The organism is Ochrobactrum sp. MYb379, from assembly GCF_037479515.1.
Taxonomy (GTDB): Bacteria; Pseudomonadota; Alphaproteobacteria; order Rhizobiales; family Rhizobiaceae; genus Brucella.
Map to the genome: position 1 here is coordinate 57,672 of NZ_JBBGYW010000014.1, position 43,556 is coordinate 101,227.

Sequence of the window (43,556 nt, forward strand, 5' to 3'; positions counted from 1 at the left end):
GAGCGATGCCGAAGATGATTCTCGATTTGCCGCAATGATGGCGAGCCTTATTCCCAACTCGCATTATTTGGATGAAACCCGGGCCTGGTATCGCAAGCAGTGGGATGGTCTTGATGTTTCGACGCCTGAAGGCAGGCGCGCGCGACTGGCGTTTATTGCAAACGAAGGTGCTTTTTTGCTCAGAAGCTTTAATTTCTTTGAGCTGACGCCGGAAGAGTGGCAGTCGATCTTCAATGATATTCAAGGACTCTTGCCTGAAAAAGATTGACTCCTCTGTCATCTGACAGGCATTCGAAATGCCTGAACAGAGGAAGAAAACGTGACAGTTCATTTCATTGGCGCTGGTCCGGGTGCGGCCGATCTTATCACTGTGCGCGGTCTGCGACTGATTGAGAGCTGCCTGGTCTGCATTTATGCGGGATCACTGGTACCGAAAGAAGTTGTCGCGTCCGCGCCCAAAGATGCGCTGCTGATTGATAGTTCCTCGCTTACTCTTGATGAAATTATTGCGGCGATTGAAGCAGCCCATGCCAAAGGGCATGATGTTGCTCGTGTCCATTCAGGCGATCCGTCGATTTATGGCGCGATGGCTGAACAGATGCGCAGGCTCGATGCGCTCGGCATCCCTTATGATGTGACACCGGGCGTTCCGGCTTTTGTGGCGGCTGCGGCTGCGATGAAGCAGGAACTGACAATTCCGGAAGTTAATCAGAGCATTATTCTCACACGCACTTCGGTCAAATCTTCTGCCATGCCGGAAGGCGAAGAGCTTTCCACCTTTGCGAAGTCGGGTGCGACGCTGGTTATCCATCTTTCCATTCGCAATCTTGCGAAGATCGAGGCAGAGCTTACGCCATTCTATGGTGCGGATTGTCCGGTGGTTGTTGCCTATCGCATTGCCTGGCCAGATGAGCAGATTTTGCGCGGAACATTGTCTGATATTGCGGAGAAAATCGAGCTTTCAGGCGTCAAGCGAACCGCAATGATCTTTGTAGGGCGTGGCCTTGATCCGAAGAATTTTCGGGATTCAGCGCTTTATCATGAGGCGCATAGCCATGTTGCACGCTCAAAATCTTAAAACTGTGCGCGCAAAATCGAGTGCTTCGTCCACTGTCGCGACAGAGGTTTTGGCTGCAACGGGCGGACGACTAATCATCAAGACCGGAATAGTGAGATTACGCGCTGCTTTGATCTTGGCGTAGGATATGCTGCCGCCGGAATTGCGGCTGACGATGAGGCTGATCTTTCGTTCGTTCAAGAATTGCAACTCAGCTTCATAATTACATGGCTTTGCCAGAACGATCTCGCAATCGTGCGGGAGGCTTACTTCTGGCGGGTCGATCATTCGCGTGATGAAGTGCACATCGTTGCGTTCTGCAAAGGGCGCAATGTGCTGTCGTCCTAATGCGAGCAAAACGCGCTCATCTGCGGGAATAAGGCTCGCGGCTTGCGCTTCACTCGCGACATCAATCCAGTTGTCGCCGCTTTCCCTTTCCCATGCTGGGCGTTCAAGCCTCAGCAGAGGGATAGTGGTGATCTCAGATGCTTGCACAGCATTTTGTGAAATGCGCGTTGCATAGGGATGTGTTGCGTCAATCAGGAGGTCGATCTTTTCATTCGCCAGATACGCCGCAAGACCTTCTGCGCCGCCAAAGCCACCTGTTCGGATTTTACCGCTGATTGCCGTCGGGTTTGCCGTCCGGCCTGCAAGTGAGGTGATAGATTCAACGGGCAGGGGCGCGAATGCAGAAGCAAGTTTTGCTGCTTCTGCCGTGCCGCCAAGAATGAGTATTTTAGAGGCGGGCAAGGATATTGCCTTTGCGATCCGTCACGATAATTTCGACGTCAACGGGCGCGCCGCGCAAGGTTGCAAGTGCAGTTTCTTTTGCTTTTTGCGCAATTGGCGTAGCCATGTCGAGGCCAAGGCTCTGAGTCAATTCAAGCACTTCGAGCGCAGTGTTCGCAAAAAGAATCCGATCCTTCATGTCAGCTGGCGCGCCAGCTTTTTCAGCAATCGCCCAGAGGAAGCTTTTGTCCACCTGTGACCGCGCTGAGTGGAGGTCTAACTCCCCCTGTGCAAGTTTCGTCAATTTAGCAAAGCCACCGGCAATGGTCAGTTTTTCAATCGGATGCTCGCGAAGATATTTAAGGACACCGCCTGCAAAATCGCCCATGTCGAGAACCGCGAATTCCGGCAAATCATAGATTGCCTGAGCTGCATCTTCGGACGTAGAGCCTGTAGGGGCCAGAACATGTTTTTGGCCTTCTGCGCGGGCCACATCGATGCCGCGATGGATCGAATGAATCCATGCTGAGCACGAGAAAGGATGCACAACACCTGTCGTGCCTAAGATGGAAATGCCGCCGACGATGCCAAGGCGCGGGTTCCATGTTTTCTGTGCGATTTCTTCGCCACCCGGAACCGAAATCGTAATCACCAGATCCGCAGGCAGGCCATATTCGGCACAAATCTGCTCGCAGATTTCTGTCATCATACGGCGAGGCGTTGGATTGATTGCCGCTTCACCCGGAGGAATTTGCAGGCCGGGCCGCGTGACAGTGCCCACACCTTCGCCAGCCTGAAACACAATGCCTGTGCCGGGAGGAGCGGGGAAGACTGTTGAGATGATTGTCGCGCCGTGGGTCACGTCCGGGTCATCGCCTGCATCTTTGACGATTCCTGCCATGGCATAGCCTTCGCCGAGGCCTTCATATTCAAGCTGGAAATAAGGGACTTCGCCTTTAGGCAGAATGATGCCGACCGGATCAGGGAACTCGCCGGTAATCAGCGCGGTGAGTGCAGCCTTGGTTGCTGCTGTGGCGCAGGCGCCCGTCGTCCAGCCACGACGCAACGGTTCTTGCCCGCCAATTTGCGTTTTTTCCTTGCGGGGCGTGGTTTCGTCGTTCATGGATGCCTGCGGATTTATCTGGTGACACATTGTAAAATGACTGAAAATATTCAACCGAACATTACCTCATCTGGCGCTGACAGGATAGCTTTGCCTGCGATAGAGCCGGGGCATGTCTGGTTGGTGGGCGCTGGTCCCGGCGATCCGGGGTTGCTGACGCTTCATGCGGCCAATGCCTTAGGTCAAGCCGATGTGATTGTCTATGATGCTCTGGTTGATGAATCCTGCCTTTCTCTGAGAAATGCCACAGCGGTTTTGGAATATGCCGGTAAGCGGGGTGGCAAGCCGTCGCCAAAACAGCGCGATATTTCGTTGCGTCTGGTGGAACTTGCAAAGCAGGGCAAAAAGGTTCTGCGCCTTAAAGGCGGCGATCCGTTTGTCTTTGGGCGCGGAGCTGAGGAAGCGCTGACGTTGGTTGAACATGGCGTGCCGTTTCGCATCGTGCCAGGGATTACAGCAGGTATTGGTGGCCTTGCTTATGCTGGAATTGCAGCCACGCATCGCGATATCAACCAATCAGTCACGTTCCTCACAGGTCATGATGCAAAGGGGCTGATGCCGGACCGTATTAATTGGGAAGGCATTGCGCAGGTCTCTCCGGTTATAGTGATGTATATGGCGATGAAGCATATTGATCTCATCACAGAGCGCCTGATGGCGGCAGGACGCTCACCGGATGAGCCGGTCGCATTTGTCTGTAATGCCAGCTTGCCTGAACAGGTGGTTCTGGAGACCTCGCTGTCACGCGCGGTTGCCGATGTCGAAGCATCGGGCCTCAAGCCACCGGCAATAGTGGTTGTAGGCGAGGTCGTGAAGCTGCGCTCCGGGCTTGATTGGCTTGGTGCGTCTCAGGGACGTAAGCTGACAAGTGATCCGCTTCATCTCAACAAGGACAAGAGCGCATGAATGGTTTCATGATTGCCGCACCTGCTTCCGGTTCGGGAAAGACGACTTTGACGCTTGGGCTGCTGCGCGCTCTAAAACGGCGTGGCGAGGCACTTGCACCGGCAAAAGCTGGTCCTGATTATATCGATCCTGCCTATCATAAGGCTGCGAGCGGTGCAGATTGCTTCAATCTTGATCCATGGGGCATGCGGCCAGAGCTTATCAGTGCCATTTCTTCCCGTATGACTGAAGGCAACAAGCTGCTGGTTGTCGAAGGCATGATGGGGCTTTTTGACGGGGCGCTCGATGGAAAGGGTTCGTCGGCAGACTTGGCTAGAATGCTTGATCTGCCACTGGTGCTGGTGGTCGATTGCGCGCGCCAATCGCATTCTATTGCGGCACTCATTTCAGGTTTCAGCCAGTTTCGCAAAGATGTGCTGATTGCTGGTGTTATTCTCAATCGGGTTGGTAGCGGCAGACATGAAGCCATGCTGCGCGAAGCGATCAAGCCGCTTGGCATGACAGTGTTGGGCGCAATTCCGCGCGATGAAGCGCTGGTTCTACCCTCCAGGCATCTTGGGCTTGTTCAAGCAGCGGAACATGCCGATCTGGAGCGTTTCCTTGAACACGCTGCAGATGTGGTCGATGCGCATATTGATTTACGCGCATTAGAGCATATCTGGTCGCGGCCAAAGCATCATGAGGCGATGGCGAATGTTCCTCGCCTTACGCCGCCTGGAAGCTGCATTGCAGTAGCGCGAGACGATGCCTTCGCCTTTGCATATGCGCATCTGCTTGCAGGCTGGCGCAGGCGTGGTGCCGAGATTTCATTCTTTTCACCGCTTGCTGATGCAGCGCCCGATGAAAGCGCTGACGCCATTTATCTGCCGGGTGGCTATCCCGAACTTTATGCCGGAAAACTGAGCCAAGCGAAGCATTTCCAGCAGGGCATGAGGCGCGCTGCGGATCGTGGTGCGCGCATTTACGGCGAGTGTGGCGGCTATATGGTGCTGGGTGAGACGCTGGAAGATTCGTCTTGCGTGAAGCATCCTATGCTTGGGCTGCTTCCGCTTGAAACAAGCTTTGCCAAACGCAAAATGCACCTTGGCTATCGCAAACTGGAACCTTTGTCGGGTTCACCATGGCCTTTGTCGCTTTCTGCGCATGAGTTTCATTATGCGAGCATTGTGCGTGAAGGGGATGCCGAACGGCTTTTCCGTGTTCGCGATGCGTTGGGCGAGGAACTGGGAGAGGCGGGTCTGCGCGTTGGTTCAGTTGCCGGTTCCTTCATGCACGTAATTGATTTTTCCGGAGAGAGTGCCTGAACATGACTATTGAGCATGGCGGAGCGCTGGATAAGGCCATTGCCCGTTTTGGCGGCAAGGCTGAAGACTGGCTTGATCTTTCAACGGGTATCAATCCCGAACATTTTCCACTGCCCGAATTGCCTGCGCCCCTGTGGAACCGTCTGCCGGATGAGGGGCTGTTGCAGCAGGTATTGACTGCCGCACGTTCCTATTACGAAGCGGGTCAGAATGCGCCAATCGTTGCCAGCCCGGGAACGCAGGCACTCATTCAACTTATACCAACATTGCTTGGGCCTGCGACGGTCGCCATTTTGGGCCCGACCTATCAGGAACATGCGGCAGCTTTTGAAGCAGCGAACTGGAATGTGATCGAATGTGCGACGCTCGACGACATCCCAGAGGATGCGCTGGTGGTTACAATCGTCAACCCGAATAACCCGGATGGCCGGATTGTTGCGCGACCTGATTTGCTGGGGCTTGCACGAAAGTTGGGCGAACGTGGTGGTTTTCTGGTTGTGGATGAGGCATTTGCCGATCCGCATCCAGAGGTGAGCATTGCAAGGCATGCTGCGAATGCGCCGCTGATCGTGCTGAAATCCTTTGGCAAGTTCTTTGGCCTTGCAGGTGTTCGGCTTGGGTTTCTGCTTGCAAATGATGCGCTTGTGAATCGCGTTGCAGACAGACTCGGTCCATGGGCGGTGGCGGGGCCAACGCTTGCCATTGCGCTTCATGCTTTCAAAAGTGGCGTTGAGCTTGAGGCATTTCATAGTCGTATCGATACAAGACGGGCAGAACTTACCGCGACGCTTGCAAAGTGTCAGCTCACTGAAATCGGCGGCACGGCTCTGTTTTCGCTGGTTGAACACGAAAATGCTCATGCAATTTACGATGCGCTTTGTGAACGGCATATTCTTGTCCGAAAGTTTGCCTATGCACCAAGCTGGCTGCGCATCGGACTGGCGCCTGATCAAGCGAGCCTTATGCGATTGGAACAGGCATTGCGGGATATTCTCCGCTTAAAAAAGTGATTCAGGAAAGCGCATCAAGTCCATGGAAATAAAGCTGATTATTCTTGCTTTAGCGCTTGTTCTGGATCGTGTGGTAGGTGACCCGCCGCAGCTTTGGCAGAAAATTCCGCATCCGGTGGTTCTGTTTGGCAAGGCAATCAGCTGGGGTGAAAAGCGTCTCAATGATCATAGCCTTTCCGTCAATGCACTGCGCAGCAATGGTATGTGGCTGATCATCGGACTGGTGATTTCCTGTGTTGTGGTAGGGTTGGCGCTAGACTATTTGCTGCCTTATCTTGGTACGGCGGGTGCGCTGGTCGAGATTGTCATCGTTGCGGTGTTTCTCGCGCAGAAAAGTCTAGCCGATCATGTGCGGGCGGTGGCCACTGGATTGCGTGAAGACGGCATTGAAGGCGGACGCAAAGCGGTTTCGATGATCGTCGGGCGTAATCCTGAACAATTGGATGAAGGTGGGGTTAGCCGTGCGGCGATTGAAAGCCTTTCCGAGAATGCTTCGGATGGCATCATAGCGCCCGCTTTTTGGTTTTTGGTAGGCGGATTGCCGGGGCTTTTTGCCTATAAGCTCATCAACACTGCCGACTCAATGATCGGTCATCTCAATGATCGCTATCGTCATTTTGGACGCTTCGCAGCTCGTCTTGATGATGTCGCAAACTATATCCCGGCTCGATTGACCGGATTACTCACAGCAATTGCTGCTGCATTCACGGTCGACAAAAAAGCCGGGAAAAGAACACTTAAGGTGATGTGGCGCGATGCGCCGCTGCATCGTTCGCCAAATGCTGGTTGGCCGGAAGCAGCCTTTGCAGGCGCGCTCAAATTAGCACTTGCTGGGCCGCGTCAGTATGGGGCTGAGAAAGTCGAAGCGCCGATGTTTTATGGTGAAGGCAAGCGCGAGGCTGATGCAACTGATATCGACGCTGCACTTTCGCTGTTCTGGTCAATGATGAGCGTGATGACAGGGCTGGTTATTGCGGCGAGTCTGATTGGTCTTATTAGTCGGCTGGTGTGAAACTCTTGCCATCATAGCGTTGCAGACGGTTCGGGTTGTCGGTCCGGTTGCCATTACCGTCAAATTTCAGTGTGCCGATCGCCGTTTCAAAGGAATTGCTTCGCACGATATCGATGACTGACTGCTGCTGTTCCTGCGCTTGTTTGATTGCCTTAGCTGCGAGTTCAACTGTAGCAAAGCCCATGACCGCATAGGCTTCCGGTAAGATGCCCGCCTTGCTGATCGCGTCTGTTGCAGGTTTGGCCGTTGAAACATCCTGTGCCTTTAGTGGAGCAACCATGAGTGTTCCATCGCTTAGCTTTTGTGGGCCGGGAGCCGCGTTCAGAACGCTGCCGCCCGCGATAGTCAGCGGATATTTAAGTGCCTGAGCACTCGCACCAATGGCGGCAATATCATCACGTTCGCCGCCGACATAAACATGGGTTGCACCGGCGCGGCGCAAACGAGAAACAAGCGCATTCTGGTTTTCTAGCCCGGGCCGGTAGGTATCGGTGAAAACTGGCTGCAATTGCTGGTCTCTGAGACTGTTCAACACATGCGCCGCACGCTCGCGACCTTCAATGGTGCCGTCATCGATAATAGCAAAGGGCTGTGCTCGCCACAGACTGCCGAGGAAACTACCTGTCGCCCGCGTTTCCTTGTCGAGCGACGTTGTCAGACGAAAAACAGCCATTGTTGGTGATGCGCGTTTTTCGGTCAGTGTGGGTTCGCTCACGCCAGAGGTGATGATAGGAATATTGTTTTGGGCGAGCAGAGGAAGTGCTGCTTCAAGCGCTTCGGAGCACAAAAAACCGGCAGCAATCTGCACTTTTTCCTGAACAAAACTTTCGGCAGCCTGCTTGCCACCTTCTGCATCACAGCGATCATCTGCGATGATAAGCCGTGCATTTACCGCTGTAGCAGCCACATTCGCGCCATCCCGAAGCTGACTGCCTAGTGCTGCGAAGTTTCCGCTTAAGGGGGCAGCAAAGCCGATACGTATATCGGTTGGATTGTCCTGTGCTTTGGCGCTTGCGCCAAGTGTTGTGAAAGCCGAAAGCGCGATCAGCAGCAGCTTTAGATGCTTGCGCCCATACAGTCCGTTGCGGAAAACCGCTGTATATTTTTCAGGAAGCTGCTTTGGCGTGATCACAGAGGCGGTCTTCTTCAAACATTTCATGACAAATTCAACGAAAAGTGGGTAGCGGTTTCCTCGCCTTTGTGCAATGCCCATAAGCAGATACAGGTAAACGGAGAGACATCTGCGTGAACCTGACAGTCAATACGGATAGTTGCTCACGTGCAAATGCAAAATAATGCTTCCCCCGATGCTGTTTCTGTTGAGCCAAAGACTTATCGTGATGCGATGAGTCATTATGCAGGCGCAGTTCAGCTTGTCACGACTGCTGGTTCAGCTGGCCGTCGTGGTCTTACACTGACCGCATCTTGTTCGGTCTCGGATAATCCGCCGACTGTGCTGGTCTGCTTGCAGAAATCGCATCCGGAAAATCATCTTTTCATTGAAAATGGTGTTTTCGCAGTCAATACGCTCGCAGGCACCCACGAGCAGCTGGCGGATGCGTTTTCCGGTCGGCTGGGGATGACGCAAGAAGAGCGTTTTGAGCTCGCAGAGTGGGATGTGCTTGCAACGGGCGCTCCGACATTAAAAAACGCACTTGCGGTTTTTGACTGCCGGGTAACCAGTGTCCAGGAACATTCAACCCATCATGTGCTGTTCGGCGAAGTGGTCGGGTTGCTTTCAAATGCTGATGAAGAAGCGCTGATTTATCTCAATCGTCGCTATCATAAGCTGGAACTCTGAACGTGTTTGGAGGAGGGAAAATGATCCGACGCGGTGGATTAATTGCAAGCTTGTTGCTGTTAACGGCTACATCCGCTTTCGCTCAAGGGCCGCTTCCTCCTTTCAAAGATGATTATTTTGCCTATCCAGGCTTGCTTAGCAGCGCCGATAATGGCGATTACAAAGTCATTGATTACAATGAAATGCGCGACATTAATGGCCGTGATGCCGTACCTGAGAAGCGCGCCAAGGATGCGTATGTTTCGCTAAAAGCGCGTGCTTATCAGAAAGATGTGGTCTTTCAGACAGCGTCAGGCCCTGTTAAGGCTATAGCTGTGGGCAAGCAGAAAGATGCTTCTTTCATCGTTATTTATCTGCACGGACGCGGTGGCAATCGTTTGCAGGGCGTGAATGATTTTACCTTCGGCGGTAACTTTAACCGCGTCAAAAATCTGGCTGCACTGAATGGCGGGCTTTATCTGACGCCGGATTTCAAAGATTTTGCTGCAACGGGCGAAGAGCAGATTGCCGGGCTCATAGAGGCTGCAAAGGCAACGTCGCCATCCGCACCGCTTGTCCTTGCTTGCGGGTCGCAGGGTGGGGCACTTTGCTGGCGCATCGCTTCCAATGAAAAAGCTGGCAATCAGCTTGCGGGTTTGATCCTGATGGGGTCATTGTGGGATGAAGGTTTCTTCAAATCTCCGGCTTTTCAGAAGCGCGTGCCTGTGTTCTTTGGCCACGGCAGTCGCGATCCAGTTTTCGCAATCGATAAGCAAGAAGGCTTTTATCGGGAAATCCGCAAGCGTTCGGCTGGCTACCCTGTTCAGTTTCGTCGCTTTGAAAGCGGCAACCATGGAACGCCCATCAGAATGAGCGACTGGCGTGAGATGTTGAACTGGATATTCACGAAACAATGATGACATCGTTGGGGATGCTCAACGAAAAACCGGCATTGTGGCCTTCCTGCCACTCGACAATCCGCCAAAAGCGAATAGTTATCTCAGTTAAAATTTTACCTAATCAGCAGATCGTAAGAGGTTGATCATGTCCGGACGCACCCGCAACGGAGCCCGTTTGTTTGTTATTGCTATGCTGGCTCCATTGGCTGCCGCTTGTACGACAACCACGCAAAATGCGACGGTTCCCGGCAAGTCGGAAGCGCCTGTTGCAGCTTCCAGCGTTTCATTTCCTCGCTTTGTTCCGACCTATTCGGTCGATTCATCGCTTGCTCAGCCTTGCATCACGGCTGCTGCCAACAAGTATTTTTTGCCAGAGCGTGCAATTACGGCGGTTAATTCGCGTCCGGGTGCTGGTGGCGGAACCGATGTTGATCTGAAGGTTGATCTGCGCACCGCTGTTTGCCAGCTTTCTGCAGGTGGTTCGGTTCGTTCAGTTATCGATACATCGCCTAAGAGCGCAGATCAGGTTGCTGCCGAAGCCGCGGCGGCTCAAACCGCTTCGGCAGCTCCAGCACCGAAAAAGTCCAAGAAGAAGTGATTCAATAACACTTCGTAACATACGAAAAAGGCAGGGATTTCCCTGCCTTTTTGTTTTTTATTTACTGGGCTTTTCGCCATACCAGCGCGGCGTATAAACCCACTCCCCGCCTTCTGCTCGCGGAAAACGCGTAGTGTGCGATGAGCCGACAATCACCACAGTGCGCATGTCTACATCATCAGGTGTAAGTTGTCCGAGCGAAACAACGCGAGTTGTTTCGGCAGGCCTGCCAATATCGCGACCAAGCACGACGGGCGTTTCAGCATCACGATACTGCCGGAGGATTTCTAAAGCTCGACTAAGTTGATGCGGACGTGCTTTGGAGATTGGATTGTAGAATGCCATGGCAAGATCGGCTTGCGCTGCCAGTGCCAGACGCTTCTCGATTACATCCCATGGCTTCAGATTGTCTGATAGCGAGATGATGCAGAAATCGTGCCCAAGCGGTGCGCCGATGCGCGACGCCGCTGCCATCGCCGCCGAAATGCCGGGCTGGATAACGAGTTCAACGCCGTGCCACGACGTATCAGATGATTCATGCAGAGCTTCGACCACGGCTGCTGCCATGGCAAAGACGCCCGGATCACCGGATGACACCATCACGACGTCACGGCCTGAAGCAGCAAGTTCAAATGCATGGCGTGCGCGCTGCATTTCTTCGCGATTGTCGGTCATGTGAATGATCTGATCGTCGCGGAAGGGGCCTGCCATGCGGACATAGGTTTCATAGCCGAGTATGTCTTCGGCCTGTTCCAGATCACGCTGCACGGCTGGCGTCATCAGATCACGGGAACCCGGGCCAAGCCCAATAACCGTGAGCTTGCCGCGCTTGCGACCGATAAAAAGAACATCGGCAGGTGCTGCTGCAACAGCCAGCGTCAGGTTTTCAGTCGCCACGTGTTGAACAGGGTTTTCGACCGAGGCGGCTGCAAGATCGGCATCGCCTGCAACAAAACGCAAGGGCGCTTTCAGTGCTTTTGCAGCCTCATGGATATGCGGTGAAGCGCAATGTGTCTCGCGAGCCAGAAGCAAAGCAAGCGAGTCTATCGATAGGCCTGTATCGTCAAAGGCTTGTCCGATCAGACCTGCAAGGTCTTCGGTTGGCTTTTCGATAGCGATGGCAATTGTTCGCGGATGATAGATCAGCTCATTTGGTTTTGCTGCGCGGTTTTCGGGCGTGATGCTGATTGTGAGTTGCCCATCGTCGGAAAGCGGTAGCTTTGATGCCGAGAGCCAGCGAGAATTGCCTCTAATTTGTAGTGTTTGACCTGCAAGAAGGTTGGACATGAAGGTCTTGGCGTTGTCCGGATTGGCGAGTGTCAGTTCCGCCGGAGGATGAAGCAGGTTAATGCCAAAGCGCAACTCGCCAGTCGTGGTGATCGCGGGCGCTACTTCCAATGCATGAGCGATTGTTCGCGCCATGTCATTGACACCCGACAGACCGCCAAGCAATGGCACAACCGCGCTGCCATCATCTGCAACGGCCAGAACGGGCGGTTCGATGCGCTTGTTTTGCAGAAGGGGTGCAAGGGCGCGGATGATGATGCCTGAAGCGCACAAGGCGATCACAGGTCGGCCCTCTTCATAAAGTGCGCGGATTATATTGCCAAAATGAGCAAAGCTTTTGTCGGCGCTGTGAACTCGGTTTTCCAGTCCGAGTACTTCCGCATTTCCAAGTGCTGATTGCACTTTCCGCGCCGTGGAAATTGCAGCTTCGCTCAAGATCAGAATTGCAGGCTTCATGCGCCATTCCATTTGCTGCCTGGAACTAGAATGATCGAGAAATATGGACAATCGCTACCACTGACCTCGGCCAATGGGGCAATACGCTGGTTCTGCATGGTCGCACGCTCGATATAGAGGGCACGATCCATCAGCCCTAACTCGTTCAGCACATCACGCACCTTGTCGAGATTTTTGCCGAGTTTCATGATGGCTGCGGCCTCAGTACCTGCTAGGCGTGTTTTGAGTTCTCCCGCACTCATGACGCCTGAAAGGATCGACAGGGTCTGGTTGCGGTAGACCAAGGGCGCGCCGAGCACGGCAGCGGCGCCCAGAACAGAGCAAACGCCAGGCACGACTTCCGTTTCATATTTTTCGGCCAGTCGGTCATGGATATACATGAACGAACCATAGAAGAACGGATCACCTTCCGCGATCACGGCCACGTCGCGGCCTGCATCAAGATGACTTGCAATCGTCGCGGTGATCTCGGCATAGAAATCGCTGACGATCTGCTCATAATCCATGTGATCGGGCAGTTTTTCCGTTGTTACCGGATAGATAAGCGGAACCAAAGTCTGTTCTGAAGACAGATAGGTTTCGACGATTGTCAGTGCGTTGCCCTTTTTGCCCTTGGCTGCGTGATAAGCGACCACAGGAGCGGATTTGAGCAGTCGAAGCGCTTTAAGTGTGATGAGTTCGGGATCGCCGGGGCCGACACCCAGACCATAAAGCTTGCCTTTGAGGGCCATTATTCGCGCTCCGAAGCAAGTGCATTGACAGCAGCTGCGGTCATAGCGCTGCCACCACGACGTCCGCGCACGATCACAAAAGGTACACCACGACTGTTTTCGGCCAGCTCGTCCTTGGATTCGGCAGCACCGACAAAACCGACCGGCATACCGATGATAAGCGCAGGTTTGGGCGCACCATTGTCCAACATTTCAAACAGGCGGAAGAGAGCGGTTGGCGCGTTGCCGATAGCAACGACGCTGCCTTCGAGGTTGGGAAGCCAGAGGTCAAGCGCTGCGGCAGAGCGTGTGTTGCCGATCTTTTTCGCCAACTCCGGAACCGATGGATCGTTCAGTGTGCAGATAACATCATTATTGGCTGGCAGTCGCAAACGGGTGATGCCTTCTGCAACCATGCGTGCATCGCAGAGGATTGGTGCACCTTTGAGCAAAGCATCACGTCCGGCCTGTCCTGCGCCTTCTGAGAAGACGATGTCTTCAACGATATCGACCATGCCAGATGCGTGAGCCACGCGCACCGCGAGCTTTTCGAGATCCGCAGGTATGCGGCTCAGATCGGCCTCAGCGCGGATGATGGCGAAGGAGCGGTCATAAATGGCCTGCCCATCGCGGATGTAATCTGTCATGGCGTCCGCTTTTGCTATTTGTTGAGCAGCTTTGCTGCCTCATCAATGGTGATGTTTGACGCCAATAGCCGCCCGAAGCGTGCTGGTCCAGCTTTGTCTTGCAAAAACAGGTCGTAATGCATTGGTGAGCGGGCCAGAAGCGTGTGTGGCAAGGGAGAAAGTGCAGCGCAGGATTTCGCGCAGCCGGTGATGTGAATCTGCTTGGTGTCGCTTTGTAGCTTACGGGCAAGCTTTTCACTGTCTGTCTGTGTGTCTGCAAGCGCTGATGCGCAGCCTTTGGAACCTGAACAGGCACGAAGGCGAGCGGCAGGTGAGGCGGGCTCGGTGGAGAGGCTCAAGGCATGAAGCGCGTTGATGGTGCTCTTGCTTTCTGTTTCCGCAACATGCGGGATCAGAATGCCCTGCCATGGGGTGAGGCGCAGTTCGCTTTGTGCAAGTCCAGCAAGTTCACGCATTTGCTGCGGTGTCAGGCGACCAAGTAACGGCATGGCACCGACATAAAAGTTGCCGTCAAGCTGGCTGTGTAAGCCAAGATGCGTATGAGCGATGGGTGCTTTGCGCTGCCAACTTGCTGCTGCATCAAATGTGAATGGAAGTGTTTGGAGAAACTCTGCGACCGGCATCACCTCGAAGAGGTGCTTCATGCGCGCAATGCCTTTTTGGCTTGACCCAAGGAAATGTTGTAGCAGAGCTTCGATAAAAGGCAGGGCGTTTTTGTTTGAAACTGTACCAAGCGCCTGTCTGTCAGGCGAGGAAGCCAATCCAAACGCATAGGCCTTGCCACCTTCAATTGCTGAGAGCCAGATATCGCCGGGATGTGAAACCATAGCGCAATCTTCGCCACCATCAATCTGGAGTGAGAATTTGGGCGACAGTGCGTGATAAGTTTCGTCGTCATGCAAAACGGAAAGCATCTTAGTGGCGAGGCCAGTCACATCTGTGACTTGTCCATTATCGATACCAGCTGTTGGGCTAACCATGACATTGCGAACATCATCAGCCGCCGCATTTTGCGCGACAAGCCCTGACTCATGAAGGGCATCGATAACATCCGGCCAGACGTCGGGATGAATGCCGCGAAGCTGAATATTGGAGCGAATCGACAATTCAATTGCGCCGATTTCAAATCGTTCGGCGATATCTGCGATGGCCTGAGCCTGTGCCACGCTGAGCCTTCCGAGCCGGAGCTTGATGCGGGCGATTGCGCCATCCTTGCTCATCACCATGCGCGAAAGCCCCGGACAGGCATTACGCCGGTCGGGTCTGATAGCAATGGTCTGGCTATTTTGCTGGCTCAACATATTGGCCTTATACGCCTTCGCGCTTGCACTTGCTACTGCACCGCCATACGAACGAAGAAAAGGAGCAATGCTTATGAGCTGCTGGCTGACGGTTATCGGTATTGGTGAGGATGGGCTAGCGGGTCTTGGAAAGATCGCCCGCGACGCGCTTGACCGTGCTGATGTGATTTTCGGCGGCAAGCGGCATCTGGCCTTTCTTGATCATTGCATCAAAGCTGAGCAGATTTCGTGGCCGTCACCGTTCGATAATGCATTTCCAATGATTGAAGCCCACCGCGGTAGGAATGTTGTGGTGCTGGCAAGCGGCGATCCGATGTTCTTTGGTATGGGCGCATCGCTGAGCCGCCATTTCTCGACACAGGATATGCAGATCATCCCGTTTCCATCGTCATTGTCGCTGGCCGCAAGCCGTATGGCGTGGCCTCTGCAAGAAGTACGCGCGGTCAGCGTGCATGGTCGTCCGTTTGAATTGTTGGCACCGCGTATCCTGCCGGGCGAGAAAATCCTCGTATTGAGCAATGATGGCACGACGCCTGCGAAAGCTGCAGCCTTACTCAGGGCCAAAGGCTTTGGTGAAAGCCGCCTGACGGTGCTTGAACACCTCGGGGGACCAAAGGAAAAGATTATCAGCGCTACTGCGCGGGATTGGTCACATGAAAACTGTGCCGATCTCAATGTTTTGGCAATTGAATGCATCGCGGCGCCAGATGCGGTTGTTTTTTCGCCTGTCAGCGGATTGCCGGATCATGCTTTTGAGAATGACGGGCAGCTGACAAAACGCGATATACGCGCAGTGACACTGTCGCGTTTGCAGCCTTTGCCAAATGAGCTTTTATGGGATGTGGGTGCAGGTTGCGGTTCAATTGGCATCGAATGGATGCGAGTTCATGCATCCTGCCGGACTATCGCTATTGAGGCTGATGAAACACGGCAAGCTATCATTGAGCGTAACGCGCGAACGCTGGGCGTGCCGGGCTTGCGGCTTGTGAAAGGCGAAGCGCCTGAAGCGTTGAGTGGCCTTGAAGCACCGGATGCAATTTTCATTGGTGGTGGTGTTACGGATGCCGGCGTGATCGACGCTTGCTGGAAAGCGCTAAAGCCCGGGGGGCGTCTCGTTGCAAATGCCGTCACATTGCAAAGCGAAATGCAGCTGTTTAACTGGCAACAGCAATATGGCGGTGAGTTGACACGCTTGCAGGTAGCTCAGGCGGGCACACTTGGTTCATTCGATGCATGGCGTCAGGCACTGCCCGTCACAATTTATTGCGGCGCCAAAACAAAATGATGACTTGAATAGTCATATTATGTTCGGTTAAGGCTTGATCGTTATTTCTGATGAGGAGACAGGCATGTCCGAATTGAGCCTGAACGCTAACGCCCGTATTGCACTCGACCACCCTGATCGTATCGTTAATCAGCTGCTGGATCATTTTGATGAGCATGGTGATGTGGAGCGGAACGAAGGTAGTGCAAAGCTGGTGCTCAGCTTCGGTCAGGCAGATGTGCGCTGGAATGACGAAGCGGTCGATGTTGATGTCCGTAGCGACGACGACACCGGCCTTGCCTATATGAAGCTGTCAATTGCTTCGCACATATTAGAGTTTTTGGACAAAGACGAAACGGCACCGAAAATACGCTGGATTGGTGATGGTGCAGCTGGAGAATTGCTGCCTTACTTCCGCGAGATGAAGGTTTTATCTGTTTCTGATGTCACGCCCCATATGCGCCGCGTGCGTTTGCAGGGCAACGATCTCAAACGTTTTTCGCAACATGGTCTGCACATCCGTCTGCTTTTCCCTCAGAAAGCCTTGGCTCAGCCGCAATGGCCGGTCATGGGCGAAGATGGTCGTCCTGTCTGGCCTGAAGGCGAAGCGCAGATTGTTGCGCGCGTTTACACTATTCGCCAATTGGATGCAGATGCCGGTTGGGTGGACATCGATATGGTTGTCCATGGCGATGATTGCGATGCGCCGGGTTCTGGCTGGGCTATGAGCGTGAAACCCGGCGATATTGTCGGAATGACCGGTCCCGGCGGCGGCGATGCGGCGCAAGATGCAAAGTGGTATTTGCTGGCTGGTGACGAAACGGCATTGCCAGCGATCGGTCGTATTTTGGAGCGTCTTCCTGAGGGAGCGAAAGCTGTTGTTCGTGTAGAGATCGACAGTGCTGCAGAAGAGCAACTTATTCAGTCCAAAGCCGATGTTGATCTGCAATGGCTACATCGTAATGGCGAAGAAGCCGGTACGACCACGCTTTTGCAGGATGCTGTTCAGGCAGTCGAGTTGCCTGAAAACGAAGAGAGCATCTATGTCTGGGCTGGATGTGAGTTCAATGCGTTCCGCGCCATCCGCAGCTATATGCGCAAAGAGCGCAATGTGCCTAAAGACAAGCAACTGATTGTTGCCTATTGGCGACGTGGTAAGGACGGGGATAATGCCCGTCGTGGATCGGATGATTAACCAGATAAGGGCCTTATGGCCCTTATTTTTTGCACTATTTTGAATTTACTCTTTAGATAAAAAACAAAGGGCCGCATATGATGCGGCCCTTTATGAGGAGTTTATTGGCAGATTTTAGAAGCGATAGTTCACGCCTGCCTTAATAGAATGGTTCTTGAGGTTGTTGGTCTGGCTAACGCCGTTCACCTTGGATTTTACGTCACCGAAGCGTTGGAAGTCATATTCTGCCTTCACGGAAATTGGGCCAGAAATTGCCTGTTCAACGCCAGCGCCGATCAGTGCGCCACCTTCCCAGCCTGGGCCGGATGTGGTTGCATCCTTGGCCTTAAACTTGGTTACGCCGTAACCGGCCGTGCCGTAAACGAGGGTCTTGTCGAAAGCATAGCCCACTTTACCCTTGGCATTTGCATTCCACGATTGCTGGAGGCTGCCGCCGCGGCCAATGCGATGTTCGGCTTCGGCAAAATTACCTTCCAGCTCACCACCGAAAACGATATTGCCGCTCTGCATGTTCTTGCCTACGACCGCGCCGCCAAGAAAGCCAGTACGGTTGGTGAACGGGCCGGGAACTTTCGACGAAGAAGCACCAATCTGTGCACCAACATAGTTGCCTGACCAGTCGTGTGGACCGGCTGCAACAGGTTCGTTATAGGTGTAATCGTTGTTGTCCATCATATCAGCGGCGATGGATGGGCCAGCAAAGGCAACGAGTGCGGCACCGAACGCCGCGGCGATGTAGGAACGCTTCAACATTTTTTACTCCAGTTTTCCCACCTAAAACGCTGGCGGAAAATATGCGTGATCTATTCTGAAGGGCCGATTCCGGTTGTCTTCAATCTGATTATGTCCTCGCTCGTGATTGTGTCTAAATTTAAGAAAATTCGAGCTAAATCGAGGGGAAAGCCCTTTGTTTCGGATGGTATGCTTAATGAAGGATGAATGCGCTACTCACGCGTTTCAGATGAGTTTCAGGCCGCGCATACTGGCATGTCCATGCTTTCCCACGATGATATGGTCGTGAACGGATATGCTCAAAGCCTTGGCAGCATCGATCAGCACTTTAGTCATTTCAATATCTGCGCGAGACGGTGCTGGATCACCGGATGGATGATTGTGGACAAGAATAATTGCTGTCGCTGAAAGCTCCAAAGCACGCCGCATAACCTCTCGAGGATACACCGGCGTGTGGTCGACTGTTCCTTGTTGCTGCACCTCGTCTGCGATGAGGCGATTTTTTTTATCAAGGAAAAGTATGCGGAATTGTTCTCGCGTCTCATAGGCCATTGCTGTGGTGCAATATTGGATAACTTGGCTCCATGAGCCCAGCACTTCGCGCTCCATCACTGTGCTGCGTGCGGAGCGCTTGGAGATTGCTTCGACGATTTTTAGTTCAAGCGCTATGGAGGGACCAATGCCGGGCGTTTCCGCTAAAAGTTTTTCAGGCGCGCCCAACACTTCCGCAACGGTCCCAAAGCGGCTTAACAGTGACTTAGCAAGGGGCTTTGTATCCGCTCGCTGAACCACTCTGAACAACAGAAGCTCAAGCAATTCGTAATCGGCGAGTGCATCCGGTGCTGTCTTAAAGCGCAGTCGTAACCGATCTCGGTGACCCAGATGATGCGGCTTTTCGAGGGAAGCCTGAACTCTTATGCCCTCGTTGAAGCCGGGAAAGTCGAAACCTCCCGGACTTTTGTCTTTTGGTGCCATTCTGTTTAAACCCCCGCAGAAACAGTCGACAATTTTTAAGCTAGTCTACCGCATGGATGGCGGACCGAAAACGTTTTTCGGCGAAAGCGTGAAGATTTCGCAGCCGTCTTTGGTAACGCCAACGGTATGCTCATATTGCGCAGTCAGTGAACGGTCGCGCGTAACGGCAGTCCAGCCATCCGAAAGAACCTTAACGCCGGGCTTGCCGAGATTAATCATCGGCTCAATCGTGAAGATCATACCTTCTTTAATCTCAACACCTTCGTTGACTGTACCGTAATGAAGAATATTTGGTGCATCATGGAAAAGTTGACCAACACCGTGACCGCAGAAATCGCGTACCACTGAGCAGCGTTCGCCTTCTGCATAGGTTTGAATTGCAGCACCAATAGCGCCGGTTTTCACACCCGGCTTTACAACTTCAATGCCACGCAGCAAGCTTTCATAGGTCACTTCAAGCAGGCGCTCGGCTGCGCGCTTGATTTCACCAACCGCATACATGCGGCTTGAATCGCCATGCCAGCCATCAAGCAAATAGGTCACGTCGATATTGACGATATCACCATCTCGCAGAGGCTTGTCGTCTGGGATGCCGTGGCAAACAACATGGTTGATCGATGTGCAAGTGGACTTGGTGTAACCGCGATAGTTGAGCGTCGCCGGGAATGCGCCATTATCCATGCCGAATTCAAACACGAAACGATCGATTTCATTGGTGGTAACGCCGGGCTTTACAATGTCATTCAACGCATCAAGGCAACGAGCGGTAAGATTGCAGACTTTGCGCATGCCCTCAAAGGCGTCTGAGCCGTAAAGCCTGATCTGCCCCGTATATTTCATTGGTGCGCTTGTTGCTTCGATATAAGTCACCATCTCGGTCCGTCTTTCTAATATTCTATAGGCACGACTGTTTCAGCACTGATGCCGTTTTCTGTTATGTGGCATCGAATGGCCCAAGCCTCAACCCCGGCTGCGCGTGCGCGATCAAATGCGCGCGCATAAGTCGGATCAAGATCGCCTGAGATGCTGAATCTGTCGCAATCGTTTCGCTGGATAATAAACACCATCACGCCCCGATAGCCAGCAGATACGACATCTACGAGTTCATCAAGGTGTTTCGCGCCACGTGCCGTCACTGTGTCGGGGAATTCGGCAAGGAAAGGGGTGCGGATGAAGTGAACGTTTTTCACTTCCACATAGGCGCGTGGTTGCTCGCCTTCATCAAGCAATATGTCGATGCGTGAGTTTTTGCCGTATTTTTGTTCGCGCTTAAGGACGGCGTAATTCTTCAAGTCTGGAATCATGCCTGCAAGAATGGCTTCTTCGGCGATTTTATTCGGTAGCCCCGTATTCACCCCGACAAGTGTGTTGTCTGCTGCAACAATTTGCAGAGTGTGCCGATATTTCCGGTGAGGGGCATCTGAAACGCTCAACCAAACGCGAGAGCCGGGCGTTGTAAGACCGAGCATTGATCCCGTGTTGGGAACGGAAGCCGTAATGAACTGCCCATCGTCGAGCGTAACATCGGCCAAAAAGCGCTTATAGCGTCGCTCAAGGCGACCTGTCACAAGAGGAGGGTTGAAAAGCATGCTCCGATTTAGGCGGATGTATGCATGGATGCAAGCGTCTGCGAATCTAGAAGAGCACCGTGAAGACATCTGCCCAACGCATATCTGCGCTGAGCACGAGCATGGCTGCGATAAGGCCAGCGCCAAGTAAGGTGAGTGTTGTTTTTGTTTCGCTGGTAATCACGGTCGCCACCAAATTGCTTTTGAACTGGTGGAAACTTCACGCTTAATTTAGCCCGCAATATGATGTGAAAATGTTTATTCGCGGCATTTTGCGGGCAAATTATGAGAGCCAATAAAGGGCTATTCTTTTACCCAGTTAAAAGCCAATTCTTCACGGAATGCGAAGCGTATGATATGACTTGCTACGACGTCTTCCATCTGTGAAAGGGCTTCTTGTGGAGCCTCAACGGTTGCGATGAGCTTTTCCGAATCTGCATCAAGAGTAACGATGCGATTCTCATCGAAGTCGATCTGTCCATGTTCTGGTGTGAATTCGATGGAGAATTTATGCGCCCAATGTTTGCAGAGCTGCTGCAAATAGCGGCTGGCGTGGGCTGTTGGTACAATAGCGGTGGTTTTAGCCATAATCTTGCTGTCCAATCTCAAGTTTTACGGACAGTGCCTAGCATTGCTATCTGAGATATGTCACTCAGCAAGATATCAATTTTTCGGGAGAATAAAAAAACCACCAAGTGGTACGCCCAAGGGGAATCGAACCCCTGTCTGCGCCGTGAAAGGGCGCTGTCCTAACCGCTAGACGATGGGCGCCTGTTGCTGGTGTGAGTGGGCTTATATGCAGGAAATATCCGACGCGCAAGTCCTTTTTAGAAAAAATCCAAGAAAAATTTACTTGATGATTTTTACGAACGTCGCTTGTGAAAACAATGAGATAGAGCGCCAAGCTGAAGTCATGCTTCGGCTACACGGGGCGCCTAAAACAAGCTGCCTTGTGTGTATCGATTGTATGTCTGGAAAAAGAAAAACCAGCAAGTGGTACGCCCAAGGGGAATCGAACCCCTGTCTGCGCCGTGAAAGGGCGCTGTCCTAACCGCTAGACGATGGGCGCCTGTTGCTGGTGTGAGTGGGCTTATATGCAGGAAGGTTCTGACTCGCAAGCCCTTAATTCGACTTTTTCATAAAAATATCATGCGAGGCTAATTTTCAGAGTGGATGCGCTGTGGATAAATTAGCTATCTGACTGAAATGCAATAAAAAAGCCGGGTGATGCGACCCGGCTTTTGTTCTTTTATCGTTTGCAACTCCAGTTCCAGTCGCGCTCTGGTCCGATGTCCACATGCACAGAAGTTGTATGGCAATAAGTGCCGACACCGCCGCGCGTGGACATATTGCGGGCGTAGCGGGCAAGTTCGTGCTTTGATACGCCGTCGATCTGAATGTCAGCCGCAGCGCAAATCATATGCAGGGATTTGCGGGCGCCATTTACTTTGCGATTGTAAGACGGGCTACGGTAGCCTGATGTTACCATGACTGGCTTGCGGAAGTGACGTTCCATAGTCTTCAGCATGGAAACAAGTTGAGGCTTCAGGCAGGCGACATCGACAGTTTCGCGCTGAACCTTCAGGCCATTGGGTGCGAGACGTGCAAGGCCGGGCGCCGATGCAAGCTGTACGGACGCGTAATCGTCATATTCGTTCGCATCAATGTCGCTGTCATCATAGATGCTTTTGCGATGCTTGATCTCAAAGCCGCCATTCGCGCGCACACCGGGAAGGGCATAATTATATTCGTGCGTTGATTTAGTTGTGGGCCGCACAACAGCAAGTTTCTTATTGACCGACTTAGTGTCGCCGTTCGCGCCATCTTCGTTGAAGAGGCGTGCAATACTTCCCTGTCCAGCTGTTGCCGGGCGCTGAGGAGCGACATAGGCATTTGCATTTTTAGCTGATCCGAAAAGCGATGTAACCTGTGTTGGTTTTTCCGGCTCGACAGGCTTAGCAACTTCTGCCGCTGGAGCCGTTTCAGGTTCAGTCTTTGCAGGTTCGGGCTTAGATTGAGGTGCTGCTGTCGTAGCCTGTTCTTCGGGCTTCTGAGTTTCTGCTGCTTGTTCTGGTGCTTCAGGAGCGGATTCGACGGGTTTTTTGCCAAACATCCCAAATAAAGAGCCGGATTTTTTCTCTGGTGTGAGGGCTGCAACCTGAACAGGGGTTTCCTGTTTTGGTGCGCCTTCTACTGATGCCGTGGCGGTGGGATTTGTTTGTGTGTTTTCAGTGGGCGCGGCTTTTTCAGCAAGCGCTGGCTTTGTTGATTCTTTAGCTGCTTCAGCGGCTACCGTTTGATCGGCTGCGCTTTGAAGAGTTTCAGCAATGACGGAACCATCTGCGTCGTTCGTCATTTGTAATGGTGACGTGCCATTGCCGGTCGATGTGCACGATGTAAGAACGAGCGCGAGCAAGGCTACGCTACCAGAAAGTAGTCTTCTTGTTGTCGTGTGCGTTGCTACTGCGAATTTCAATATCTGCTCCAGCTCGATGTCCCATACAGATGGGCTTGACCATTTTAACGAGCCGGAAAAATCCTGATCCCGTTTTGGTTTGGGGAGATCGGCTTCCCCGTGTGAGTCGCGCTCAAGCATTTTTAAGCAGCTTTACTCACAAAAACCGGCAATGAAGGCCAGCTTAGATAGTCCAAGATTTTCAGTGCTTTATTAAGAATGCATCATGTGTGCAGTCGTCCTAAAGCATGAGTAGACAATTTATCGAATGATAAGTTGTAACCAATTTTTAGGGTTTTTAACTGCCAAACGCAACTATTGAAAGCGATCAGTGCTTGAATAAATTGCATTTCAATTTTGTTTTACGTAATAATAACGCAATGTTACTAATTGTAACTTTTGGTTATACTTGCTTTTGATGGCGTCTTTGAAAGGGCAGGATTGCACCTGATCGCAACTCACTTGTTGACATGACGTAGCGAGTTGGTGCTATCCACTTTCCGATATATTATCTGCGTCGGGCGAGTTATAGATTTCGCACGAGCAGATATCAGGGCAGAACATCAGGATTGGAACCCGACATATGACCAAGAGCACGCGGACGTTTGCCAATATCATGCTGGCAGCAACAGCCGTGGCGCTTCTCGCGGGTTGTGCTGGCGGTCCGGAATTTCAGGGTACACCGCAGGCGGGTGCCAAGCGCAGCGATACCTATCCAACCTTTGGACGTATGCCGAAAGCTGCCACGGTGCAAATTACGCCGGAAGAAAAGGCGCAGATGATGTCTGGTCTTGATTCTGATCGTACGCGATTGGCGGCCACGCGCTCGTCAGCAAGCACGCTCACTCCTGCTCAGGCCGCTGCATTGCGCAAGCAAGCGCAGGACGAAGCCGCCGCTACACTTAAGCAGATCGAAGCCGGGGAATAAGACGCTTTTAGTCAATAAAAGCTTTGTCGCAGAACTGTAACAAGTCTCGACCCGATTCGATAACGAGTGTATATCTCCAAACGCGACGCATAAGCGTCATTTCATTTAACTCCATTCTGGAACAGGATCATGTCGGAAGAATTTCATAAAGTCCGTCGTTTGCCACCTTATGTCTTTGAACAGGTTAATCGCCTGAAGGCAGCGGCGCGAGCGGGCGGAGCCGACATCATTGATCTTGGAATGGGCAATCCAGATCTGCCGACGCCGAAGAACATCGTCGATAAGCTTTGCGAAGCTGTTCAGGATCCCCGCGCTCATCGTTATTCGTCGTCAAAGGGTATTCCCGGTCTTCGTCGTGCACAGGCACAATATTATGCACGTCGTTTCGGTGTGAAGCTTAACCCGGACACTCAGGTTGTAGCGACCTTGGGTTCAAAGGAAGGTTTCGCCAACATGGCGCAGGCCATCACTGCTCCGGGCGATGTCGTGCTTTGTCCCGATCCGACCTATCCGATCCACACATTTGGCTTTATCATGTCGGGCGGCGTTATCCGTTCGATCCCTGCAAAGCCGGATGAAGACTTCATTCGTGCGCTCGATCGTGCAGTAAAGCACTCGATTCCAAAGCCGCTCGCGCTGATTCTGAACTTCCCGTCGAACCCGACTGCCTATGTCGCGACCCTTGATTTCTACAAGGATGTGGTCGATTTCGCGCGCAAGAATGATCTGATCATTTTGTCCGATCTTGCCTATTCGGAAATTTACTTCGACGATAACAACCCACCGCCATCGGTTCTTGAAGTGCCGGGTGCTATGGATGTTGCTGTCGAGTTCACCTCAATGTCGAAGACATTCTCGATGCCGGGTTGGCGCATGGGCTTTGCGGTCGGCAATGAACGTCTCATTGCAGCATTGACCCGTGTAAAATCCTATCTGGATTATGGTGCGTTCACGCCAATTCAGGTTGCAGCAACCGCAGCGCTGAATGGTGACGGCACGGACATAAGCTATGTTCGCAATGTCTATAAACAGCGCCGCGATGTGCTGGTCGACAGCTTTGGCCGTGCAGGCTGGGATGTTCCACCACCAGCTGCAACCATGTTCGCATGGGTTCCGATTCCAGAGCGTTTCCGCGCGTTGGGTTCGCTGGAGTTCTCCAAGCTGCTGGTTGAAATGGCCGATGTGGCTGTTGCTCCGGGTGTAGGCTTTGGCGAGCATGGCGATGAATATGTTCGTATCGCATTGGTCGAAAACGAGCATCGCATTCGTCAGGCCGCACGCAACATCAAGCGTTTCCTGTCTGCAAAAGATGAAAATGTGCAGAACATTATTCCGCTTGAAGGTCGCCGCTAACAGCTTTTAAGATAAGACAAGGGCTGGCTTCTGGTCGGCCCTTGTTTCCCACCACATACAAACTCAACAATTCAGAAAGACAGAACAATGAGTGATGCATTGCGGATCGGCGTTGCCGGACTGGGCACCGTTGGTGCTTCGGTGTTGCGTATTCTACGTGACAAGGCCGAAATGCTCACTCGTCAGTGCGGCAAGCAGGTTGTTGTCACGGCGGTAAGCGCTCGTGACCGCTCGCGCGATCGCGGTGTCGATCTTTCTGGCATTGAATGGTTCGACGATTCTGTCGAACTCGCGAAAAGTGCCAATATCGATGTTTTTGTTGAGCTGATCGGTGGCGATGAAGGCCCAGCCAAACTGGCTGTAGAAGCAGCATTGCGGGCAAGTCATCATGTCGTGACGGCCAACAAGGCGCTTCTTGCAAAGCATGGTGTAGCTCTCGCCAAGATTGCCGAAGAAAAAGGCGTGCTTCTTAACTTTGAAGCTGCTGTTGCAGGCGGTATCCCGGTTATCAAAGCGATGCGTGAATCGCTGACTGGCAATACGGTTTCGCGCGTTTACGGCATTATGAACGGCACCTGTAACTACATCCTGACCCGGATGTGGGAAGAGGGCATTTCGTTTGAGGATTGCCTCGCGGATGCGCAGCGCCTTGGATATGCCGAAGCTGATCCAACTTTCGATATTGAAGGCAATGACACGGCGCACAAACTTGCGTTGCTGACGAGCCTAGCATTCGGCACGCAGATTGCTGCCGATGATATTTACCTTGAAGGCATTAGTAATATTTCTCTGGCCGATATCCGTGCTGCTGATGAGCTTGGTTATCGTATCAAGTTGCTGGGCGTTGCACAAAAGACTGATACCGGCATTGAACAGCGCGTGCATCCAACCATGGTGCCGACATCATCGGTTATCGCGCAGGTGCATGGCGTGACCAACGCGGTTGCGATTGAAACCGATCTTCTGGGTGAATTGCTGCTTTCTGGCCCTGGTGCTGGCGGTAATGCTACTGCTTCGGCGGTGATTGGCGATATTGCGGATATTGCGAAGAGCCGTCCCGGCTTCCAGCATGGCCCGGTTTTCGGCACACCTGCGAAAGCCTTGCAGCCATATAAGCGCGCCAAAATGCGCAAGCATGCTGGCGGCTACTTCATTCGATTGACGGTTTATGACCGCATCGGTGCTTTTGCAGCTATCGCTAAGCGCATGGCCGAAAATGATATTTCACTTGAGTCGATTGTTCAGCGTCCGCTGATGGATAGTGATGTAAGCGATGGTATTAAGACGGTTATTCTTGTCACGCATGAAACGACTGAATCTGCGGTGAAGAAGTCTCTTGAAGCCATTCTCAAGGACGATCATCTGGTCAGTAAACCGCAGATGATCCGCATTGAGCGCGCTGGCTAATTGCCGGTTTAAGTTGCCGCTCTTGAAGGGCGGCAACGTTTTTGCTAAGAAATAGCTATCGGAATAATCCGACTAAGAGACAAATATGGAAAAGGAGGGCTGTAATATGGATGTGACGCGTCACGACCGCCATCGTCAGTACGGCCCTGATTTTGCCCTGCAACAGTAATTTGTGCAGGGCCGATTAAGACTTACAGAACAGTCTTTCTCTGCCTTTTCTGAAGGCGCAGCTTGAATAGCTGTAGCCGAAAATTTGCAAGCATTTTGATTGAAGCTGTTTGAGAACTGCTCGTCAGTGCTTGGCCAAATTGGGCCTATCGCCATGTCTCTTATATCTATTCAGAATCTTTCGCTTACCCTTCATCAGACCTTGTTCGCTAACCTCGATTTTGTTGTGGGCGAGGGAGAGCGTTTGGGTATTGTCGCCGCTAATGGTCGTGGAAAGACCAGCCTTTTGCGCCTTATTGTTGGGGAGGGTGAGCCGACCAGCGGTGTCATTACCCGCTCACGAGGGCTGAAAATTGGTTACGTCAGCCAATATGTTTCCGCTGATCTGATGGACCTCTCTTTTTACGATCTGGTCCTCAGCGGACTGGATGAAGATGCGCGCGACTATGAAAGCTGGCGCGTAGACATAGTGCTTGATGATCTGAATGTTCCCGCAGAACAGCGCGGTCTTGCTGTTCGACAACTGAGCGGCGGCTGGCAACGGCTTGCGCTACTGGCGCGCACATGGGTTTCTGAACCTGATGTGCTTTTGCTCGACGAGCCGACCAATCACCTTGATCTTGAAAAGGTGCATTTGCTGGAAAACTGGCTAGATGCGCTCCCGCGTTCAGTAGCCGTCATTGTTTGCAGTCATGATCGCGCCTTTCTTGACGTGGTGACGAAACGCACGCTTTTCCTGCGTGCAGAAAACTCGTTCGTCTTTGCGTTGCCTTATAGCCAAGCGCGTGTGGCGCTTGACGAGATTGACGCGGCTGACGCTCGCCAGTTTGAAAAGGACATGAAAACTGTCCAACAATTGCGCAGACAGGCTGCGAAGCTCAACAATATCGGCATCAATTCGGGCAGTGATTTGCTGGTCGTGAAAACCAAGCAATTGCGTGCGAGAGCCGAAAAAATTGAGGAAAGCGCCAAAGCGGCGCATGTCGAACGCTCTGCTGGCAAGATTAAACTCAATGGGCGAGGCAGCCATGCCAAAGCGCTGATTGTGATTGATAAGGCCGAGATTGCGACGCCTGACGGTCGGGCTCTCTACAAAACCGGTCAGTTGTGGATCAATCCCGGTGATCGAATCGTACTGCTTGGCGCGAACGGAACCGGCAAGACACGAGTTCTGACACTGGTTCGCGAGGCAATCCTAAAGCCGGAACAATCACTCGCTGGCATAAAAGCGACGCCGTCGCTTGTGTTGGGCTATAGCGATCAGGCTTTGTCTGAGCTGAATGGTGACTGGACGCCGTTTGAAACGATTATGAAGCGTTTCGATGTGGGCGACCAGCGCGCACGGTCGTTGCTGGCTGGCGCAGGCATGACGCTGGATATGCAGACGAAATCTTTGTCGCGGCTTTCGGGCGGGCAGAAGGCACGCCTTGCCATGCTGGTTTTGCGACTGACCAAGCCAAACTTCTACATTCTCGATGAACCGACCAATCACCTTGATATTGATGGGCAAGAAGCGCTCGAAGCCGAACTGCTAAGCGATGAAACCGCGAGCCTGATTGTTTCGCATGATCGCAGTTTTGTGCGCAACATTGGCAATCGGTTCTGGGTGATAGATCGAAAAAGGCTGATCGAAGTGGAAAGCCCTGAGGTTTTCTTTGACTATGCTAAAGGCTGAAATATTGGGCCTTTTACGCTAAATCGATTAAGAGTTAGAGCGGAAAATGTTTTTACCGCTCTTTCCCTTGCAGGTCGGCGGGGACTTTGACAAAACATTTGCACAATGTCGCTATAGATGGCGAAACACACATTTCATATGAATTCAGGACTTTGTTCACATGGCCAAGACTTCAGAACAGCAACCGCAACGACCAGCGCAGGGACTTGACCGTATTCTGACGCTTGAGCTGGTTCGCGTTGCCGAGCGCGCGGCAGTTGCGGCGGCGCGTCTGCGTGGACGTGGCGATGAAATGGCTGCCGATCAGGCAGCCGTTGATGCCATGCGCCAGGAACTCAATCGTCTGCCGATTGCCGGAACAGTCGTGATTGGTGAAGGTGAGCGCGATGAAGCGCCGATGCTTTATATCGGCGAAGAAGTCGGCACCAAGCAGGGTCCTGATGTTGATATCGCGCTTGATCCGCTGGAAGGCACCACGATTTGCGCCAAGAACCTGCCAAACTCGTTGGCGGTGATCGCCATTGCCGAGAAGGGCAATCTGCTCTACGCGCCTGACGTTTACATGGAAAAGATTGCGGTCGGACCGGGTTATCCGAAAGGCGTTGTCGATCTTGACGCGACAGCCACTGATAATATTCACGCGATTGCTAAGGCAAAAGGAGTGCAGCCGCACGAAATTACGGCCTGCATCATGGATCGTCCACGTCATGCGCGCCTGATCGAAGAAGTGCGCGCAACTGGAGCGTCCATTCGGCTGATCGGTGATGGTGATGTTGCCGGTGTGATGCACACGACGAACCCGGATGAAACCGGTATCGATATTTATATCGGTATTGGTGGTGCGCCGGAAGGTGTACTTGCCGCTGCTGCACTGCGCTGCATTGGTGGTCAGATGCAGGGACGCTTGCAGCTCAACTCTGATGAAAAGATCGCACGCGCCGCCAAGATGGGTATTTCTGATCCCAAAAAGATTTACACGATGGAAGAAATGGCCAAAGGCGACGTGCTGTTCGCTGCAACTGGCGTGACCGATGGCAACATGCTTTCAGGCGTTAAGTTTGCCCGCGATTATATCCAGACCCATACAATCGTCATGCGCTCAAGCTCGCAAACGGTTCGCGAAATTAAGGCGAGACACCAAGATCTGTCTAAATTCTAACAGAACCATCGATATTTAGGCTCTGGCTGCCTGCAAATGGCGTTGTTCTACGCTTCCGGTGCTCATGTACCCATAAGTACATTCCGCTCCGGTTCTCGAACTCCACCATTTTCGGTACGCCATAACCGAAATCTCTTCTGGTTCCCGGCTTATGATCGAACGGCGGCATTGCAAAAATGCCGCCTTTTGTGTCTTTAAGACCTCATGACAACAGAACGCTATTTTCTCGGTATCCGCAAATCTGTCACTGGCCAGAAATGGATGGACCGGCTCGGACCGCGTGAAGCCAATACGGCGCTTGCGATCGCGCAGCATCACGGCATTTCTGATCTTGTTTCGCGCGTGCTGGCAGGGCGTGGCGTGAGCGTTGAAGGCGCGCCGGAGTTTATTGATCCTAGTCTTCGCAATCTTATGCCCGATCCGGCGATGCTGACCGATATGGATAAGGCTGCAAACCGCATCGCGGACGCTATTATGCGTCGCGAAACGGTTGCGATTTTCGGCGACTATGATGTGGATGGCGCATGTTCATCTGCATTGATGGCGCGATTTTTGAAACACTATGGCATTACCCATTCGATTTATATTCCAGATCGTATTTTCGAAGGTTACGGCCCGAACCCTGATGCCATGCGTGAGCTGGTGGCAAAGGGCGCATCGCTTATCGTGACGGTGGATTGCGGCACCAACAGCGCCCCATCAATCACCGCTGCAAAAGAAGCGGGTGCTGATGTTGTCGTGCTTGATCACCATCAGGTAGGCGGCGATCTGCCAGACGATGCGGTGGCAATCGTCAATCCGAATCGTGAAGATGATATCTCACAGCAAGAGCATCTTTGTGCGGCGGGCGTTGTTTTTCTGACGCTTGTTCAGGTGACGAAAGTTCTGCGTGAGCGGGGCAAAGGGGCAGGGCCTGACCTGCTTTCGCTGCTCGATCTGGTCGCACTTGCAACTGTTTGCGACGTGGTGCCGCTGAAAGGTGTGAACCGCGCATTTGTGGTCAAGGGGCTGCTGGTTGCGCGTAGTCAGAGCAATGCCGGACTTGCAGCACTGGGTCGTGTTTCGCGGATTGGCGAACCGCTTAATGTTTTCCACCTCGGTTATCTGATTGGTCCGCGCATCAATGCCGGTGGGCGTATTGGTGATGCGGGCTTAGGTGCTCGCTTGCTGACACTGGATGATTCCACTGCTGCTGATCCGATTGCCGTTGAGCTTGATCGACTCAATCAGGAACGGCAGGCGATGGAAGCCGAGATGCTGATTGAAGCAGAAGCAGAAGCCTCGCTAGAGCTTTCAGGTGGTGCCGGCGCATCTGTGATTGTGACGGCAAGTGACCGATGGCATCCGGGTATCGTCGGACTGCTTGCTTCGCGGCTCAAAGAAAAGGCACGTCGCCCAGCTTTTGCTATTTCATTTAATGTGAATGGCGTTGGCTCCGGCTCGGGACGTTCGATTACGGGACTTGATCTTGGCAAGCTGGTGCGCGGAGCTGTAGAAAAAGGCTTGCTCGTTAAGGGCGGTGGCCACGCCATGGCGGCTGGCATCACCATTGAGCGAGCCAAACTCGGAGCGCTTCGGGCCTTTCTTGAGGAGGAGTCTGCCGATACTGTCGCAAGACTTCGCGAAAACCAGAGCCTTTCGATTGATGGTGCGGTGGCTGCATCGGGTGCCACCGTTTCGCTTTACGAATCTTTGCAGAAGGCAGGGCCTTTCGGTTCCGCGCACCCGCAGCCGGTGCTGGCACTTCCGCATCACGTTTTGGCCGATGTACGCACTGTCGGGCGTGACCATGTCCGCGTTGTGCTGCGTGGAGCCGATGGAAAGCGTGTGAATGCGATTGCGTTTCGCGTCGCTGAAGGCGATCTGGGGCGGTTTTTGTTCAATAATATCGGCCAGAGCGTACACATCGTTGGCAATCTGTCGCTCAATCACTGGAATGGCTCTGTCACACCTCAGATACAGATTCTGGATGCGGCTGTGCCTGTTTGAATTTTCTGAACTTTTTTGTCTTCACGCTCTTGTGAAAATGGGGGGTGAATTCCCATATGATCACAGAATAAAATAATCTGTGATTACTCTATATGGGAGATACTTATGCCGGGTTCCGGAAACCGCCTGACCAAACTGACCGCTGCAATGGTCCTTGGGCTTATCGCCTCTTTTGCCGCTGTCGATTTCGCCGAGGCTCGCCGTGCAGGCGGGGGCGGTTTTGGTAGCCGTGGTGCGCGTACTTATCAGGCGCCTGCACCAACAAGGACTGCACCAAACAATGCTGCGCCTGTTGAGCGTTCAATGACGCCGAATACAGGTGCAACACAGACTAACCGTCCGGGTGCTGCTGCTGGCACGCAAAGCGCTGCAGCCGCACGTTCGGGCGGAATGTTCGGCAATTTTGGTCGTTCGATGCTTGGTGGCCTTCTTGTTGGTGGTCTGATTGGCATGCTGCTGGGTAACGGCCTTGGCGGTATGGCTGGCATGTTGGGCCTTCTTTTGCAGGTTGCGGTCATCGCTCTGATTGCAATGTTCGTTATGCGCATGATTGCAAATCGTCGTCAGACGGCAGCAGCGGGTGCAGGAAATGCTGGTGCTCAGCCTTTTAATGCTGCACAGGTCTTTGGTTCTGCAAAGACTGCTGCTCCGCAGGCAAATACTGCAAGCCGCACGCCTTCCGTTAATCCATTTGCCAACAAGCAGGCAGAAGCTCCGGCTGCGCCCGTTGTTGAAGACGAGCCGATGGATGTGGGTCAGGAAGAGCTTGATCGTTTTGAGCAGATGCTTGCAGAAATCCAGACCGCTTACGGTCGTGAGGATTATGCAGCGCTGCGCAAGCTCGCAACACCGGAAGCCATGTCGTATCTCGCAGAAGAACTTGGCGAAATCGCCTCAAGCGGTATGCGTAATGAAGTGAAGGACGTGAAGCTCCTCCAAGGTGACGTTTCCGAAGCATGGCGCGAAGGCAATGTCGATTATGCAACGGTTGCTATCCGCTACTCGGCAATCGACGTTATGCTTGATCGCAATACGGGTGTAGTTGTTGAAGGCAACCCAGATGAGCCAGTTGAAAGCGTTGAAGTCTGGACGTTTACCCGCGTTGACGGCGGTGACTGGTTGCTTGCAGCCATTCAGGGCACTGAATAAATAAAAAAGCCCGGTCTCGCGACCGGGCTTTATTTTTACCAGCTGCCGATGTTTTCAGCCGACGCCCAAGGCTCTTGCGGAGCCAGACGTTCACCCTTCTGGATCAGTTCAATCGAAATGCCATCTGGCGATTTGATAAATGCCATGTGACCATCGCGCGGTGGACGGTTGATGGTAACGCCTGCATCTTTCAGCTTCTGGCAGGTTTCGTAGATATTATCGACCGCATAGGCGAGATGACCGAAATTGCGTCCACCAGTATAGGTTTCCGGATCCCAGTTATAGGTTAGTTCCAGCTCTGGAGCGCGTTCTGCCTTGGCTTTATCCTTGTCCGCTGGGGCGGCAAGGAAAATCAGTGTGAAGCGGCCTTTTTCATTTTCAGTGCGGCGAATTTCTTCAAGACCGAACTTGTTCACATAAAAATCCAGCGATTCATCAATATCGCGAACTCGAACCATGGTGTGCAGATAGCGCATCTTCTTCTCCTGTTTTGCAGATATGCGGGTCACAAACTCAACGCTTTCCCGAAAGAATGGTTCAGTGCGTTTCGCGTGACCGCTTGAAAGAGCTGTTAACGTGGATAAGTGGCCCGCATAAAAACGCAAGTAACAAGTTGTCGAACGCCGACGCTGCCTTATGTTTTCGGCAGATCGTTTTTGATTGAGAAATTTAGGAATTAACGATGAGCGCATAAAGCCTGTGGTCATCTTCAATTGAACAAAAGATAGGGCTTGCCGCCTACGGTTAAGGAAGTGTTATTCTTTGGGCAAGAATCACGTCAGAATCGCAACGGAACAAAAGAGGAGGGACGAGCGCATGGCAGACAAATCTGTGTCAAATGACCAGTTTCGCAGTCAGGCCTCCTCAGAAGAGATTGGCGAACTCGTTGAACTCTCGGGCCATATCAAATGGTTCGACGTTGCAAAAGGCTATGGCTTCATCGTTCCTGATCAGCCGGGCTTTACTGATATTCTCCTTCACGTGACAACATTGCGCCGCGACGGCTTCCAGACAGCGCTTGAAGGCGCCCGGATCGTGTGTGAAGTGCGCAATGGTGATCGTGGTATGCAATGCTTCCGCGTTCTTTCGATGGATACATCAACGGCTGTGCATCCTGCACAGATGCCGCCACAGCGCACGCATGTGACTGTGACGCCATCAAGTGGTCTGGAACGCGTGATCGTTAAGTGGTTCAACCGCACCAAAGGCTTTGGCTTCTTAACGCGCGGCGAGGGGACCGAAGATATTTTTATCCATATGGAAACGCTGCGTCGTTTCGGAATGATGGAACTGCGTCCCGGTCAGGTTGTCCTGATCCGTTTTGGCGACGGCGACAAGGGCCTGATGGCTGCTGAAATCCATCCAGATATTGGAACGGCGATTCCTTTCTCGCACTGATTTTACAGCATCTCTTGATGTAACAAGGCTGTGAGTGGCTCTTGTGATGCCACCACCTCATTGATATTGTCCCGAGCTCAATTCCATCATTGTTCATTTCCTGACATTCGGGGATGGGCATCCAAGATGCAGGGCAAGAGCACTTCATGGGCCGCATTCTTTTCGCATTCGTTTTTCTGTTTTTTGCGGTTTCTGCGCAGGCGCAGGAAACCAAGCCCATGCTGCTGCCTTTAGATAAAGAGCCACTGACTTTCGTCACCTCAGGCGGTAAAGCCTCTTTTGCATTGGAAATTGCTGACACTGATGAAGCGCGTATGCGTGGATTGATGTGGCGCACTGATTTCCCAAAAGATCGGGCAATGCTTTTTGTTTTTGGCCAGATGCGCGATGTGATGATGTGGATGCAGAACACGCCATCACCCTTGGATATGGTATTTCTTGACGCTACTGGTCATGTGTCTGCGATCCACGAAAACGCAGTTCCTTTTTCGGAAGATATTATTTCTTCTCAGGGGCCGGCGGCCTATGTGGTTGAACTTCTGGCGGGGACTGTTAAACGGACCGGTATCAAGCGTGGTGACAAGGCTATTCACAAAGCAATCTGCGGCGAATGCCGCAGCTAAATCTGGCAAAAGTCCCACCGTCTAAAATTCAAAAGGAATGCAAAATTGAGCGCGCTCGACATCGAATATTTCGAACATGATGGTCTGCGTCTTGCGTATCGTCAGGACGGAGAGGGCGATCCGATTCTGCTCATTCACGGTTTTGCATCATCAAGCCTCGTTAACTGGGTGTCGCCCGGCTGGTTTCGCACGTTGACCGAGGCTGGTTATCGCGTGATAGCCATTGATGATCGTGGTCATGGATTTTCTTCAAAAAGCCATGACGCGGCTGATTATACGCCTAGCGCCATGGCTGGTGATGCTGCCGCTCTGCTTGATCATCTTGGCATCGAGAAAGCGCATATCATGGGCTATTCGATGGGTGCGCGTATCACCGCGTTTTTAGCCGTTGAACATCCTGAGCGCGTGCATAGTGCTATTTTTGGCGGTCTTGGCATCGGCATGGTTACAGGCGCGGGCGATTGGGAGCCGATTGGTGAAGCGCTTCTTGCGGAAGATCCATCGACCATTACGCATCCGCGTGGATTGATGTTCCGCAAATTTGCCGATCAGACTAAGAGTGATCGAATTGCGCTTGCAGCCTGTGTGATTACGTCCAAAGAACTGGTTTCGCCCGAGGCAATTGCGCGCATCATGCAGCCTGTTCTTGTCGCCGTTGGTACGACTGACGATATAGCGGGCAGTGCACAGGAACTTGCCGATATGCTGCCAAATGGACAGGCGCTTGACATACCTGACCGTGATCACATGTTGGCGGTGGGCGATAAGGTCTATAAGAAAGGCGTTCTGGCGTTTCTCGAAGAGAACCCTCTATAAGTTTCGACCAAAGCATCAACGAGATTTACGCAGTGTCAACGCGCAGCATTTTGAGATATGTTATCGGCTGAACGCGCATTGCGGTGCAGGCATAGAGCAACGGGAGTGCTCATTGCCTGCGATAAGCAAAATTGGAGTATGCATAATGTCCGTTCGTTCGAACGCAAAATTGTCCCCGTCGCTGGGACAGGTAGATCCGATCTGGCATTCCATCCGCGCCGAAGCGGAGGACGCTGCCAAGAACGATCCCGTGCTTGGAACGTTTCTTTACGCGACGATACTCAACCAGACGACGTTGGAAGATGCGGTTATGCATCGCATCGCGGAACGTCTTGGACATGCTGATTTAAGCGCTGATATTTTGCGTCAGACATTTGATGCGATGTTCGAGGCCAATCCCGAGTGGTCTCATATCGTGCGCGTCGATATTCAGGCCTTTTATGATCGCGATCCGGCGTATAGCCGTTTCATGGATTCTATTCTTTATTTGAAGGGATTCCACGCCATCCAGACGCATCGTTTGGCGCATTGGCTTTATAAGGAAGGCCGAAAAGACTTCGCTTATTATCTGCAAAGCCGCTCATCATCGATCTTCCAGACCGATATTCATCCTGCCGCCCAATTTGGTAGTGGTCTTTTTCTTGATCATGCGACCGGGCTTGTGGTTGGCGAAACAGCTGTCATCGAAGACAATGTGTCGATTCTACACGGAGTAACACTCGGCGGTACAGGTAAGGCCAGTGGAGATCGCCATCCAAAGATCCGCCATGGCGTGCTGATTGGTGCTGGCGCGAAGATTCTCGGCAATATCGAAGTTGGTCATTGCTCTAAGATCGCCGCCGGTTCTGTAGTACTTAAGCCAGTGCCGAACAATGCGACGGTCGCTGGTGTTCCTGCAAAGGTTGTCGGCGAGAGTGGGTGTTCTGAGCCATCTCGCGTTATGGACCAGATGCTCGGTGAGGCTGCGTTTGGCGAACATATGTATGGCGAAGGCATATAGCTCTATTCGTTCAGCAAAACCATAAAACTGACTGCTGCTGGCTTTTTAACCAGAGCGGACTATATGTCTGAAAAGCTATTCCAACTAACGGTGCATGTGTTCATTCGCGCGTGCGTTAGTGCTTTACATCAAACAATGCCGGGTGCATTACACCGGCCTTAATTCAATATCAGGAGAAGCCGGTTGAAACCCGAAGAACTCAAGAAACTCGACGCATATTTCAAGCGGACTTTTAACAATCCTGGCCTTCAGATTAAGGCGCGTCCACGCAAGGACGATTCCGCTGAAGTCTATCTGGATGATGAGTTCCTGGGGCTTGTCTATAAGGATGAAGACGAAGGCGAACTCTCCTATAATTTCTCGATGGCTATTCTCGACGTCGATCTCTGAGATTTTTTGCAGTTAAATAAGACGCCCTTTCTGCCTTGCAGAGGGGGCGTTTTTTATTGAGTTGATGCTTCCGCGTGAGCGCCTTAAAAAGTATTCTTAATCAACGTGCGTGCTGGGAGAAGCTATGAGGCCGTTAATTTTGAGTGCTGTAGCGTGTGGTGCAGCAATATTTTTGAGTTTTGCTGTTTCTCCATCGGTTGCTCAAGCCATTGATGATGATGGTACATGTCCTGAACTGGCTCAGAAAATGAGTCAGATTTATTTTGGGTTTCCCGAAATTGTTGATGGATCTATTGAGCGTTTTGCGAGCTGGAAGGCATCTTGTGCGGCGAAGGCGCCTGCCGGTCTGGGCAATATTGTTGCTTTATGCCAAGGAAAACTTCAGGGAGATGGAAACGTTTTTTTCTGGATTAAGGCAGCTGTTGAAGCTGAGAGCAGTGGCTATGAAATCTGTGATGACTAATCATGGAAAAGAACGATGATGATAAGCAGCTTCCGCCATGGCTAGACATTCGTAAGCGGAAGACGCGCGAAATCAAGCCCTGTCTTGCCAATCAGACGAAATCGGAAATGTCGAAGTTTTCGACTGGGTCACTTTGGGCGAGTACGGTTTTGGGTGGGTGCGTGTCATTCTTCTCGTTTCGCAGCGCCTACGAAAATGTAACCGCTGGCAAAATGGTGATTTCTTCCCAGATGGGAAGGCTGCGCAGCATCTTTCGCTGGCCGGATGATTGGGGGATTTTTTCCACTATCGTTGGACTAAAATTGTCGGCTGGCATCATCTTTCTGATTGCAACGCTTTATTGTCTGCAAGCCGCATTTCGCTCCCATGATAAATAACGCATCATGTTTCGAGATTCTTTGATGGAGGAAAGCCGATGCCAATCTACGTCTATAACGGACATAAGCCGGAGTTTGCTGACCGTGCGAGTAATTGGATTGCGCCGGACGCGACGCTGATTGGTAAAGTTCTCGTTGGCGAGAATGCTGGCTTCTGGTTCGGTTCCGTTCTGCGCGGCGACAATGAACCGATTACGGTGGGCGCGAATACCAATGTGCAGGAACACACCATCATGCACACCGATATTGGATTTCCTCTGAGCATTGGCGAGGGCTGCACAATTGGCCACCGTGCGATTCTGCACGGCTGTACGATTGGCAATAATACGCTGATTGGTATGGGGGCGATTATTCTGAACGGTGCGAAGATCGGTAATAATTGCCTTATCGGTGCGGGTGCGCTTGTGACTGAAGGCAAAGAATTTCCAGATAACTCGCTGATTGTTGGCTCGCCAGCGCGCGTTATCCGGGAACTTGATTTTGCCGCGGCTGAAAAACTGAAGCTGTCAGCAAAGCATTATGTTGAAAAAGGCCAGTCTTTTATGCGCGGTCTGGAACCAGCATAAAAAAAGGAAGGGGAATGACGCCCTTCCATTTTTAACAGGGGTATTTCAGCAGGATCAGTTGCGAATGCTGCTGACGAAAGTGTCGCGACCATCTTTAATGGAAACCCATACGCCGGTGTTCGTTGTGGACTGGCGTTTGAGGTAGGTGTAGTCGGTGTCATTCCAGAGCCGCACGCGCTGATCCATATTGTCGAGAATGAAATCGCCGCGGTCTGTGCGCACGGTCAGAACTGCGTGACCCTCACCATTCGGTTGGCGCACGACAGTCATGAGCAGTGTGTTGGCTGGAATGCCGAGCGCAATCAGTTCGCGGCGCTTGAGCAGCATATAGTCATCGCAATCACCGGCAGTCGTTGGGTATTCCCAATATTCTTCGTGGCCCCAGACTTCCATGTCAGTGCGCGGAGCGATTCGTTCGTTGATGCTGGCGTTGATCGTGACGATTTCCTGCCAGACTTTCTGGTTGAGCGTCAGCGGCGCGCTATTCTTATTCAATATGCTGCATTCAGCAGGATGACGCTCACAAAATTCATAGTGACCAATCGGCTGCGACGTGCGTTCGCCAGTCGGCATCCAATGCGATTTTGAAGCAGGGCTTGCGGCTTGCGCAAAGGCGGTTCCCAGCATCAGCATCAGGACTGCGATGATTGTCTGCTTTGTCATTCTTTTGTCTCCCTGTTGGAAACAAGAATGCGTGCAAGACTTTGAGAGTGGGGAAATTCAGACGCGAAAATGCTAATCTAATTTGAATAAAACTGAACTGAATGCTGCAAGGTTTTGTTCAGAAATAGCGTATTTCAGCTAATATTAGCGTCATTTATGGCCTTTTGATGCCCAATAGAGCCCGAAGTGCAATTTGCAAATCCGTAACCTTAGTGCGCGTTTACCTTTTGGTTTGCACTGGTTCAGGCTTTGCCGCCAGTGATCACGCGTAGTTGCGGAATATCACGGCTGGGCACAGGCGCTGCCCAGCGTTGCCGTCCGCTGGTTGCATTCATTGTAATGGCAGAAGACTTGCGCTCTTCTTGTGCAACAATCAGATCAGGCGCTAGCGGTTCGATTCGGTTGAGATTGCCCAGTACGATTGGATCCGCACCGGCCCATGCAATGTCATCAAGTACGGAAATGCTACCGAGCAAGTTCAATCTGCCATCATCGCTGATTGAAAGCGGTGCGAGCAGCATTTCAAATGAGAGACTACGCCCCGAAAGACTAATGCCGTCATTGTGGCTCAAGGCTGGAACCAGAAATTCATTGATGCTTCGCGTCAGCTCATGAAGGGCAGGGCGATTACGCTCCGGCCAGAGAGCCAAAAAACGGGTCGTTTTAAGTTCACGCCCGAACAGGGTGCAGATTCGGGTTCCGGCGAGACGAAAGATCATCTGTCCTGAATTATCTTCTTCCAGAAAGAACAGATCCGACAAATGCCGTCCAAGTTTGCGTGGCTGAATAGATTCGCGCGAAGGCGCATAAAGGCTACCGCTCTGGCTCAGTGCCAGTCGCTGCCATTCGCTGAAAATTGCGATCGTGCTGCGGTTTTTCATCTTGCGCTGCTTATTGCTCGTCTGTGTTTGCGGGCTTTGCCCATCGCTCAGCGCATTAAAATAGTATTAACGGCGGGGACGCCAGCTTAACCCTTTGTTCATCCACGGAGGATGTCTGTTAAGGTTAACAGGAAGTAATAGTTGCAAAAAATCTATTATAGCGCTTTGATGGCTTATCAGAAGAAGTCATTGTCTTGGTTGACTTTTTTCTGATCTCCAGATTCCGTCTCGCAATGTTCAGATATTTGCGACAAGGCCGTACGGTACAATCCGGCGGCCTTTATTTTTAACGAATTGTCACTTATCTAGAATCATTATTTTGAAGACAGTTAGCTGGAAAGCGGCGGTTCATGAGCATTCCTCAGCCTGATATGCGCGAAAACACGAACTCCTCTCGTGGAGGAGAGCCGATATTCAATATACCGGGTGTTGTGCTGGCATTGATGGCCATTTGCGCCGGCGTTTATATTTATCAGAACTACATTATCAGCGAGCAGCAGAACTATGCCTTCATGCTGAATTTCGCGCTGATTCCGGCGCGGTTCTCATTGGCGGGTGGTTTCACTGATCCGGCAGCCCTGTTCACGCTCATCAGTTACTCGTTTATGCATGGCGGTTTGGCGCATATCGCGGTCAATATGATCTGGTTTGCGGCTTTCGGTTCTCCGCTTGCGGGTCGTATTGGCACCGGACGAATGATTATCTTCTGGGTTCTCACATCGGTCGTTGCCGGACTGACACATTACGCGATCTATCCTGAGAGCGTGACGCCACTTGTCGGGGCTTCGGGTGCTATTTCGGGCATGATGGGTGCTGCTGCGCGTTATGGCTTTCGCCGAGTAGGGCATGGACGCAAATCTGAATTTGCAGGGCCCGTTTTGCCGATTGGTCTTACATTGACGTTGAAGCCTGTGCTGACATTCGTTGGCGTTTGGTTCTTAATCAATATTGTGACGGGCCTTTATTCGACGGGCGGCGCGGACCTCTCGGGAATCGCATGGGAAGCGCATATTGGTGGATTTGTTGCGGGCTTTTTCGGTATTGCCTTGCTGGATAAGCCACGCAATTACGATGCCGTGATCCGGCGCAGAGGTTAACTCTCCCTATTTCGCACGCTTGCAAAGCGGCGCATCAAAGCGCACCATTATAGGAACACAGCTGGAGGAGCTGCGTTAGAATCATGGGACATGTTCCCTTGATAGATTGCTGAACCTTGGGAGGGACTTTGGCATGACTGTTAGATCGATTCTTGAAACCAAGGGCAGGGAAGTCGTTATCATCAAGCCGGATGATACGCTTGCACACGCCATTGCCATTCTTGCCCAATATAAAATCGGCGCAATTGTTGCCTGCGACGCCGAAGGCCATATCAAAGGCATTCTTTCTGAGCGTGACGTTGTTCGTGCAATGGCGACGATGGATGTGGAAATATGGAAGCGGCCGGTTTCGGACTTCATGACGGCACAAGTGCAGGTATGCCGCGAGCATCACACCATCAATCAGGTGATGGAAATTATGACGCATAACCGTTTCCGCCATATGCCGGTTGAAGAAAACGGCAAGCTTGCGGGAATCATTTCAATCGGTGACGTCGTGAAGCGGCGCATTGAGGATGTCGAGCAAGAAGCGGAAGATATTCGTAGCTATATTGCAACCGCGTAAATCTTTATCTGGAGCGTGAAAAACGCTCCAGATATTAAATTAAGCCGATTCGTCAGGCTGAGCGACGGGCGCGCAAATAGCGCTCGGCGGCATAGAGCGAAATTGCAGCGGCGTTGGAGACGTTCAGCGATTTGATTTCACCGGGCATGTCGAGACGTGCCAGTGCGGTGACTGTTTCGCGGGTCTTTTGGCGAAGGCCTTTGCCTTCTGCGCCGAGGACGAGCGCAACGCGATCACTGTTGAGCGTCGTTTCCATTTCATTTGCTCCTTCAGAATCAAGACCAATGGTCATGAAGCCAAGGGAATGAAGCTCTTCGATTGCATCTGCGAGATTACGCACTTCGATATGCGGGATAATTTCCAGTGCACCGGAGGCCGCTTTCGCCAAAACACCGCTTTCTTGCGGGCTGTGTCGGCTTGTCGTGATGATCGCGCCTGCGCCAAATGCCACAGCAGAACGAATGATCGCGCCAACATTGTGCGGATCAGTGACCTGATCAAGCACCAGAAGCAGTGGGCTGTCTTTCAGTTCCGAGAGCTTTTTATGACGAAGCGGTTCCGCTTCGATCATAACGCCCTGATGCACGGCATCAGAACCTGTTTCCTTGTCGATTTCTTTTGGTTCGACGATTTCAACAGGGAAGGGCAGGTTTTCAGCTTCGCCAATTTCGAGGCGAGCGAAGCCATTGCGTGTGGCGCGCATACGCAAAATCTTACGCGCGGGATTCTCTACTGCTGCACGTACGGTATGCAGGCCGTAAAGACGGACTGTACCATCGCTCACGCGACCAGCAGGGATTGGTGCGCGTTGCGGTCTGTGCGGCGCTTTGCCTTCAGACGATGCTTTCTGGTCGCGATGTTCGCGACGCAGGCGTGCATAGTGAGAATCTTTTGGGGTGTGGGAAGAGTTTTTATCGTTCATGAGGCGCTTATATCCTGTCCACAACAGGGAAGATAGCATGTGCGATTTTATTTAAGACAAGAAATAACTGGCCGCTATAGCCGTCAAATCCCGGTTTCACGCGGTTCTGGGGCGTCTCGCATCTGTTGATATGTGCAAGCTGTGGAAAGTTCTGCATTCTTTTCACTTTTACCCTGTTGACAGGAGCGACGCATATCGGCATAAGCCCCCTCGCAGAACGACGGTACGGCCCAAACGGGCAGCCAGACATTCTGCACAAAATGCCTAGTTACTCGACTCTGCTGATAGTGATATTAGGAGGAATGCCCGAGCGGTTAAAGGGGACGGACTGTAAATCCGTTGGCTAAGCCTACGTTGGTTCAAATCCAACTTCCTCCACCACTGTCGGATTAGAGTTTAGAGTATGCGGGTATAGCTCAATGGTAGAGCAGCAGCCTTCCAAGCTGAATACACGGGTTCGATTCCCGTTACCCGCTCCAGTTTTTGTGAGCGGATAGGCGTAAGGTATCATCGACGGGCGGTTCGCCGTTCCGTTTTGGCATAAATGTCGGCGCGAATGTCTTTCAGGCTTTTGTGCGGGCGCTCGAGCGGTTCTAGAACAAAGAGAACAACGGCGATGGCAAAAAGCAAGTTTGAACGTAATAAACCACACGTAAACATCGGCACCATTGGTCACGTCGACCATGGCAAGACCTCGCTGACCGCAGCGATCACCAAGTTCTTTGGTGAATTCAAGGCATACGACCAGATCGATGCTGCGCCAGAAGAACGCGCTCGTGGTATCACCATTTCGACGGCACACGTTGAATATGAAACCCCTGCACGTCACTACGCACACGTCGACTGCCCAGGCCACGCTGACTATGTTAAGAACATGATCACCGGTGCTGCTCAGATGGACGGCGCGATCCTCGTTGTTTCGGCAGCTGACGGCCCAATGCCACAGACCCGTGAGCACA

The 43,556-nt window shown here is 52.3% G+C and carries 46 protein-coding genes and 4 tRNA genes (1 of these 50 only partly in view); 31 read left to right on the plus strand and 19 right to left on the minus strand.

Translation table 11 applies throughout. From position 1 onward, the window contains the following. Window positions 1-268: the 3' portion of a TetR/AcrR family transcriptional regulator gene (locus WH356_RS19420; RefSeq protein ID WP_339513753.1), read on the plus strand. The gene continues 287 nt to the left of window position 1, outside the view; only the last 268 of its 555 coding nucleotides appear in the window; its start codon lies off the left edge, out of view; the stop codon is at window positions 266-268. A 51-nt stretch (window positions 269-319) separates the two neighbouring features. Then, entirely contained in the window at window positions 320-1,078 is a 759-nt protein-coding gene (cobM, locus tag WH356_RS19425; RefSeq protein ID WP_339513755.1) for a precorrin-4 C(11)-methyltransferase, read from the plus strand. Here the strand turns inward: cobM and WH356_RS19430 are convergent. Both WH356_RS19430 and WH356_RS19435 read right to left on the minus strand, forming a co-directional pair. Then, window positions 1,067-1,807: a cobalt-precorrin-6A reductase gene (locus WH356_RS19430; protein WP_339513757.1), complete on the minus strand. Its 741-nt coding sequence runs from the start codon at window positions 1,805-1,807 to the stop codon at window positions 1,067-1,069. The two genes, cobM and WH356_RS19430, sit on opposite strands and share 12 nt — an antisense overlap. Then, a complete protein-coding gene (locus WH356_RS19435; protein WP_339513759.1) occupies window positions 1,794-2,909 on the minus strand; it encodes a cobalt-precorrin-5B (C(1))-methyltransferase in 1,116 nt (371 codons plus the stop codon). The genes WH356_RS19430 and WH356_RS19435 overlap by 14 nt, the downstream gene beginning before the upstream one ends. A 36-nt stretch (window positions 2,910-2,945) precedes the next feature. Here WH356_RS19435 and cobA point away from each other — a divergent pair, with 36 nt between their 5' ends. From cobA to cbiB, 4 genes are read left to right on the plus strand one after another with little or no spacing between them, the layout of a single operon-like run. Beyond that, the gene (gene cobA, locus WH356_RS19440) at window positions 2,946-3,815 is read left to right on the plus strand and encodes a uroporphyrinogen-III C-methyltransferase (protein WP_339513761.1); all 870 of its coding nucleotides are present in this window, start codon (window positions 2,946-2,948) and stop codon (window positions 3,813-3,815) included. Continuing rightward, window positions 3,812-5,119: a cobyrinate a,c-diamide synthase gene (locus WH356_RS19445; RefSeq protein WP_339513763.1), complete on the plus strand. Its 1,308-nt coding sequence runs from the start codon at window positions 3,812-3,814 to the stop codon at window positions 5,117-5,119. Before cobA ends, WH356_RS19445 begins: the two co-directional genes overlap by 4 nt. Then, complete coding sequence (gene cobD / locus WH356_RS19450; RefSeq protein ID WP_339513840.1) at window positions 5,116-6,129, plus strand: threonine-phosphate decarboxylase CobD; 1,014 nt, start codon at window positions 5,116-5,118, stop codon at window positions 6,127-6,129. The genes WH356_RS19445 and cobD overlap by 4 nt, the downstream gene beginning before the upstream one ends. A gap of 22 nt (window positions 6,130-6,151) precedes the next feature. After that, entirely contained in the window at window positions 6,152-7,141 is a 990-nt protein-coding gene (cbiB, locus tag WH356_RS19455; protein WP_339513765.1) for an adenosylcobinamide-phosphate synthase CbiB, read from the plus strand. On the opposite strand, the gene WH356_RS19460 is transcribed toward cbiB, so the two are convergent. After that, window positions 7,125-8,192, minus strand: a complete 1,068-nt coding sequence (locus WH356_RS19460) for a branched-chain amino acid ABC transporter substrate-binding protein (RefSeq protein ID WP_421565865.1) — start codon at window positions 8,190-8,192, stop codon at window positions 7,125-7,127. The two genes, cbiB and WH356_RS19460, sit on opposite strands and share 17 nt — an antisense overlap. A 234-nt stretch (window positions 8,193-8,426) precedes the next feature. On the opposite strand from WH356_RS19460, the gene WH356_RS19465 reads away from it, so the two are divergent. From WH356_RS19465 to WH356_RS19475, 3 genes are all read left to right on the plus strand, one after another. Then, window positions 8,427-8,942, plus strand: coding sequence for a flavin reductase (locus WH356_RS19465; RefSeq protein WP_339513842.1), 516 nt, complete (start codon window positions 8,427-8,429; stop codon window positions 8,940-8,942). Window positions 8,943-8,962: 20 nt separating this feature from the next. Then, window positions 8,963-9,838 (plus strand): alpha/beta hydrolase, encoded by an 876-nt coding sequence (locus WH356_RS19470; protein ID WP_339513769.1) that lies wholly within the window; start codon window positions 8,963-8,965, stop codon window positions 9,836-9,838. A 127-nt stretch (window positions 9,839-9,965) separates the two neighbouring features. Next, entirely contained in the window at window positions 9,966-10,418 is a 453-nt protein-coding gene (locus WH356_RS19475; protein ID WP_339513771.1) for a hypothetical protein, read from the plus strand. A 57-nt stretch (window positions 10,419-10,475) separates the two neighbouring features. Here the strand turns inward: WH356_RS19475 and cobJ are convergent, their stop codons facing one another. Genes cobJ through cobG form a run of 4 tightly spaced genes read right to left on the minus strand, consistent with a single transcriptional unit; the run spans window position 10,476 to window position 14,819 of the window. Continuing rightward, window positions 10,476-12,161 carry a precorrin-3B C(17)-methyltransferase gene (gene cobJ, locus WH356_RS19480; RefSeq protein ID WP_339513773.1) on the minus strand — a complete coding sequence of 562 codons (1,686 nt, stop codon included), beginning with the start codon at window positions 12,159-12,161 and terminating at the stop codon, window positions 10,476-10,478. Continuing rightward, entirely contained in the window at window positions 12,158-12,892 is a 735-nt protein-coding gene (locus WH356_RS19485) for a precorrin-2 C(20)-methyltransferase (protein WP_339513775.1), read from the minus strand. Before WH356_RS19485 ends, cobJ begins: the two co-directional genes overlap by 4 nt. Then, entirely contained in the window at window positions 12,892-13,518 is a 627-nt protein-coding gene (locus WH356_RS19490) for a precorrin-8X methylmutase (RefSeq protein WP_339513777.1), read from the minus strand. The genes WH356_RS19485 and WH356_RS19490 overlap by 1 nt, the downstream gene beginning before the upstream one ends. A 14-nt stretch (window positions 13,519-13,532) precedes the next feature. Continuing rightward, the gene (cobG, locus tag WH356_RS19495) at window positions 13,533-14,819 is read right to left on the minus strand and encodes a precorrin-3B synthase (RefSeq protein ID WP_339513779.1); all 1,287 of its coding nucleotides are present in this window, start codon (window positions 14,817-14,819) and stop codon (window positions 13,533-13,535) included. Between the two features lie 73 nt (window positions 14,820-14,892). Between cobG and cbiE the strand changes: the two genes are divergently transcribed. Both cbiE and WH356_RS19505 read left to right on the plus strand, forming a co-directional pair. Continuing rightward, on the plus strand, window positions 14,893-16,104 hold the full coding sequence (cbiE, locus tag WH356_RS19500; protein WP_339513781.1) for a precorrin-6y C5,15-methyltransferase (decarboxylating) subunit CbiE: 1,212 nt from the start codon (window positions 14,893-14,895) through the stop codon (window positions 16,102-16,104). Window positions 16,105-16,168: 64 nt separating this feature from the next. After that, complete coding sequence (locus WH356_RS19505; protein ID WP_339513783.1) at window positions 16,169-17,278, plus strand: siderophore-interacting protein; 1,110 nt, start codon at window positions 16,169-16,171, stop codon at window positions 17,276-17,278. A gap of 114 nt (window positions 17,279-17,392) precedes the next feature. On the opposite strand, the gene WH356_RS19510 is transcribed toward WH356_RS19505, so the two are convergent. From WH356_RS19510 to WH356_RS19545, 8 genes are all read right to left on the minus strand, one after another. Next, entirely contained in the window at window positions 17,393-18,031 is a 639-nt protein-coding gene (locus tag WH356_RS19510) for an outer membrane protein (protein WP_339513785.1), read from the minus strand. A 204-nt stretch (window positions 18,032-18,235) separates the two neighbouring features. Then, window positions 18,236-18,985 (minus strand): RadC family protein, encoded by a 750-nt coding sequence (gene radC, locus WH356_RS19515; RefSeq protein ID WP_339513787.1) that lies wholly within the window; start codon window positions 18,983-18,985, stop codon window positions 18,236-18,238. Between the two features lie 45 nt (window positions 18,986-19,030). Continuing rightward, window positions 19,031-19,858 (minus strand): type I methionyl aminopeptidase, encoded by an 828-nt coding sequence (gene map / locus WH356_RS19520; protein ID WP_339513789.1) that lies wholly within the window; start codon window positions 19,856-19,858, stop codon window positions 19,031-19,033. Between the two features lie 14 nt (window positions 19,859-19,872). Then, window positions 19,873-20,574 (minus strand): DNA/RNA nuclease SfsA, encoded by a 702-nt coding sequence (sfsA, locus tag WH356_RS19525; protein WP_339513791.1) that lies wholly within the window; start codon window positions 20,572-20,574, stop codon window positions 19,873-19,875. A gap of 282 nt (window positions 20,575-20,856) precedes the next feature. After that, complete coding sequence (locus tag WH356_RS19530) at window positions 20,857-21,141, minus strand: DUF2218 domain-containing protein (protein ID WP_339513793.1); 285 nt, start codon at window positions 21,139-21,141, stop codon at window positions 20,857-20,859. Window positions 21,142-21,249: 108 nt separating this feature from the next. Then, window positions 21,250-21,324: transfer RNA gene (locus tag WH356_RS19535), tRNA-Glu, on the minus strand. A 223-nt stretch (window positions 21,325-21,547) separates the two neighbouring features. Further along, a tRNA-Glu gene (locus WH356_RS19540) sits at window positions 21,548-21,622 on the minus strand. Window positions 21,623-21,802: 180 nt separating this feature from the next. Beyond that, on the minus strand, window positions 21,803-23,029 hold the full coding sequence (locus WH356_RS19545; RefSeq protein WP_339513795.1) for a YcbK family protein: 1,227 nt from the start codon (window positions 23,027-23,029) through the stop codon (window positions 21,803-21,805). A gap of 562 nt (window positions 23,030-23,591) precedes the next feature. Here WH356_RS19545 and WH356_RS19550 point away from each other — a divergent pair. The 7 genes from WH356_RS19550 (at window position 23,592) to WH356_RS19580 (ending at window position 32,836) form a co-directional block, all read left to right on the plus strand. After that, the gene (locus WH356_RS19550) at window positions 23,592-23,936 is read left to right on the plus strand and encodes a hypothetical protein (RefSeq protein ID WP_339513797.1); all 345 of its coding nucleotides are present in this window, start codon (window positions 23,592-23,594) and stop codon (window positions 23,934-23,936) included. 129 nt (window positions 23,937-24,065) lie between these two features. Then, complete coding sequence (locus tag WH356_RS19555; protein ID WP_339513799.1) at window positions 24,066-25,289, plus strand: LL-diaminopimelate aminotransferase; 1,224 nt, start codon at window positions 24,066-24,068, stop codon at window positions 25,287-25,289. An 87-nt stretch (window positions 25,290-25,376) separates the two neighbouring features. Then, window positions 25,377-26,696: a homoserine dehydrogenase gene (locus tag WH356_RS19560; protein WP_339513801.1), complete on the plus strand. Its 1,320-nt coding sequence runs from the start codon at window positions 25,377-25,379 to the stop codon at window positions 26,694-26,696. A 322-nt stretch (window positions 26,697-27,018) separates the two neighbouring features. Continuing rightward, window positions 27,019-28,539: an ABC-F family ATP-binding cassette domain-containing protein gene (locus WH356_RS19565; protein WP_339513803.1), complete on the plus strand. Its 1,521-nt coding sequence runs from the start codon at window positions 27,019-27,021 to the stop codon at window positions 28,537-28,539. A gap of 160 nt (window positions 28,540-28,699) precedes the next feature. Further along, window positions 28,700-29,698: a class II fructose-bisphosphatase gene (gene glpX, locus WH356_RS19570; protein WP_339513805.1), complete on the plus strand. Its 999-nt coding sequence runs from the start codon at window positions 28,700-28,702 to the stop codon at window positions 29,696-29,698. Between the two features lie 204 nt (window positions 29,699-29,902). Then, a complete protein-coding gene (recJ, locus tag WH356_RS19575) occupies window positions 29,903-31,687 on the plus strand; it encodes a single-stranded-DNA-specific exonuclease RecJ (protein ID WP_339513807.1) in 1,785 nt (594 codons plus the stop codon). Between the two features lie 105 nt (window positions 31,688-31,792). After that, window positions 31,793-32,836, plus strand: coding sequence for a Tim44 domain-containing protein (locus WH356_RS19580; RefSeq protein ID WP_339513809.1), 1,044 nt, complete (start codon window positions 31,793-31,795; stop codon window positions 32,834-32,836). Between the two features lie 35 nt (window positions 32,837-32,871). Here the strand turns inward: WH356_RS19580 and gloA are convergent, their stop codons facing one another. Next, window positions 32,872-33,312: a lactoylglutathione lyase gene (gene gloA, locus WH356_RS19585; RefSeq protein ID WP_339513811.1), complete on the minus strand. Its 441-nt coding sequence runs from the start codon at window positions 33,310-33,312 to the stop codon at window positions 32,872-32,874. A 340-nt stretch (window positions 33,313-33,652) separates the two neighbouring features. On the opposite strand from gloA, the gene WH356_RS19590 reads away from it, so the two are divergent. The 8 genes from WH356_RS19590 to WH356_RS19625 all read left to right on the plus strand — a co-directional run bounded on the left by WH356_RS19590 (window position 33,653) and on the right by WH356_RS19625 (window position 38,469). Beyond that, a complete protein-coding gene (locus WH356_RS19590) occupies window positions 33,653-34,234 on the plus strand; it encodes a cold-shock protein (RefSeq protein ID WP_250044582.1) in 582 nt (193 codons plus the stop codon). A 146-nt stretch (window positions 34,235-34,380) separates the two neighbouring features. Then, entirely contained in the window at window positions 34,381-34,857 is a 477-nt protein-coding gene (locus WH356_RS19595; protein WP_339513815.1) for a DUF192 domain-containing protein, read from the plus strand. A 45-nt stretch (window positions 34,858-34,902) separates the two neighbouring features. Beyond that, window positions 34,903-35,673, plus strand: a complete 771-nt coding sequence (locus WH356_RS19600) for an alpha/beta fold hydrolase (protein WP_339513817.1) — start codon at window positions 34,903-34,905, stop codon at window positions 35,671-35,673. A 145-nt stretch (window positions 35,674-35,818) separates the two neighbouring features. After that, window positions 35,819-36,673, plus strand: coding sequence for a serine O-acetyltransferase (gene cysE / locus WH356_RS19605; protein WP_339513819.1), 855 nt, complete (start codon window positions 35,819-35,821; stop codon window positions 36,671-36,673). Between the two features lie 183 nt (window positions 36,674-36,856). After that, a complete protein-coding gene (locus WH356_RS19610) occupies window positions 36,857-37,063 on the plus strand; it encodes a DUF3126 family protein (protein WP_095446832.1) in 207 nt (68 codons plus the stop codon). 124 nt (window positions 37,064-37,187) lie between these two features. Then, on the plus strand, window positions 37,188-37,526 hold the full coding sequence (locus WH356_RS19615; protein WP_339513822.1) for a hypothetical protein: 339 nt from the start codon (window positions 37,188-37,190) through the stop codon (window positions 37,524-37,526). 2 nt (window positions 37,527-37,528) lie between these two features. Then, the gene (locus WH356_RS19620; protein WP_339513824.1) at window positions 37,529-37,903 is read left to right on the plus strand and encodes a hypothetical protein; all 375 of its coding nucleotides are present in this window, start codon (window positions 37,529-37,531) and stop codon (window positions 37,901-37,903) included. 38 nt (window positions 37,904-37,941) lie between these two features. Next, window positions 37,942-38,469, plus strand: a complete 528-nt coding sequence (locus tag WH356_RS19625; RefSeq protein WP_339513826.1) for a gamma carbonic anhydrase family protein — start codon at window positions 37,942-37,944, stop codon at window positions 38,467-38,469. Window positions 38,470-38,523: 54 nt separating this feature from the next. Here WH356_RS19625 and WH356_RS19630 read toward each other — a convergent pair whose 3' ends face one another. Together WH356_RS19630 and WH356_RS19635 are read right to left on the minus strand one after the other, a co-directional pair. After that, entirely contained in the window at window positions 38,524-39,132 is a 609-nt protein-coding gene (locus WH356_RS19630; protein WP_339513828.1) for a transglutaminase-like cysteine peptidase, read from the minus strand. Window positions 39,133-39,374: 242 nt separating this feature from the next. Continuing rightward, window positions 39,375-40,013, minus strand: coding sequence for a PAS domain-containing protein (locus WH356_RS19635; protein ID WP_339513829.1), 639 nt, complete (start codon window positions 40,011-40,013; stop codon window positions 39,375-39,377). Between the two features lie 350 nt (window positions 40,014-40,363). Here WH356_RS19635 and WH356_RS19640 point away from each other — a divergent pair, with 350 nt between their 5' ends. Further along, on the plus strand, window positions 40,364-41,110 hold the full coding sequence (locus WH356_RS19640; protein WP_339513831.1) for a rhomboid family intramembrane serine protease: 747 nt from the start codon (window positions 40,364-40,366) through the stop codon (window positions 41,108-41,110). Window positions 41,111-41,243: 133 nt separating this feature from the next. Further along, on the plus strand, window positions 41,244-41,675 hold the full coding sequence (locus tag WH356_RS19645) for a CBS domain-containing protein (RefSeq protein ID WP_339513833.1): 432 nt from the start codon (window positions 41,244-41,246) through the stop codon (window positions 41,673-41,675). Window positions 41,676-41,727: 52 nt separating this feature from the next. Here the strand turns inward: WH356_RS19645 and rlmB are convergent, their stop codons facing one another. After that, on the minus strand, window positions 41,728-42,597 hold the full coding sequence (gene rlmB / locus WH356_RS19650; RefSeq protein ID WP_339513834.1) for a 23S rRNA (guanosine(2251)-2'-O)-methyltransferase RlmB: 870 nt from the start codon (window positions 42,595-42,597) through the stop codon (window positions 41,728-41,730). A 296-nt stretch (window positions 42,598-42,893) separates the two neighbouring features. On the opposite strand from rlmB, the gene WH356_RS19655 reads away from it, so the two are divergent. The 3 genes from WH356_RS19655 to WH356_RS19665 form a co-directional block, all read left to right on the plus strand. Further along, window positions 42,894-42,978, plus strand: a tRNA-Tyr gene (locus tag WH356_RS19655). A 24-nt stretch (window positions 42,979-43,002) separates the two neighbouring features. Continuing rightward, window positions 43,003-43,076: transfer RNA gene (locus WH356_RS19660), tRNA-Gly, on the plus strand. 137 nt (window positions 43,077-43,213) lie between these two features. Beyond that, on the plus strand, window positions 43,214-43,556 hold a 343-nt coding region (locus WH356_RS19665), incomplete at its 3' end, for a GTP-binding protein (protein ID WP_339513836.1).

Excerpts from the sequence above, each read along its gene's own strand:
- WH356_RS19550 (WP_339513797.1), top strand. The coding sequence starts at position 23,592 with ATGACCAAGAGCACGCGGACGTTTGCCAATATCATGCTGGCAGCAACA.
- glpX (WP_339513805.1), top strand. The coding sequence starts at position 28,700 with ATGGCCAAGACTTCAGAACAGCAACCGCAACGACCAGCGCAGGGACTT.
- sfsA (WP_339513791.1), bottom strand. The coding sequence starts at position 20,574 with ATGCTTTTCAACCCTCCTCTTGTGACAGGTCGCCTTGAGCGACGCTAT.
- WH356_RS19530 (WP_339513793.1), bottom strand. The coding sequence starts at position 21,141 with ATGGCTAAAACCACCGCTATTGTACCAACAGCCCACGCCAGCCGCTAT.
- WH356_RS19435 (WP_339513759.1), bottom strand. The coding sequence starts at position 2,909 with ATGAACGACGAAACCACGCCCCGCAAGGAAAAAACGCAAATTGGCGGG.
- recJ (WP_339513807.1), top strand. The coding sequence starts at position 29,903 with ATGACAACAGAACGCTATTTTCTCGGTATCCGCAAATCTGTCACTGGC.
- WH356_RS19620 (WP_339513824.1), top strand. The coding sequence starts at position 37,529 with ATGGAAAAGAACGATGATGATAAGCAGCTTCCGCCATGGCTAGACATT.
- WH356_RS19560 (WP_339513801.1), top strand. The coding sequence starts at position 25,377 with ATGAGTGATGCATTGCGGATCGGCGTTGCCGGACTGGGCACCGTTGGT.
- rlmB (WP_339513834.1), bottom strand. The coding sequence starts at position 42,597 with ATGAACGATAAAAACTCTTCCCACACCCCAAAAGATTCTCACTATGCA.
- WH356_RS19635 (WP_339513829.1), bottom strand. The coding sequence starts at position 40,013 with ATGAAAAACCGCAGCACGATCGCAATTTTCAGCGAATGGCAGCGACTG.
- WH356_RS19445 (WP_339513763.1), top strand. The coding sequence starts at position 3,812 with ATGAATGGTTTCATGATTGCCGCACCTGCTTCCGGTTCGGGAAAGACG.
- radC (WP_339513787.1), bottom strand. The coding sequence starts at position 18,985 with ATGGCACCAAAAGACAAAAGTCCGGGAGGTTTCGACTTTCCCGGCTTC.
- WH356_RS19595 (WP_339513815.1), top strand. The coding sequence starts at position 34,381 with ATGGGCCGCATTCTTTTCGCATTCGTTTTTCTGTTTTTTGCGGTTTCT.
- cobA (WP_339513761.1), top strand. The coding sequence starts at position 2,946 with ATGACTGAAAATATTCAACCGAACATTACCTCATCTGGCGCTGACAGG.
- WH356_RS19625 (WP_339513826.1), top strand. The coding sequence starts at position 37,942 with ATGCCAATCTACGTCTATAACGGACATAAGCCGGAGTTTGCTGACCGT.
- cbiB (WP_339513765.1), top strand. The coding sequence starts at position 6,152 with ATGGAAATAAAGCTGATTATTCTTGCTTTAGCGCTTGTTCTGGATCGT.
- map (WP_339513789.1), bottom strand. The coding sequence starts at position 19,858 with ATGGTGACTTATATCGAAGCAACAAGCGCACCAATGAAATATACGGGG.
- WH356_RS19475 (WP_339513771.1), top strand. The coding sequence starts at position 9,966 with ATGTCCGGACGCACCCGCAACGGAGCCCGTTTGTTTGTTATTGCTATG.
- WH356_RS19645 (WP_339513833.1), top strand. The coding sequence starts at position 41,244 with ATGACTGTTAGATCGATTCTTGAAACCAAGGGCAGGGAAGTCGTTATC.
- cobG (WP_339513779.1), bottom strand. The coding sequence starts at position 14,819 with ATGTTGAGCCAGCAAAATAGCCAGACCATTGCTATCAGACCCGACCGG.
- WH356_RS19580 (WP_339513809.1), top strand. The coding sequence starts at position 31,793 with ATGCCGGGTTCCGGAAACCGCCTGACCAAACTGACCGCTGCAATGGTC.
- WH356_RS19490 (WP_339513777.1), bottom strand. The coding sequence starts at position 13,518 with ATGACAGATTACATCCGCGATGGGCAGGCCATTTATGACCGCTCCTTC.
- cysE (WP_339513819.1), top strand. The coding sequence starts at position 35,819 with ATGTCCGTTCGTTCGAACGCAAAATTGTCCCCGTCGCTGGGACAGGTA.
- WH356_RS19470 (WP_339513769.1), top strand. The coding sequence starts at position 8,963 with ATGATCCGACGCGGTGGATTAATTGCAAGCTTGTTGCTGTTAACGGCT.
- WH356_RS19615 (WP_339513822.1), top strand. The coding sequence starts at position 37,188 with ATGAGGCCGTTAATTTTGAGTGCTGTAGCGTGTGGTGCAGCAATATTT.
- WH356_RS19555 (WP_339513799.1), top strand. The coding sequence starts at position 24,066 with ATGTCGGAAGAATTTCATAAAGTCCGTCGTTTGCCACCTTATGTCTTT.
- WH356_RS19640 (WP_339513831.1), top strand. The coding sequence starts at position 40,364 with ATGAGCATTCCTCAGCCTGATATGCGCGAAAACACGAACTCCTCTCGT.
- WH356_RS19510 (WP_339513785.1), bottom strand. The coding sequence starts at position 18,031 with ATGTTGAAGCGTTCCTACATCGCCGCGGCGTTCGGTGCCGCACTCGTT.
- WH356_RS19590 (WP_250044582.1), top strand. The coding sequence starts at position 33,653 with ATGGCAGACAAATCTGTGTCAAATGACCAGTTTCGCAGTCAGGCCTCC.
- WH356_RS19630 (WP_339513828.1), bottom strand. The coding sequence starts at position 39,132 with ATGACAAAGCAGACAATCATCGCAGTCCTGATGCTGATGCTGGGAACC.
- WH356_RS19565 (WP_339513803.1), top strand. The coding sequence starts at position 27,019 with ATGTCTCTTATATCTATTCAGAATCTTTCGCTTACCCTTCATCAGACC.
- cobJ (WP_339513773.1), bottom strand. The coding sequence starts at position 12,161 with ATGAAGCCTGCAATTCTGATCTTGAGCGAAGCTGCAATTTCCACGGCG.
- WH356_RS19465 (WP_339513842.1), top strand. The coding sequence starts at position 8,427 with ATGCAAAATAATGCTTCCCCCGATGCTGTTTCTGTTGAGCCAAAGACT.
- WH356_RS19505 (WP_339513783.1), top strand. The coding sequence starts at position 16,169 with ATGTCCGAATTGAGCCTGAACGCTAACGCCCGTATTGCACTCGACCAC.
- cbiE (WP_339513781.1), top strand. The coding sequence starts at position 14,893 with ATGAGCTGCTGGCTGACGGTTATCGGTATTGGTGAGGATGGGCTAGCG.
- gloA (WP_339513811.1), bottom strand. The coding sequence starts at position 33,312 with ATGCGCTATCTGCACACCATGGTTCGAGTTCGCGATATTGATGAATCG.
- WH356_RS19485 (WP_339513775.1), bottom strand. The coding sequence starts at position 12,892 with ATGGCCCTCAAAGGCAAGCTTTATGGTCTGGGTGTCGGCCCCGGCGAT.